This window comes from Ruminococcus sp. B05, assembly GCF_003628495.1.
Taxonomy (GTDB): domain Bacteria; phylum Bacillota; class Clostridia; order Lachnospirales; family Lachnospiraceae; genus Schaedlerella; species Schaedlerella hominis.
This window is the reverse complement of record NZ_RBZR01000001.1, coordinates 230,686-288,356: the sequence shown is the minus strand read 5'-3', so window position 1 is coordinate 288,356 and position 57,671 is coordinate 230,686. Positions and strand designations below refer to the sequence as shown.

Here is a 57,671-nt window from a genome sequence, read left to right as displayed (position 1 = left end):
GCAAAGAAATATTTTGTATTTCATTTCCGGACAATAACATTTCCAAAGCTGCCTTCGTGGCTGCTGCTGCACAACTTCCAGTTGTATATCCAGTTTTTAATTTTTTTTGTTCATGCCATATTTCTGTGCTATTCTGTCCTGCCATCTAATTTACGCTCCTAGATTATCCTGAACCTGTTCCTTTTTAGAATTATTATTCTCTATATTAAAGTAAGCATTTATTAAAAGTAATCCTATTACATAGAAACCATTTTGTATGCCATAAAAAGACGGATTAAATATTGGTCTTGCCAGCATCCATGCCAAGCACAATAGAGTAAACAATTTTATTTGAGTATTATTATATTTCACATATTGCCAAATCCCCTTGATATACACGCTAATAATCCCTAAAATTATCATAATAAAGCCAATCAAGCCGAACTGATAAAGAAAAGAGAGATATTCTGCTTCGTATGAAAAAGGAGCTGTCGTACTTCTGATCAAATCAGGAAGATAACTTCCCATACCATGACCAAAAAGAGGGGCTTCTGAAATTCCTTTGGTTAATTCTTGTATTTGAATCTGCCGAACTGAATCTGACTCAACTACTTTTGCAGAGAAAAAACGATATTGCACTATTTTAAATATAGGTTTAAACCAAATAAAAGAAGTTAAAACTGCTCCCCCTATTCCAATATATCTCACTTTTTTGGAAATATATTTCCATTCGAAAAGCAATAATAATACCATAAAACTGGCAAATTCTACCATATATAATCTTGAATATACAATCATTGTATAGATTGCTAATAATAGCGTAAGCCAAAGCTTTTTACTTTGTCTTATCTTTGGAAGTAATAAAAAAAATGGCAATAATCCGATAACAAGAATATCTGAAGTACTTTGAATTCTAACAAATGTCAGACTTCCTAACTTCATTGTCATCATGATTGCTTCTACATTAAATATTTGAATATATAACTGATACAAAACTTCATATTGGATTAACTTACATAAAAAAATAACTTCTAATATTATTTTTGCAACTATCTTTACCAGCATCATCCAAAATAAACATCGCATTATCTTATGTAAATCCAGTAAATTTTCTTTTATTAAATGAAAGGTAAGCAAAAACATAATAAAAGAAAGATATAAAAGTGAAGCACATTCTACACTATATTCACATCCTTGCAACCAGCTGATCAAACACCATAACGCTCCGCTTATTAAAACTATAATCTCCAATTTTGAAATTCTAATTATGCTTTTCCAATCATTCAATTTGATAAATATATAACCACTTACAGCCACAAATAAGCAGATACATATTTTTTGAACCGGAACATTAAAAATTTTACCTACCGGTAATATATAACTCAATATATAGAGGCAAAATATTGTATTTAGCCAGTTTTTTTCTATTGTATTTATATTTTTATTATCCATATTACATCCTTCAACATTTCTATTTTTATATAATCAACATGAGTTTATCATGATTTTTATTAAGTTTCAACTTATATTCCTTGACATTTTTTCTCCCACACTATGCAGTTTTCTAATTACATGATACAATATTATAATATTACTCAAGAAAGGCGAGGATTTAAAATTGAATCAGACAACATATGACTATTTAATTGTTGGAGCCGGTTTATATGGTTCTGTTGTAGCTAATGAATTGAAGAAAAAAGGCAAAAAATGTCTAGTTATAGATAAGCGTGACCATATTGCCGGAAATATATATACCGAGAATATCGAGGCAATAAACGTACATAAATATGGCGCTCATATTTTTCATACCTCAGACAAAAAAATATGGAATTATATAAACCAATTTGCTGAATTTAATAACTATATTAATTCACCTATTGCTATTTATAAGGATGAACTGTATAATCTTCCTTTCAACATGAATACTTTCAGTAAGATGTGGGGAATACAGACACCTCAAGAAGCAAAAGAAATGATTGCGAAACAAGTTTCTGAATCAGGTATTAAAGAGCCCAAAAACTTAGAAGAACAAGGATTATCTCTTGTTGGTCGTGATGTATTTGAAAAGCTTGTAAAAGGTTACACTGAAAAACAGTGGGGTCGCGATTGTAAAGATCTTCCGTCATTTATTATAAAACGCCTCCCAGTTCGTTTCACATATGATAATAATTATTTTAATGACAGATATCAAGGTATTCCTATTGGTGGTTATACAGCAATTATTGAAAAAATGTTAGAAGGTATAGATGTACAACTCAATACGGATTTCTTTGAATTTTATAAAGCTCATCCAAACATTGCTACTGACATCATTTATACCGGCATGATTGATGAATATTATAATTATCAATTTGGTGCACTTGAATATCGCTCTGTTAGATTTGAGACAGAAACTTTAGATTGTGATAATTATCAAGGAAATGCTGTTGTAAATTATACAGATCGAGAAGTACCTTATACAAGAATCATTGAGCATAAACATTTTGAATTCGGAACGCAGGAGAAAACTGTGATTTCCAAAGAATACTCTTCTGAATGGACTGTTGGCATGGAACCTTATTATCCGGTAAATGATGAGAGAAACAATGCTCTTTACCAAAAATATAAAGAACTGGCAGACAAAGAAGAACACATTATATTTGGCGGTCGCTTAGGGCATTACAAATATTATGATATGGATAAAGTGATAGCTGCTGCGCTGGATGATGTGAGTAAATTGATGTAATTTTTAAGTAGCTACTTACTTATACTATAAAATAACTAAGCAGCTACTTTTTTTTGCTTATAATTTAATCAAATTCCGGATTAATTGCATAGAAATTTTTACTATCTAAATTCTCCTGCACGATTCTTAAACTTTCACCAAAACGTTGATAATGAACAATTTCTCGCTCTCTTAAGAAGCGTATAGGATCACATACTTCAGGGTCTTTCACAAGGCGTAAAATATTATCATAAGTAGTACGTGCTTTTTGCTCAGCTGCCATATCTTCGTGCAAATCAGTTATCGGATCTCCTTTGGATTGAAAATAGGTAGCGGTCCAAGGGGCTCCGCTGGCAGCTTGTGGCCAAAGAGCTAATGTGTGATCAACATAATACTTATCAAATCCTGATTCTTTTAACTGTTCTGGAGTTAAATCTCTGGTTAATTGATGCACTATAGCACACACAATTTCCATATGAGCCAGTTCCTCCGTTCCAATATCAGTCAATATGCCTGTTACTTCCTTATACGGCATAGTATATCTTTGTGACAAATATCTCATGGATGCAGCCAGCTCTCCATCTGGACCACCAAATTGCGATATTATAACTTGTGCGATCTTTGGGTTAGTTTGAGTTATTTTAACAGGATACTGCAATCTTTTTTCATAACTCCACATTTAGCATCCTCCTTCCTGCCATGGCCAAGGTTCATTTATCCAGTTCCATTTTTCACAATCAGATTGTACAGCAGTATCAATTGTTAGTGGTCCATAATATTTGGCATACTCTTTTAAAGCTTCATTCCGCATATAACTATATTCTCTAAAATAAGACAATGCTTCTTCATCCCATGGATGTGTATCTAAATATAACTTTACATCATCAACTGCAAAACTGATTTCATAAATTTTATTTAACAAATCTCTTCTACATGGGCAGGCTGTCATCGATTGCATCCTCCTTTCCCTCGAAAAGGTTTGTCTAATTTTTCAAATATTGTTCCTTGTTGAAATCCTTTTTGAATATCATATATCTTTTCCCATTTTTGCCAAGGAACATATGCCATCGCAATTGGTAAATCGAATAAAACATCTTGTTCTCTTTGACAAGGACACGCCTGATTTACACAAGAAGTATAATTTGAATTAAAATATCCCTGACGTTGATACCGCATATTATTGGAAGTGTTTATCAATTTAATTCTCCCTTCAACATTTTCCAATATTAAGATATGTAAAAAAAGAAAAAGGGTTCCGAAAGCAAACTACTTTCGTAACCCTAGCCATTATTTAGCAGATTTTCCAAGTTTCACATCTACTGTCTTTTCAGTCCATTCTCCATTATTTTCAGGAACTTGAATTGTTACAGATACTGTTTTACCACTCTCATAGTATCCCAACTCCTTCTGTAGTTCTTCCATGCTATTAACTGTTGTTCCATTCAGTGCTGTAATAACATTGCCTTTTGTAATACCAGCTTCTTCTGCGCCGCCACCTTTGACTATTTCAGCAACATAAACACCTGTAGGCATATTATATTTTTTAGCACTTTCTTCTGTTACATCATATCCTTTTACACCAAGGTATCCTTTTTTCTCTTCAGAAACCTTATGTTTTGTTTCTTGATTCATCAGATTATCAATTATGTCAGAGACATCACTAATTGGTATTGCATACCCCATTCCTTCAACTGTTGTACTTGCTAACTTAGAAGAATTAATACCAATCACTTCGCCATTTGCATTTACAAGAGGACCTCCACTATTTCCTGGATTGATTGCAGCATCTGTCTGAATTAATTTTACACCGGTTTCTTCAGTCTCACCTGTTTGCTCATCAGTTGTAGTACTTTCTCTATTTACTGCACTGATAACACCTGTTGTAACTGACTGTCCATATCCCATAGCATTTCCAATTGCAATAGCTGGCTCACCAACCTGAAGTGCTGTTGAATCTCCTAATGTTGCAACCGCAATTTTTTCCATTGTTTCCGAAGAAACCTGATTCAATGGGACAGCAATTACAGCAAGATCATGCTCTGGATCAGTTCCTTTTACATCTGCATCCACACTTGTATCATCATCAAATGTAACTGTTAAAGATTCATTATCTGCAATTACATGATTGTTTGTTACAATAAGAAGCTCATTATCTGTTTTCGCAATAATGATTCCGGTTCCGCAACTTTCACTCTGGTATTGAGATGTTTGACCCCAAAAATTCTGTACTTCCTGAACGCTCATATTCGTAATTGCAACGACTGATGGCATTACATCATTGACAATTGAAGAAACATCTGAAGTTACAACACTGGATGATTTTGTAACAGCTGTTGTCGATGTTTTTACATCGCTATTTGAGTTCTTATTTAATCCTAATATATTTGTTCCAATATAACTTGTTGATAAGAACACACCTGAAGAAACAATACCAAAGATAATCGCTAATCCAATCACAGCTATAACTTTTGTTATTTTTTTTGATTTTTTTTGATGATTATTTTCTCCCTGTGAATAATTATTTTGAAACTGGTTATCATCCGGATTATAATAATTATATTGATTTTCCATATCAGTTCCCTCTTTCTCTTGTATTTTATAATGATATAATAATCATTCTTTGTGATGATTTTGTGTTCAATGTATAAAAAAACTTTGTTTAACTAAATGACTCCTTTTCCAATAGCAAGAAACAATTCTAAATTGTACTCTCGTTATTAGAAAAGGAGCTTTTATATACATTCTTATTTTTTCTACAAATCAATAAACTCTATATCATATTTTTTCTTAGAAGATTTTTTATTAGCTGCTTTTTTATTTTTCGTTTGTGGTAGTGGTTTTGTCTCATATGATTCATCATCATAATCATCAAATTCATCATAATCATCATACTCATCATCCATAAAAGCATCATGATCTTCTTCCATATAATCATCATATTCTATTTCATAGTCATCGTCTTTGCGTATAAATTGTTCGCGTGTTTTCTTCTTTGGTAAATCATTTTTTTCATCGTAATCATCATATAATTGATTAAGTTCGTCCGTTACATTTCTTAATTTAGATGCTATAACAATAATTATGATCAACATAATTATAATAATTGCCAGAACTATAATTGTAATTTTTAATAGATTATCTGACACTTCATTCTTAATCTGGTCTAGTAGCTGTCCCTTCTCTTTTGTCTCCTCTGCTTTCTCAGAAGTACGCTCTACATATCTTTGATATGTTTTATCAGTTGTATCGTATTGATAAAAAGCAATCTGTCCAGAAGGTCCTAATGCATTTACTAGATAAAATTCTTTATTTTCGCTATCCTTCCATACTGGAAAAACAAGTCCGTTCATATCTAATGTTGTTTCTCCAAATGTTTTAGGCAATGTATCTGTATTAGAAGCTTCTCCTAAAACATAAATATACTGATCATTTATTAGCTGTACCTGCTCAGCCAGTACAAAATGATTATCTGATTCATCATACATTGCATAAACCGGATCACTGTCACCAGATTTCGCAAAGACAAATTTAATTCCTGATGCATCCTGTACAACTGCATTATAATCTGCGCCATTATAATTCACAGTAGTTCTAGAAAATCCTGCAGGGATTAAAGCGTCTGTAAAATCATTATAAATTGAATACTGCACTCCTGAGATTTCAAGCAGTCCATCTCCACCGCTTGCCAGTACCTGTTGCGATGTTCCAGCAGCTGCAATCGTAATATTAGTTGAAACATCTGGTAAATATAATGTCTCATCCGAAAACAGATATGCCGTAGATCCAGCACTTTGAAGTACAGTATTTCCTTCACTTAAACATTTAAATACTATCGTGTAATTTAAAGTTGTTTCTGTACCTGTTCCTGATGCATTTAAAGAAACAACTCCATCTCCACCGCTTGCATTATCGCCACCGACAAACTCTAACATAGCACTATCATAATTCAATGTCAGGCTTCCATCACCTATAGGTTCTCCTGCCGTACTAATAGAAACCGGAATCGTGATTTCCTCTCCAACATTACCAGTAACATCTGTAATTTGTACTGTTCCTTCAGCAGCAAAACTTATAATCCCATATGCAAGAAATATAGTAAGTGCTGTCACTAAAGCCATGTACCCTCGGCTAATACATTTTTTCATTAACTTTTCATCCTCTCATTAAGTATTTTAAACAGTTTATTTAATATCCTGCACCTGTATCACTTTGACTTGAATCAGAACCATAATTATAGTCACCACTATAGTCGTTTGAATCATTATAATCTGTTTGCCCCGGATCATATGTTGTACTATCATCATAATTAATTCCATCATCATAACCTTGGTTACTATAATCAGTATATCCGTCATTATAATAAGAATCCGAACTGTCTGTCGTACCCGTACTGCCATTTTGACTTATACTTTCAAGTTCACTGTTAATAGCCGATAACGTAGATGACGGTGTATATCCATCTTCACCAAATAAATATTGATGCAAAGTTCTAACATTACTTTCTAATGTTAGAGGAACGACAACATTTCCTGCATCTTCATAATCCATAGTATCTTTTACTTCCGGAAAACCAGTAGTATCTGCCAGCTGATACTTCATGGCATCTTTTGCATAAGCCAAAATCTCTTTTAAAGTGAAGTTTGTTTCTATTTTAGGAAATACTTTATCAATAATCTTATTTATTGTTGCTAAATCTGCATGCTGAGCTTTTTCTGCTATTTTAGCCAATACTAATCTTTGACGCTCTGCACGCTTAAAGTCATCCCCTGCTGTATAACGGATTCTAGCATACGCTGTAGCCTGTACTCCACTTAAAGTCTGAAGACCTGAATGTTCTACTGCAACGGTATTAACACCAGTATTCTCAATTATTTCCATTATATAACCATTTAAATATTCAACTTCTTCATCTGTTACATCAATATCAATTCCACCCAGCGCATCAATCACATCCACCAATGCAGCAAAATCAACTGTAACATAATGTTGTATATCTAAATCCAAATTTTTATTCAACATAGCGATAGCCTGTTCTGCCCCACCAAATGAATATGCTGAATTTGCCTTATTGTATGTTCCATCTTTTTGTTGTAGTAAAGTGTCTCGATATACAGATGAAATCTTTACTTCTTTTGTTTCTCTATTTAAACTGGCAACCATGATCGTATCACTTCGTTCACCCATCTCGTCATTATTTGCTCTTTTATCCAGACCAAACAGTGCAACATTTAAATATCCGGATTCATCATAAGACAATTCATCTGAAATACTAAGGGCATCAACATCTAATTTTCCAACATTAAGTTTTCCCATTTTGCTTCCAACATAAGCCACACCAACAATTGCAGCAATAACAAAAATTAAAAGCACAATGCAAATCCCAACCAAAACTTTTTTACCCGTTGTCATGCCTCTTCTCTTTTGAGCTCTTTTTACATTTTGAGATTTTTTTCTATTCGCTTGTTTTCTCATTTTCTGATTTGACACAGAACGATTATTTCGCTTTGACATACTATTTCCTTTCCTCTTACCGTTTGTACTCCGCTGATTGATATCATACATGATTTTATTTAAAACATCAATCCATTTTCTACCAATATCTCTGATTCATTGTACATTTTTTAATCAACCACATCGGTAACTGACTATATTTTCTTCCAAGACAGTAACCCATATATTTAAATCCGCTCTGCGAAATCAATTTAATAATAAGCCACGGCTTTTTAATTTTAATTAAATAAATCATTGTATTTTTAACCAGACGCATTCCTTCTGACTCGGATTTAATGTTTTGAAATACTTCCGGATGTTCAACCTGCGAAACAGCAAGATCGAAATTTCTCTGGAATTGTTGTTTACAATTATAATTATGTGAATGAATCACTTTCGCTTCTGCAACATATTTTACTAGTCCACCGGATTGAATAATTTTTGCAGCCATAATCATATCTTCATTGAATATTGTTTTTTCTTCAAAGCCTCCCAATGACTCATAAACCGATTTCCTGTATGCTGCGCATACATCTGAACAAAAATATGTCTTAATCCCTAATGTTTCTAAATCTTCCATTGATTTTATTCTGCTCTGTTCTGGATAGTTAAATGCTCTTGTATATCGCTCAATCACATTACATTTACTATTCGGTAATTGTCTCGCATAAGCAGCTGCAATCTTTTCATTATCAAATGCTTTTACTAATTCTTCAATTAAATATTCATTTACCGGCATAGCATCCTGGGTCATATAAACAATAATATCTGTATGGGATTGCATTGCACCTTCATGTCTGGTTCCCCCATGATCAAACTGTTCCGGCTTTATTTTTGAAATTCGGATTTTATCACTTAAATTTTTTAATTCTTTAGGAAATATACCTGTTTCTGTATCAATAATATGAATTTCATGAATCGGATAAGTTTGCTTTAATAATTTTTTTATCAAATAGACAACTGTTTCATCTGGTCGATATGTCGGAATAATTATATCTACACTTTTATTCATTTTGCACCTTTTCACAATATCTTACATTATAATATTACTTATGTGTAATTGATTTTTGTTTATCAATATGCATTCTTATTAATAAATCCTTTAAGAAACGTTAACAGAATAATCTTTATATCAAATCCTAATGTCCAATTTTCAATATAATATAAATCATGTTCTATACGTTTACGGATAGATGTATCTCCACGATATCCATTCACCTGTGCCCAGCCTGTCAATCCTGGTCTGACTTGATGTTTTATCATGTATCGTGGAATCTCTTCTTTAAATTTTTCTACAAATAGTGGTCTTTCCGGACGAGGTCCGACAAGACTCATATCACCTTTTAATATATTGAACAATTGTGGTAGTTCATCAATACTTGTTTTTCGAATAAATTTTCCTATAGGTGTCACACGCGGATCATTTTTAACAGTCCATCCTTTTTTCTCATCTTTTTCTTTTTGTACAACCATAGAACGGAATTTATACATATAAAACGGTTTATTCTTCAATCCAATACGTTCTTGTTTAAATATCAACGGACCCGGATCGGTTACTTTAATTATAATTGATACAACTAACATAATCGGAGAGAACAAAATAATTGCAACTAACGCTCCGAATATATCCATCGACCGTTTCATAAAACGATTGATCCAATTATTTAAAGGCACATGTCTTATATTAATAACTGGAAGTCCTTGAATATCTTCTGTATAAGGTTTTGTAGGAATAATATTATTATAATCGGGAATAAACTTTGTATGAACTCCCGATTTTTCACACATATTGACAATTTTTCTTAATTTGTTATACTCGTCCAACCCTAATGTAATTACAATCTCATCAAGTTTATTTTCAGGAAGGATAATTTGTAAATCGTCTGTGCAGCCAATTACATTAATCCCTTTATATTCTGAACCTATTTCAATGCTGTCATCCAAAATCCCTCTTATTTGATATCCCCATTCAGGATTTGCTTTGATTCGATCTATATATTCTTCTGCTGCATTACTATATCCAACTAAGATAATGTGCTTTAGATTATGTCCGTTTTTTCGTATCTTACGCAATATCATACGTACTAGATTTCTTTCCAGAACTTCTCCAAACACATCAACTACACCGAACACAAAAAGCATTGTTCGAGATATATTAGGCTGTTTTATAACGTATAATACAACAATCAATGCCATAACACCGATTACATTTGCTTGTAAAATTCTCCACGCTTCTAGTCTTCTACCAAGAACCCGCTTAGGAACATACAGTTTAAAAATATAATATAGCATCAAAAATCCAGGAACAATCCCCCATAACCATTTCATATATTCCTGCAAAGACAGATACCATTCATCTAATTCAAATATACCACTCCGAAAACGGATATACCATGACAACGCATAAGCTAATATGATTACAATTCCATCTAGTACAACCTGAATTTGATTCAGCAATTTTTGATTTTCTTTAATCATTTTATTTTAACCTCTTATTTTTTACATAATATGTAATCCAATAAAACATTCACCCAATTTTCTAATTACACTATCTGTTATATAATACAACATTTTACTCTATCGAACAAGTAAAAACACTAATTTTACACATATTTCTTCATTGTTTTGTAACATTTATGTAAAAAATATAGTTTTTATAAATAATTTTGCTTTTTTATAGATTCTAAAAAAGAGATTTGTTATAATGCAATAAGATTATGCTTAAAAGTGAGGATATTATGAAAGTCACAATAATTATTCCAAATTATAATGGAAAACATTTTATGGAGCCTTGTTTAAAATCTTTAGAAGCACAAACATGTAAAGATTTTCAAATTCTTGTTGTTGATAATCATTCAACAGATGGAAGTCTTGAATATATGGCACAATATTATCCTGATATTGAAGTGATTGCTTTAAAGGAAAACTATGGATTCAGTACTGCTGTCAATACAGGTATACGTCATGCACAAACCCCTTATGTGATCCTTTTGAATAACGACACTACTGTTGACACCAATTATGTAGAAGCTATGATTCAAGCCATAGAAGAATCTCCTTCTATTTTTTCTGTTAGCAGTAAGATGATTCAAATGTATCATCCTGATCTTATTGACAGTGCAGGAGATTTGTATACCGTTCTTGGCTGGGGTGTATGTAGAGGAGCGGGTCGGTCTGTCCAGAATTACCAGAATACAGACATGATTTTTTCAGCTTGTGCAGGAGCTGCCATTTATCGCAAGAAAGTTTTTGAAAAAATTGGTTATTTTGATGAGTCACATTTCGCTTATTTAGAAGATATTGATGTGGGTTATCGTGCAAAGATATATGGCTATCAAAACACCTATTGCCCTACAGCTCTTGTATATCATGTTGGAAGCGGAACAAGCGGTTCTAAATACAATACTTTTAAAGTGAAATTATCTGCAAGAAATAGTATTTGGCTGAATTATAAAAATATGCCATTCTTTCAGCTTTTACTAAATTTCATACCTCTTGCCATCGGTTATTTTGTAAAATATTTATTTTTCTGTAAAATCAATTTTGGCAATGACTATAAGGAAGGATTAAAAGAAGGTTGGAAAAAGCGAAAATCTTGCAAAAGAGTACCTTTCCATATTAGACATCTTGGCAATTATATGAAAATCGAACTCGAACTTATAAAAAATACTTTTTCTTATATTTCCGACTGGATTCAAAGAAAAATATTCAAAAGATAACGGATGCAGTTTTGATTTTTTATATGGTAAAGAAATAAAATAAGAATCAGTACATGGATTAATTTCCTCCATGTACTGATTCTTATTTATTAATTAAATTTTCCCATATATCCCGGATACTCTGCATGTCCGGTTGTAAAGACATCTCCATTTACTGTAATATGAATCTTATCACTTCCATACGCATCCAAAAATGTATTACAAATACTTCCTACAATATAGTATTCTGCTGAAGTACCTAACGTTTTAATATACGTAATAAATTTATCAGAAAAATCCAACTCTAATAATTTTTCATTATCTTTTTCAAATTCTTTAAAACTCAAAAGTGAAACATCTACAGGAAGCACGCCTTTATCAACCAATGCTTTTAACACTTCATTAGACGATAATGATCCTATTGCCACCTCTTCACTTTCAAATCCGGAAGCATCTGAATTACTATAATATACTTTAATATTGCCGCCTGTTTGAGCAGAAACATTCTGTTCATCTGGAATTTGCTGTTCCTCTCCCTCTTGTTTATCAGCATTTTCTTCCATCTGTACATCTTTATTTTGTTCTGTTTCAATATCTTTTGTCTGTTCTGTTGAATTGGCTTTATTTTCTTTTGAATCTGCTGTTTTTCCACATCCTGAAATTAATGCCATCACAACAAGACCTATAATTATAAGTTTCCCTTTTTTCACTATTTATCGCCCCTTAACTTCGATTAAAATAATTTATTAGGATATACTCCTGTTTCAATTAACTCATTAATTGCATTGACTACATCAACTTTATCTTCTTTGTATGTCACTCCAAACCACTTATCTTTAGACTGCAGTACACGAACTGATAACTTCTCTTCTTCCAAAAGCCCCCCTATAATTGTTGGAAGTAAGTATTCCGCTTTCAAATCTGTTGCATCTACATTTTCTAAAAACTCTACAAATCCATTTTCTAAAATAGCAAAGAAATCTGGATGTAATCCCCACATATTCATAGAAACCGGAGAGTCTACATCTATTTTCTTATCTCCGCTTTCACATTTAACAACAGCTCCATCTTCTGTTTTCTCTATATCGTGCGTTTCATTAATTTCAACCAACATATTAGATTCATTAACTTTGCACACTCCTCTTGTTACAGTTCCATTGTCACTCAATGTATTTTTCAGTACAAAGCCCACCATACAGATTTCATCTTTCACGCTCTCTTTTGTTAAATAATCGTATGCTTCTTTAAATGCCTGTTTTCCATAATAATCATCTGCATTGATTACCAAAAACGGTGAATCCACAACATCTTTACAACACAAAATTGCCTGTCCTGTTCCCCATGGTTTTGTTCTTTCTGCAAATGTTTCTTGATATTTTTCCGGAATATCGTCTAATTCTTGATATGCATAGTCAACATCAATAACTTTTTCAATACGATTTCCAATAACTTCTTTAAAATCTTTTTCAAGATTTTTTCTAATTACAAATACAACCTTATCAAATCCGGCTTCCATTGCATCATAGATAGAATAATCCATAATAATTTCACCATTTGGCCCCACCGGTTCTAACTGTTTAATTCCTCCACCAAATCTACTCCCGATTCCTGCAGCCATAATTACTAATGTTGCTTTGCTCATTTGTCTTCTTCCTCCTACTTCCTTTATGATTTTTAATTGAACAAGCTAATCATTCTCCCAAACCTGCCTGCACAATTGCTATCATTTCATCTAATGCTTTTTCTTCATCTTCTCCATCACAAACAATTGTAATTTCATCTCCACTTTTAATACAGGCTCCTAATATGCTCAATACACTTTTTGCATTTGCTGTCAGTTCACCAGTTCTAGTCGCTTTTTCAATTGTAATCTTTGCGCCAAATTGCATGGCTGTTTTGCAAAATAAACCAGCGGGGCGTAAATGCAATCCTGTTGGATTTTTAATTATCACTTTTCCGCTTACCATTTTTTGCCTCCCTATTTTTTCCTCTTTTGTATTGTTATCAATCTTTTTTCGAACTATCTGTCGTCTTATTATCTATACCGCTTGATTTTTCTGCTCCATTTTTCTCCAATACATCCGTCTTTTCTTTTAACATAATTCTTACACTTGGTTGCTCTGTCAAAGTTACTCCCGCAGCGGTTTCTATTGTCACCGGGATATCGTACTCTCCTTCAGCTGTATAATTTTTCAAATCAATTGACGCTGCATTTTTTATATTTAATGTTGCAAGTTCCTGCTCTAAACCAGTAAATGTAAGTACAAGATCTTTCTCTGCTTCGAAAGAAACCTTAAATTTATCAGATAAATTTTTAACTTGTATTGATTCTACCGGTAATTCTATGGTTTTTGTTCCTTCTTGTTCAATTAGAATTGTTACAACTACATTATTAGCTGTTTCATCAACTAAAGATACTTCTTTTGGAAGAAACGGAGTAATGTCAATCGTATATTCCTTTTTTCCATGTTCATTTGTTATATCTATCTGATCTGCCGGAATATTAATACTATCTATCGCAGCCAAAACATCTTCTGTTCCACAAATCTGTACACTCTCTGGTTCTACCGTCATTCCAGTATAAATATAACCTGCTTTCGGTTCCCCAGATACTGCAAAGTTCAATCCGACATTTTTGGTATTCAGCATCTGAACATTTACACTGATACCTTTATCTCCAAGATTATTACTTAGTTTTGTCTGATCTACAGCATTTCCATTTGAATCATAACATATCAATTCTGCATCTACAACACCGCTGTCTGACATCCCTGATATATCTATCTTGGCAACTACTTTTTCAATACTATCAATTAAAGTTTCAGATCCTCGCAAGGTTACCTCTTTCGGATTTGTTGTCATTTCTCCAACTACATATCCATCCCTAGGTGTTCCATTTGTACTAACAGATATAGGGAATTTTTTTCCGGTAACATCTTGAATGTTAACTTCTATATTTCTCGGATTCGTATCTACAGATTGTGTATTTGCTTCATACCCTTTTACTGTTGCAGTTATCGGAACCATATAAGTATTTACATCCATCTGACTTAAATCAGCAGTCGCTGAAATCGATTCTCCACTAATTTTTGAAATCAAAGAACGTTTTGCATATACTGTTACATTTACTTTTTGAACATCATCTACAATTTGATATACTTTTCCTTTATTTGTAACAACATCATCATTTATTACAGTAATTGGAATATCTCTGTATACAGCACTCACAACCGGGTCATCTACATTGACAACGATAACCCACAACAAGACTGCAAATAAAAACGCCATAATTTTCAAGCCTATATTTTTGGTCATATTATGCATCTTCATCTTTACGCCGTCCTTTCCGCAGAGAGAACTTTTTAGAATCACCATTTCTGTACTGAATCTGACACAATCGAGTACCTAAGTAATCCGGAGTGACTCCACGTACTAATTGTCCTCCCATTGCAACTGATACCTGTCCTGTTTCTTCTGAAACTACAATCACAAGAGCATCACACACTTCGCTCATACCGAGTGCAGCTCTATGTCTTGTTCCAAAATCTTTACTTATTTGCATATTATCAGAAAGTGGCAAATAACATGTTGCTGATGTAATGCGATTTCCTCTGATAATCACTGCTCCATCATGAAGCGGTGTATTATGTTCAAAAATATTAATTAAAACTTGCGGCGAAACCTTGCAATCTAACTCTATTCCTGTTTTTTCATATTCTGTCAAATGAATTGCCTGCTCTACAACGATTAATGCACCTGTTTTAACACGTCCCATATCAAAACATGCTTTTACAATCCCATTCACTGTTTCATCAGAGAATCGTTGATTTTCTTTATTCTTATCAAATAAATTAATATTACTTAGAAGGTTTTTCTCACCAAGCTTTTCTAACGCTCTTCTTAACTCTGGTTGAAAAACTACCACAGCTGCAATAGCAAGTACATTGATTGACTCTTTTGCCAAGAATAAAATCGTATGCATCTGAAAAATTGCTGCGAACAGAATAAAAAATCCTAGCATAAGCATCCCACGTAACAGCATCCATGCTTTTGTATTTTTTATCCACAGCATAATCTCGTAAACAACAACCGTTATAATTAAAATTTCCACAATATCTGTGATGCCAACAGAAGGGAAGTATGATTCATGTATATATTTGTCAAAAAAAAGAGTTACCCAGTGCTGCACAACATCACCTCCCCGAATTATCTTTACTGGCTACTACTTTTTAGCAGTATCGTCAATTCCCAATTCTTTATTTAAACTTCTTGTTAAAAGCAAATCCTCTGCTCGTTCATTTCTGCCATAATTATTTGCTGTTTCCGGTTTATCATTCTGTTCTATAGACTTCATTCCATCATTTTTCTCATCATTTGTCTGTCCTGTAATTTGTTTTACGTTTTTTTCTGGTGCGGTGACTGCCACTTTTGGAACTGCTTTTACATAATAATGATACTCATCATCCTCAAATTCCAAGTATTCTGTTCTGCTATAATCCACAGACAAAAAAAGTACTTCAAATAACAGACCTATTATTATTGCAAGTATTCCGTCGATTAAAATAGAAGGATAAGCAATATGGATATTAAATACAACATTTCCAATCACACTGAATGCCACCGCTGTTAGTACCCCGGCTACCGTTGCAATTTTCCATGCATGATTCATTGAACGCGTTCTCAATCCATATACAAGAAGCCCACAAACAATTACTATTGCTACCATCAACAACATTTCTTTATTAGTAAATAACTGTTTGTAAAATTTCATCATCATTGCTATCCATTCACTTGCCTTTTCCCCTTTTAAAGATGTTGAATTCACTTTTACAGTATGAAGGATATAATATGAAAAAGTTCCACATACGGTTGATACTAAAAACACAGGTGTCCCTAACAATCCAATTCCAATTATTATTACAAACGGTACTTTACAGACAACTGCAACTGCACTTAACAAAATTACCCATGCTTTATCTGGCACGAAACGCAAATAAAATATGTATATTAAAAGAAAAAGCATTCCAACTATTAACATAACGCCTACGGATAAGACATACATATGTGCTAAAATAAGCATTGTAGCTACAAGTGTCATAACTCCCAATGGTAAAAACGCACATATAACTGCTAATCCAATTGTGCAAATTGAAGTAGAAGCCGTTTTCAAAAATCCTATATTGGAATTAATCATCCCAAATACTGCAAGTCCCAAAGCAAATTGTAATATTCTAATAATATAAAAAGAATATTTTGCATATAATTTTTGAAATTGTTCTCTCCATACCAAAACTGTACTCATGATCTACGCTCCTTTTTCCCATAGTTCTCTAATTTGGACATATCTCTATAATATCTTTTCACTCGTTGTTTTGCTCGATTATGTTTCAATTTGTAATAACTACTTGCACACACGCCGTAAATCACAAGAACTATAATATATCCAACAATAACAAGGCCTCCTAAAATAAGCATCCGAATAATAGTAAGATTTTCAAACAGTATATCCATTCCACATATAGCTGCCAGACCAACTATAATTGCATATCCTATCGTTATCCATAAAATTGTTATCAATGTATTTAAACTGATATAGTCTTTTTTATAATAACTGCTGATTTTCTGATCTTGTTTCGCATTTGTCTTTTCATACGAAGCCATACGAACCATTAATCGTATTCTTTTTTTATCCAGCATTTTACACCCTCCGATATAAACTATTCCAAAACATCATTTTAAGTATAGCATATACTCAGAGTCCTTGTCCAATGCTTATCGTTAAAAAGTAAACTTTTTGAGCCCCAGCCTTTTTCAATACCTTTGCGACACTATCTATCGTGCTGCCAGTTGTATATATATCATCTATTAATAATACTTTATTTTTTACTTCCCATGTTTTTTTTACACCAAATGCACCTTTGAGGTTTCTACTTCGCTCCATTGGATTTAATATTTTTTGAGGTTTTGTATTACGAATGCGAAATACAGCATTTTCGTTTACTGGAATTCCTGATAAGATGCTGAGTTCTTTTGCAATCAATAAGGCCTGGTTAAATCCTCTTTTTCTTTGTTTTACTTTATACAGTGGAATTGGGATTATTTCTTCAATTTCATTTCTATATATCCATTCCCCATATCTTTTCATCATCTCTTCTGCAAAAACACTTGCATAATATCTCTTATTATGGAATTTAAATTGATAAATTCCTCTTGAAACAGGTTGTTTCTGAATCCACAATCCTCTTCCCTGGTCAAATATATGCTTTTGTTTTGCACAATCTTGACAATATTCTTGTTCCATTGTTTCAATAGGCTTGCCACATTTCATGCATCTTGGTTCTTTTATATAGTGGATTTTCATTTTACAAAGATCACAGATTTTTTGATTGGTAATATTACCACAGAAAGGACATCTAGGCGGATAGACGATATCCAGAAATTTTAAAATTCCTGGATATGCTCCGCCAGACTTGTATAGCGATTCTGCTCGCTTTTGTTTTGTATCATATATTGAAATACGTCTTCACTCCCAACAATTGTCAAACATTTTTTTGCTCTGGTTACTGCAGTGTATAATAAATTTCGATTATATAGCAATTTTGGTCCTTGCAATAATGGGATAATTACTGCCGGATATTCGCTTCCTTGCGATTTATGAACTGTAATTGCATATGCAAGTTCTAATTCTTCTGTTAACTCAAATGGATAATTTATCCTTCGATGTTCATCATATTCAACTTCCACTGTTCTGTTAAAAGTATTGATTTCTGTTACAATTCCCATATCTCCATTAAATACGCCTTGCCCTTTATCAACTGCAATTCCATATTTTGTTCGTACTTCCCATTCTAATTGGTAATTGTTCTTTATCTGCATCACCTTGTCTCCCACACGGAAAATACGTCCATTAATCTCTTCTTCTGTTTTCCCCGGCTCAGATGGATTTAAATATTTCTGCAAAATAATATTCAATCTTTCAACCCCAAGAAGTCCTTTTCTGGTTGGTGTCATTACTTGTATATCATTTTGCGATGCATTCACATATTTGGGTAATTTTTTCTGAATCAATGTCAGGATTACACGGATTATCGTATCTGCATCCTGGCGTTTCAAAAAGAAGAAATCACGACTTTTATTATCAAGAACAACTGGCTGCCCTGCGTTTATTTTATGTGCATTAACTACAATATCACTTTCTCCGGCCTGGCGGAAAATTTTAGTCAATGTAACTACACGAAAGCGTTCAGATAAAATAATATCTTTTAGCACACTTCCTGCTCCAACCGATGGCAACTGATTCACATCTCCCACTAATACCAAACGCGTTCCCACAACAATTGCTGATAACAGCGCATTCATCAATGGTAAATCTACCATCGACATCTCATCAATGATAATCACGTCTGCCTCTAAAGGATTCTCACGATTTCTCATAAAGCCATTAATATTACCTTCTTCTTCTGGATTTCCACTCACTTCTAATAAGCGATGAATCGTTTGTGCTTCATATCCGGTTGCTTCCGTCATACGTTTTGCCGCACGACCTGTTGGAGCCGCAAGCAAAATCTGCATACCTTCACTTTCAAAAAACTGTATCATAGTATTGATTGTAGTGGTCTTTCCAGTTCCAGGACCACCCGTTAAAACAATCAGACCATGCTTGATTGATTCGATTACTGCCTGATGCTGCATTGCATCTAGCACAAGATTCTCTCGTTCTTCTACCTTCTTAAGTCTTTTTTCTATCATGCTTTCCGGCATAGGACAGTCAATTGCTAACTCATTGAGCATCCTTGCAACATTTAATTCCAAATAGTAATAATGTGCCGGATATACTCTGATTTCTCCACTTTTTTCTTTCATGACAGTCTTATGTTCTATACATAAATCCATAATGTATTTCTCAATACTGTCGATTTCAATTCCGAGAATTTGAATTGCTTTTCTCGACAATACTTCTTTCGGCAGATAAATATGTCCTTCGGCTGTTGCTTGCTGCAGAACATAATAAAGACCGCTTCTTATACGAAAATCTGAATTTGCCGAAATTCCTATTCTTGTTGCGATCTCGTCTGCAGTTTTAAATCCGACACCTTCAATATTGTCTGCTAATTGATATGGGTTTTCTTCCAAAACCTGGTAAAGTTTTGTCCCGTAAAATTTGAATATCTTCACCGCAAGCGTAGTAGAAATCCCATATTTTTGCAAATATATCATGGCTTTTCGCATATCTTTCTTTTCTTCTACTTGTATTGCAATTTCTCGTGCTTTTCGCTCACTGATCCCTTTAATTTCAGCCAATCGTTCCGGTTCTTCCTCTATAATCCGAAATGTATCCTCTTTAAATTTTCGAACAATCCTGCCGGCCAGTGCAACCCCCAGACCTTTTATTGCTCCTGAACCAAGATATCTTTCAATTGACATCAAATCCTCTGGTTCTTTCACTTTATAGCTGCTGACCTTCAATTGTGAGCCGTACACATTATGCGTTACAAAATCCCCCTCAATTTCCAACAGCTCGCCTTCATTAATAAAGTTAAAAGTACCAACGCATGTCACTTCTCCATCTGTTCCTTCTAAATTAAATACCGTATACCCATTTTCATTATTGCGAAATACAATATGCTCCACATACCCGGTTACTATTTCCATTTCTTTCGTTACTCTCTTCTTATAATTCTCTGCTTCCACCAATATATTCCGCATACTGACCCGTTCCTACCGCAACTACCTTCAACGGATCTTCTGCTGTTATTGTATGAATTCCTGTTTTTTCTTCAATCAACTCTTCCAATCCTCTTAACATAGAGCCACCTCCGGTAAGAAGTATCCCTCTGTCCAGAACATCTGCGGATAATTCCGGTGGCGTCTGTTCCAATACGGAAATAACAGCTTCTACAATCTGACCGCTTATCTCTTTTAAGGCTTCTTCTGTTTCAGAAGATGTTACTAAAACTGTTTTTGGCAATCCCGTCACTAGATTTCTTCCTTTTACTTCCAATTTTTCAATTTCTGCCAGAGGATATGTTGTACCAATCTTGATTTTTATCTCTTCTGCTGTTCGATCGCCAATCAGTAAGTTATGTTTTTTTCTCATATAACGCACAATAGCTTCATCAAAATCATCTCCTGCAATTTTTATAGAAGTATTAACTACAGTTCCACCTAAAGAAATAACAGCAATATCCGATGTTCCGCCTCCGACATCTACAATCATATTTCCACATGCTTTGGAAATATCAATCCCTGCTCCAATTGCTGCTGCGACCGGCTCTTCTATCAAATGAACCTCTCTTGCTCCGGCTGCAAATGTAGCTTCTTCCACTGCTTTCTTCTCTACTTCAGTAACTCCACTTGGAACACATATACAAATTCGTGGCTTTTTAAAAGTTCTTCGTCCTAGTGCTTTTAATATAAAATATTTAATCATCTTTTCTGTTATTGTATAATCAGAAATCACACCATGCCGAAGCGGACGAACAGCTATAATATTCCCCGGTGTACGGCCAAGCATCAATCTTGCTTCTTCTCCAATTGCTTTTACTTCATTTGTCTCTCTGTCATAGGCTACAACAGAAGGCTCTTTTAATACAACCCCTTTTCCTTTTACATAAACCAGAACACTTGCTGTTCCTAAATCAATTCCAATATCTACAGCCATGCAATAACTCCCTTTCGAACATTTAATATTTATATTCTTTCGTATCTTTCTATAATAACGTAATTAGCTGTAGAAGAACAGCTCTTTCTTATTTATTTTTCTTAAGTATTGCATCTATATATTTTCCTGTGTATGATTTCTCATTCAATGCTATTTCTTCCGGAGTTCCACAGGCAACTACTGTACCACCTTTATCTCCACCTTCCGGTCCGATATCAATAATATAATCTGCTGTTTTAATCACATCTAAATTATGTTCTATAACAATAACTGTATTTCCTTCCGCAGTCAATCTCTGTAATATTTCTGTTAATTTATGAACATCTGCAAAATGAAGCCCTGTCGTTGGTTCATCCAAAATGTATACTGTCTTTCCAGTACTTCTCTTACTTAGTTCCGTTGCAAGCTTAATTCTCTGTGCTTCTCCTCCGGATAATTCCGTAGAAGGCTGTCCTAATCTGATATAAGACAGACCAACATCGTTCAAAGTTTCCATTTTCCTACGGATACTAGGAATATTTTCAAAAAATGTTACTGCTTCTTCTACTGTCATATTTAACACATCATAAATATTTTTTCCTTTATATTTCACATCCAACGTTTCTCTATTGTAACGCTTTCCTCCGCATACTTCACATGGAACATATACATCCGGCAGAAAATGCATTTCAATCTTTAAGATTCCATCTCCGGAACAAGCTTCACATCGACCTCCTTTTACATTGAAACTAAATCGACCTTTTTTATATCCTCTTGCTTTTGCATCCGGGGTGGCCGCAAACAAATCCCGGATCAAATCAAATACTCCAGTATAAGTTGCAGGATTAGAACGTGGCGTTCTTCCAATTGGAGACTGATCAATGTTAATTACTTTATCAACCTGCTCCAATCCTTCAATTCTTTTGTGTTTTCCTGGAATAGTTCTCGCACGATTGAGTTCTTTTGCAAGTTTTTTATACAAAATTTCATTTACAAGAGAACTTTTACCCGATCCAGATACTCCGGTTACACATGTCATAACTCCTAATGGAAATTTGACATCAATATTTTTTAAATTATTTTCCTGTGCACCAATAACCTTCAAATATCCTGTTGGCTTTCTTCTTTCTGTTGGAACAGGGATTCTCTTTCTCCCACTCAGATAATCTCCCGTGATAGAATTTTTACATTTCATTAATTCTTTCGCCGTCCCTATTGCAACAACCTGACCGCCATGTTCCCCTGCTCCTGGTCCGATATCCACAATACAATCTGCTGCAAGCATTGTATCCTCATCATGTTCTACAACAATAAGAGAATTACCCAGATCACGCAATCGTTTTAACGTTGCCAGCAATTTATCATTATCTCTTTGATGCAGACCGATACTTGGTTCATCCAAAATATATGCAACTCCTACAAGGCCCGAGCCAATTTGAGTTGCAAGACGGATTCTCTGTGCCTCACCTCCTGAAAGTGTTCCTGTTGCTCTTGACAATGTTAAATACTCTAATCCGACATCCATTAAAAATTGTATGCGAGCTTTGATTTCTTTTAATATTTGATCCCCGATTATATGTTGTGTCTTGCTTAAGACTAATTTATTCAAAAATTCCTGCAGACAATCAATAGATAACGATGTTACTTCTGCAATATTTTTATCGCCTACAGTTACTGCCAATGCACTTTTTTTCAAACGTTGCCCTTTACATTCTGAACACGGAGTAATATTCATAAATGTTTCATATTCTGCTTTACTGTTTTCAGAATGTGTTTCACGGTATCTTCTCTCAACACTCTTTATTAAACCTTCAAATGCAACATCATAAATTCCCTCTCCTCGCTGACCTTTATAGTATACTTTTATAGTTTTTCCATTGGTGCCGTAGATTAGAATATCATGAATCTTCTTTGGATATTTGTCGAATGGTGTATCTAAATCAAAATCATATTCTTTACATAATGCGACAAGAATTGCATTCGTAAAACTATTCTTATCTGCGCATGACTGCCATCCCATTACTGTAATCGCCCCTTCATTAATACTAAGTGAAGGATCAGGAATCATCAATTCTTCCGAAAACTCCATCTTATATCCAAGTCCAAAGCAAGCCGGACATGCCCCAAATGGATTATTAAAAGAAAAACTTCTTGGCTCAATTTCTTCTATACTTATCCCACAATCCGGACACGAAAAACTCTGACTAAAATTCATTGTTTCACCGTCAATGATATCTACAACCAATAAACCTTCTGCCAAGTTTAACACATTTTCAATCGAATCTGTCAGCCGCTTTTCAATACCCGGTTTTACAACAAGACGGTCTACTATAATTTCAATATTGTGTTTTATATTTTTATCTAAGACTATATCTTCTGATAATTCATACATATTACCATCAACACGGACACGGACATATCCGCTTTTTTTTGCACGTTCAAATAATTTTGTATGTGTCCCTTTACGTCCTCTTACAACCGGTGCCAATAACTGAATTTTCGTTTTCTCCGGCAACGCCATAATCTGATCTGCCATCTCATCTACTGACTGCTTTTTTATCTCTTTTCCACATTTTGGACAATGTGGAATCCCGATTCTTGCATACAAAAGTCGAAAATAATCATAAATTTCTGTCACTGTTCCAACTGTAGAACGTGGATTATGGTTTGTAGATTTCTGATCAATTGAAATAGCAGGGGATAAGCCTTCTATACTTTCTACATCCGGTTTTTCCATCTGTCCTAAGAACTGACGTGCGTAAGATGACAAAGACTCCATGTATCTACGTTGTCCCTCTGCATAAATCGTATCAAATGCAAGAGAAGATTTACCCGATCCACTCAAACCAGTCAATACAACAAGCTCATTTCTCGGAATATCTACATCAATATTTTTTAAATTATTCTCATTTGCGCCTCGAATTTTAATATACTGTCTGGCGTCCATCTTTTTACCCATATTCTGTCTCCTACCATCATTAATCATCTATCTCATTGAATGCTTTTTTTAACTCTATAAGTTTATCTCGCAACTCTGCTGCAAGTTCAAAATTCAATTCTGCTGCTGCTTTTTTCATCTTCTTTGTAATACTTCCGATTAATTTCTCTAGTTCCTCTTTGCTCATAGATTCTGGATCTTTCTCCATCTGCAATTCCGAAGTATCCACTTTCTTAGAAATGCTGATCAAATCTCGAACTGCTTTTTTAATTGTCTGAGGTGTGATTCCATTTTCCTCATTATATTTCATCTGAATTTCTCGACGTCTTTTTGTTTCTTCTATTGCCATTCTCATAGAATCGGTCACCGTATCAGCATACATAATAACATGACCTTCTGCATTTCTCGCCGCACGTCCTATCGTCTGTATCAACGAAGTCTCTGATCTCAAAAAGCCTTCCTTATCTGCATCTAAAATTGCAACAAGTGTAATCTCCGGAATATCTAATCCTTCTCTCAGCAAATTAATCCCGACCAATACGTCAAAAACATCCATACGCATATCACGTATAATCTCTGTTCGTTCTAATGTATCAATATCGGAATGTAAATATTTTACACGTACACCGACTTCTCTTAAATAGTCTGTTAAGTCTTCTGCCATTCTTTTCGTCAATGTTGTGATTAATATTTTGTTCTTTTTCGCAACTTCTTTGTTAATCTCACCTAGCAAATCATCTATCTGTCCCTCAACCGGCCGCACTTCAACCTCAGGATCAAGAAGACCTGTTGGACGGATCACCTGCTGAGCACGCAATAATTCATGTTCTTCCTCATACACGCCAGGCGTAGCTGAGACAAACAACACTTGATTCACCTTGCTTTCAAACTCCTCAAAATTGAGAGGTCTGTTATCTTTAGCAGAAGGCAGACGGAATCCATAATCAACCAACGTTGTCTTTCTTGACTGATCTCCATGATACATCCCCGCTATTTGTGGAACTGTCTTATGTGATTCGTCAATCATCATAATAAAATCATCTGGGAAATAATCAATCAATGTATATGGAGGCTGCCCCGGTTGCAATCCGGATAGATGTCTGGAATAATTTTCAATGCCGGAACAAAAACCTGTTTCTTTTAACATTTCAACATCAAAATTTGTACGCTCTGCTATACGCTGTGCCTCCAATAATTTATCTTGGCGTTTGAATTCCTTCACACGTTCTTCCAATTCATCTTCAATCGCACCTACAGCACGTTTTATGTTTTCCTTATCAACAACATAATGTGAAGCCGGGAAAATTGCAGCATGTTTTAATTCGCCCTTAATTTCACCGGTTAAAACATCAACTTCAACAATTCTATCAATTTCATCTCCAAAAAATTCCACTCTGATAGCAGTGCTTTCAGCATTAGCCGGTATCACTTCCACAACATCTCCTCTGACACGAAATGTACCTCTATGAAAATCCATATCATTACGATTGTACTGAATTTCTATTAATTTTGAAATCAATTCATCTCTGTCCTTCTCCATGCCCGGACGCAATGAAATAACCATATTCTGATAATCTAATGGACTACCAAGACCATAAATACAAGAAACACTGGCTACTATAATAACATCTCTACGTTCTGTCAGTGCCATTGTTGCGGATAAACGCAATTTATCTATCTCATCATTAATTGCTGAATCTTTAGCAATATAAGTATCTGAAGACGGAACATAAGCTTCTGGTTGATAGTAGTCATAATAGGAGACAAAATATTCCACTGCGTTATCCGGAAAGAATTCTTTAAATTCCCCATATAACTGCGCTGCCAGTGTCTTATTGTGTGCTATGATCAGCGTTGGTTTATTCAATTGTTGGATGACATTCGCCATCGTAAATGTCTTACCAGATCCGGTGACGCCAAGCAATGTCTGACACTGATTGCCTTCTTTAAAACCTTCGACTAGTTCTTTGATTGCCTGTGGCTGATCTCCTGTTGGTTTATATTCTGATACTAATTCAAAATGATCCATATGATTTCTCCTGATTGAATCTAATTTATTTTGGAATGTAGTAATATTATTTCTAGTATTGTTACTTGTCTAGTATATCATTCAATATAAAAAAAGTACAGAACAAAACCGAATGTTTGTTCTGTACTTTTGTATTTGTGTTGCTGTTCACTCTCGCGTTGACAGAATAACCTTTTAAGATATATAATATTTTTATTACATTTGTAAGATTTGGAGGAATATCACATGAGCAATCTGCCTCAAATTTCAGAAGCTGAATTTGAAGTTATGAAAATCGTTTGGAAATACGCACCAATCAGCACCAATGAAATTACTGAAAAATTAACACAAATTTCCAGTTGGAGTCCTAAAACAATTCAGACATTGATTAAACGTCTCGTTTCTAAAAAAGCACTAACCTATGAAAAACAAAGCCGGGTTTTTGTCTATACTCCATTGGTCATGGAAGACGAATATATTCGGCAGGAAAGTAATTCTTTTTTAAAGCGTTATTATAATGGTAATATCACTTCTATGCTTTCCTCTTACATTGAGGATGATAAATTGTCTGAAGAAGACATTGCCAGCTTACGGAATCTTCTTTCCAATCATTAACCATGGGAGGAGCATATTTTGATATATTTTAGTTTTCGATTTTTACTCTGTAATGCCATCATTTGTATTTTTTTAGGTAGTTTACTGGGATTAAAAAATTTATTGCAAAGGCAATTATCCGCACGTATGCAATATAATCTTTCGATTATATTTCTTGCCGTTCTAATTGTTCCCTTTTTACCGATAAACTCTGCCCCATCTTCTATATCGTGTAGCCATTTGCTGACAGCCAGTTCAAGTACCAATGGTGACATTCAAACCACTTTTCTTTCTGGTAATGGTTATAATTTGGATAAAATAAATGATTTTGCTGTCTCTGTCAGCACCCAAATACCAACTTTTATTCACACATTACTTGTATTTTTCTGGAGTATCGGTATATTCATAATGTTTTTTCTTCTCTACCGCTCAGTAAAACAAGTAAAAGCCTTACATAGTTCTGCTTTACCTCTTCAAAATGAAGAACTAAACGCTCTTTATATAGAATGTTTAAACGAAGTGAACAGCAAGCATACCATTCCGATTTATAGTACAGCATTTTTGAAATCTCCTGTTTTGGCTGGTTTCCTGCATCCTCGCATTTATCTTCCAATTCACTTAATTTCAGATTTTAACGCTGGAACTATAAGCGCAACTGATATTCGATATATGCTTCTTCATGAACTGCAGCACTACAAGCATAAAGATATTCTAATTGGATATTTGATAAATACAGTAAATGTTTTCTACTGGTTCAATCCCCTAATCTGGTATTTTCTAAAAAGAATACGTCAGGAACGGGAACTTGCCTGCGACAGTGCTGTATTACAATTATTGAAAGAAACAGAATACAAGTCATATGGAAATACACTGATTAACTTTGCCGAAACAATAGCTCTGTCTCCATTCCCTCTTACTATGGGAATTAGTGGAAATATAAAACAGTTAAAAGGACGCATTTTAAATATTGCATCATTCCACCAACCTACTTTTAAACAAAAAATTCGTGGATATCTTATATGCATATTCGTCTCTACTATCATCATTGGATGCATTCCCATACTTTCTGTTTATGCTTCTGATCAGACTGGGTATCATTTTGACACAACCGAAAAGAATATTACTCAGCTAAATCTTTCTTCCGATTTTGGGGACTACACCGGAAGTTTTGTTTTATATGATCAGTCTGCTGATAAATGGAATATTTATAATATGGATCATGCTTCCACACGTGTATCACCGAATTCGACTTATAAAATATATGATGCATTACTTGGCTTGGAATCTGGAATTATTACACCAGAACATTCCACTTTCACATGGAATGGAGAACCATATCCTTTTAATTCATGGGAAGCCGATCAAGATTTAACCTCGGCTATACATAATTCCGTAAACTGGTATTTTCAGGCGATTGATTCACAGGCAGGTTTTGAAGCCGTAAGAACATTTTTACAGACAATAAACTATGGGAATCAGAATACTGGAACAAATCTAAATCTCTATTGGACAGATTTCTCTCTGAAGATATCACCCATAGAGCAGGTGGAATTGTTACAGGATTTCTATCAAAATGATTTTCATTTTGACAGTAAAAATATCCAGGCAGTAAAAAAAGCCCTGCTGCTTTCCACTACTTCTTCCGGTTCTCTTTACGGGAAAACAGGAACCGGGCGTGTCAATGGTAAAGATGTCAATGGCTGGTTTATCGGATACATTGAAACAGCGAATAATACTTACTACTTCGCAACAAATATTCAATCCTCTTCTGGTGCAACTGGAAGTCAGGCTACCGAAATAACAGAATCTGTACTTTCTAATCTTGGTATTTGGAAATAAATAAAGAGAACTGATAGCATAATTTCCCGTTATCAGTTCTCTTTATTTATTTCTTCTCTACTGATCAATTCTGCAAATTACCTAACCGGTACTGATACCTCGGTATATTATCAATACCATTATCTAAAATCCTGTTTCCAACATACTGAATCGTTCCATCATCCTGAATTTTCATCGTAAGTTCGTGTGTAATAACAGCATCATTACATACAACAGAATCACATACTGCATGAATTGTCAAAACAATGGTTCCATCTTCATTGTGCCTGACTTCTGTTACTTCCGGTAAAGACAAGCCAAAATGTGTTGGTGAATAATTACCACATCCCAATCGTTCCCAGATAAACATATTACTTTGTTCATCGTAGACCGCCCATTCTTTCAATTCTTCTTTTGTAACAGGAAGATATGTCATAATTACATTTTCGAACTCTTCTGCTGGAATTCCCACAACCTCTTTTTCTGCAGTAAATTTTTCTCCATATTTCATTTGATAAAAATATTCATAAAGTCCATTATAATCCAACTCCTGCATATCCTCTGCATTCCAGTTTGAACATAACAGATTGTTTCCCTGATAGCCGAACGTACTCACATATTTTTTTGAATATTCCCGACACTCCTCACTCAAAGGCTTTACCCGGATAATACAACTTCCATCTACAATCTCTGTCACTTCCGGTGGTTCAGGTACGCATAATTCATAACAGAAATTCCCATTTTCAGTATATGCCCATTCTTTTATTTTTGATAGCGATATGTATGTAAGTACAGGCTCTGTATCCTCACTCCAGATCATTTTTGCGGACATCACACTCATTTCTTTTCCATCATAACTATATTCTTTTCTAGTAATTCCACCATCTGTATCTGCTTCATATAAAATTACACTTCCTTTTTCTTCTTGTTCTGCAGATTTTAAAAATTGTTCCATCTTCTGGTAATTATCCATAACAGAATAATGATCGGAACCAATGACCGGATTCCCATTTTGTTTGATAATTTCTTCCATCCGATTCATCATTTGCTCAGCAGTGTTCTGATCTGCTTCTTGTATTCCATTATATTCAGAATAAATGTCTCGGATAATGCCCATAATTTCTTCACAATCGTTCGCAACTTCCTTTTTCTTGTCTTCATCGATTGGTAGATTATATCCCTTATCCAGATTTTCCATGATAGTGTTTTTCTGATTCTTCTCATTTTTTCCATCTGTGCTGTTTAACGATATCTTACTTTCACAGGAAGTCAGAATCATTCCTATACAAAGTACTAACAAAATACTTTTTCTTTTCATATTGCCCCCTAATTATTACTGTAATTCTCTTCCCACTCTTCTTCTGTTAACCTTGGCATATACCACCCTGCATTTGCATTTTGATCTGACCTGATTACCTTATTTGATAAATACTGGAAACTTCCGTCTTCCATAGGTTTTATCATCAATTCACTGGTGATTGCCTGATCTAACATTCTGATTTCCCATACTGCTTCTATCGTAAGTTTTAATGTTCCATCTTGTAATTTTTCATATGAGATAACTTCCGGATATGGCTCATATGGGAATTCACAATCATATAACCCTCGCGGTCTGTATCTAAAAGTTCTATTATCAGAGTTATAAAAAGTTCCCTTTTCAATCTCGGTATTACTAAATGGTAAATAGGTCTTTATAACCTCTTCAAACTCATCTTCTGGAACTTCATATTCTGCTCTACCATAATTTGCTTCATATGGAACTTGCTTTCCATATTTCATATAATACATTTTTTCATAAAGATCATAAAAATCAAGTTCCGTATAATTCTGGTTATCCCAATTTGTAATCAACAGATTATTAAGTGCATACCCCAACGGCATAACATATTTTCGATTCAATTCCCGGCATGTTTTATCTAATGGCTGCACTCTGAATCCAGTTTCACCCGGTGCTCCATCAAATCCTGGTGGGTGATATTTCTCCAGAAACAAGTATCCTTTTTCTGTATATTTCCACGCATATGCTTCATATTCATCATAATAATTAGCCTGTGGGCTATTATCCTTCCATTTAACCTGACATAATCGAACATTTATCTTTCCATTCATTGACTCTAAATGATATTGTATAATTTTCCCTTCATCAAATACAACAACAATATCAACTGCTGCCTGTTCTTCTTTCTCCGATGCCTTGCAAAATTCTTCTACTTTTTCACGATTGACCATATCAATCTGATTATCACAATCTACTGCCGCATATCCTTGCATTTTCAGACAATTGATAATTTTTCTTTTCGTTTTTAATGTATTTAACTCTGACTTCTCCTGTATATAGATATTCTGAAAAGTTTGTGCTGTTTCTTTCGCTTCAGCATACATTGCAGATTCTACAGTTTCTTTCTTTTGTACTTTTTCTGTGATTCTTTCTTGTCTGCATCCTGTAAAAACCATAAGAATTATCAATATCACCATCAAAATCTTACATTTGTAATAATTTCTTGTAAAAATTTTTTTATTCTTTAAAATACTCATCCAATACTGTTGCATCTTTTCTAACAACATAACCACTTCCACCGATTCCTTTCACATTCTCAACCATACTGATGAGAAGAATTGGTTTGTCCACATTTTCCTCTGCTGTAAACATTGAAAACCACCCGACTTCTTTACCAGAAGTATCTTCTTTCGTTGCCTTCAACTCTGCTATTTTTTCAAGAGATACATTCCTGTCTTTCAGCTTTCCCGGTATAATACTAACCGATGTCGCTACACCTTTTCCTGCAAGCATTTTACCATTCCGGTCTAATATTTCTCCTCGCTCCGCTTTTGAGGTAGTAACGCTTATTTTATCATCACTCTCTAAATCTGGAAAAATCAAACTATCCTGCCATACTAATTTATAGCCCTGTTTTGTTTTTTCCGTCTTTTTTCATAAATACCCCTTTCTTTCAACGCTTTTATTTTCTTAAATCTTACACTTGTAATATTTGAAAGTCAAGTATTTTCTTAGACATTATATATAGCAGATTTAGGATCAGAAAATCCTGCCTTTTAATATGCCGGAACGCCATATCCATAAATACTACTGCTTCCAATGCTATAACTCCGTCTTGCTACTTTACCTCCACCTGAATCTTTATCTTTCATGGACAGTTTCTTTATTACTCACCTGTGGTAGTTCCCGGCAATACTCTGAGTACTTCATGCGGATTGCTTCATAATTTTACGGTTACCACCGCAACAACTTTTTCATTTTCGAACACTTCATAAATAATAATATAATTTTCTACAATTAGCTGTCGATATCCTTTAAACGCATAAAAACCATGCTTGTGGAAACATTTTTACAACATATTTATCCAAAGTGTTTCCTCCTGAGTTCTCCCAATGCTTCTCGTGCATCTATTAACGCTGCACCTTCAGCAACTTCCCGTTCCGCTTCAAATATTGCTTTATCAATATGGTTCGTGCTAAGCAATTCGTCATAAGTTTCCATACTCATAACTACCAAATCTCCATAACCATTTTTTGTAATGAAAACTGGCTGCTGCTGTTTATGACATAATTCAGATATTTCATTTGTATTACGTAAATCTGTAATTGGTTTGATTACTGGCATTGTAGCGCCTCCTTTCTTTGTACATTATTATAACAGAATATTGTACAGCTTTGCGTTGCATCGTTCCACCGCTTCACGGATTGCATCCCAGTTTTCCCACATCGTTGTCGATCTGCATTCAATCTCATACAGCCAAGACGGGCACTTCTTTTGCCACAGAATTTTCCATGCGGTTTCTTCATATCCATAATCGCACAAGACATCCCCTGTCCATCCGGCTTTTTCTCTCGTGGGACAATCCGTAGGAATCGTAATAGTGCTATCTGGGCTTCTAGGACACCTTTAGGAACTGGCAAAAGAGCTCTACATCAGCCGTCCCTATCTGTCAACAAAATTCAAGAAAGATTCTGGAACAACTCTGACAGATTTTATCTTGCATGAAAAAACAGAGGAAGCAAAACGCCTCCTCCGCTATACTGACAAAACAGCAACTATGATTGAAGCTTACCTCGGATTCTCATCCCAGAGCCACTTTTCACGGTGTTCAAAAAACACATCGGACTGACTCCCGCCGAATATCGAAAGAAATACTCGTAAATGAGAATTTAGTTTTTCCTTCTCGATTCTTACAAACCCAGTTTTTCTTCTGTATTGCTGTTGTTAAGAAATTCTGCCGTTCTCCATTTCATATACCACATCTGCCACATTCATTGTGGATACTCTGTGGGATACCAGGACAACCGTTTTTTTCTCCGCTGATTCTTTCAATGATTTTAAGATGATACCCTCATTCAACGAATCCAGATTCGAAGTCGGTTCATCCAGCAGGATCAGCTCTGCATCATGCAAGAATGCTCTTGCGATTCCGATTCTCTGCTTCTCACCGCCAGATAACGTATCTCCCAGTTCTCCGACTTCTGTATCATAGCCTTTCGGAAGTGTCATGATAAAGTCATGAATAGACGCTTTCTTTGCCGCTTCCATAATCTCTTCCCTCGTTGCTCCCGGTTTGGCAATGGCGATATTATTGGCGATACTGTCATGGAACAGGTGTGTTTCCTGCGTCACGTAAGACTCCATATCCCTTAGATGCTTTGTCGGGATCTCTCTGACATCCGCACCATCTACCGACACACTTCCTTCCTGCACATCCCAGAAACGCATCAGCAATTTCAGAAGCGTGGACTTACCGGAACCACTTGCCCCATGAATGCCGGTGATCTGTCCAGGCTGTAAGGTAAGGGAATAATGATCCAGAATCGTATCTGTCTCTGTTTCACTCACCTTATAGGCAAAAGTTACATTCTCTGCTTTTGCCCCTGTAAACGAGGCCTCCCCGGTGTCCCTAGTGTCAGACACATCCCCCGGTATTTCTTCCACAAGCGGTGTCTCTTCTAACAAAGAAAGAACACGCTCACCACTTGCCAGTGTCTGGTTCAGGTTGTTGGAAAGGCTTGATAATGCTACTACCGGGCCGAAAGAACCCATCATTGCGATCGTACAGGTTAAGATTCCCTCGAATCCCATCTCGCCCTTTGCATAGAGCCAGATCGTCAGTGCCAGCATTCCAAAGGATGCAAGCAGGATGACCATGTTCGTAAATGAACGCTGTGAGCCTTCCATTTTGCTTAAATCCTCCTGCATTCCGGCAAGGTTTTTGGATTGCCCTGTCATCTGCTCTTTTCTCTTTTCGCCCTGTCCGTACTGGATGGTTTCATCTAATCCACGTAAGGAATCCAGAACAAAACTGTTCAGTTCTCCGAAGCTTGTTCTAAACTCCATTCCCTTCTGGCTGCCACGTTTTCCATTCCACATCGGGATGGCTACACCGACAATCAGATAAGCTGCCAGTGCAAGCAGTCCTGCTAACCAGTGATATCTTCCGATAAAGATTACCATGATAATCGAGGTCAGTGTTGCGATCGCAATCGGGGAAATGGTATGTGCATAGAACACTTCCAGTAATTCAATATCTGTTGTAATAATAGAGATCAGATTTCCCTTGTCTCTGCCTTCCAGTTTCGCCGGGCAGAGCTTTCTTAAGGAAGCAAACACTTTATGACGGATGATCGCCAACAGTTTAAAAGCGATAAAATGGTTACAATACTGTTCCACATAATGCAGGATTCCCCGGAGCACTGCGATCACGATCATGACTGTGATAATCGTCTTTACCGGAGTAAATACTAACCACATCTTCTCTACCGGAACGATCATTCCCGCTACCCCTGTCAGAAGTCCATGCACGATGACCTGTCCTGCCAGTATTGTCAAGAAGATCGCACACAAGTAACCCAATGTTCCAAGGATAATTGCTGCCAGCATGATATGGAGCAGGGGTTTTACTAACCCAATCAGGCTTCCCATGATCTGAATGGCACTTCTGCGTTTTGTTGTATTTGTATGTTCACTCATTATGCCACTCCCCCTTTTCCATAGTTTTCCAGAGCCATCTGGCTTTCATATAGATGTCTGTATGCACCATTCTGGCTCATCAGTTCGTCATGTTTTCCACTTTCCTTGATTTCCCCGTCTTTTAAGAAATAAATCTTGTCGGACTTCACGACATTTGCCAGTCTGTGGGAAATCAGAAGCACCGTCTTTGTCTTTGCCAGTTCGTGAATCACATTCATGATCAGTTCTTCACTTTCCACATCGATATTGGATGCCGCTTCATCGAAAATATAAACTGCACTGTCTGTCCGAAGCAATGCTCTGGCAATCACCAGTCTCTGGCACTGGCCGCCGGACAGGTTACTTGCTTTTTCCAGCAACTGTGTCTGTAAGCCATCCTGTGTCTGTAAGAACCCTAAGAGATTGACTTTCTGAAGGACAGCTTCCATCTCTTCTTTCGTTGCGTCCGGTTTTGCCATCTTCAGGTTTTCTTCTACCGTACCTTTGAACAGATAGCTGTTATGGCGAACCAGAACAACCCTCTGCATCAGATTGTTTTCATTCACTTTATTAAGCGATACACCACCGATGGTGATTTCTCCGTTATATCCCCGGTTCTTTGCTGCAAGGATTCCGGCAATCGTACTCTTACCACATCCGGATTCACCAACCAGTGATACAAAACTTCCTGCCGGGAGATTTAAGTTGATGCCTTTTAAAATCTCTCGATCCGCTTCGTAAGAAAAATGGACATCCTTCAAAGACACATCCAATGCGCCATCCGGCAGACATTTTTCTCCCGCCTGTGGTTCCGGCAGATCCAAGATCTTAAAGATCTTGTCACTTGCTGCCATTCCATTCATTGCGATATGGAAAAAGGAACCGAGCAGACGAAGCGGCAGGAAAAACTCGCTCGCAAGCAGGACGATGCAAAGCGTTCCGCTTACTGAAATATTTCCTTTTAAAAACTCAGATACCGCTACTGCCATACCAATCGCCGCACCACCATACGCCACAATATCCATCACACTTGTGGAATTGAGCTGCATGGTCAGTACCTTCATGGTGATCCTGCGGAAGTTCTGGGATTCCACATCCATCTCATCCGCTTTCTGCTGATCTGCCTGATAGATCTTCAGTGTCGTCAGTCCCTGCAGATTCTCAAGGAACGAATCTCCCAGTCCGGTATAGATGCTCCAATAGTTATTTAATAATCTCTTTGCAATCTTCTGTACCACAACGATCGAGATCGGGATCAGTGGCACACAGATCAACAGGATCACACTTGCCTTTACACTCACTCTGCAAAGAATGAGAAATAAGGTCAGTGGTGCGATTAGGCTGTAGAACAACTGCGGAAGGTATTTTCCAAAATACGTTTCCAACTGCTCAACACCCTCTGTCGAAACCTGTACCACCTCAGAAGAAGACACCTGCTCACTGTAGGAAGCTCCCAGTTTCAACATCTTGTCATAAATTTTTTCTCTTAAAATTCTCTTTACATCTACACATGCAAGATACGAAGACCTTGCTCCCATCCGTTCACATACAAATCGTATGATCACCACCAGGACGAGGATCAGAATTGTCCTCTCAATCGCCGGCACTGTCACCGCACGATAGACCACGCGCTCCAACAGTTCAGCAATCGTAAATACTGCCAGTACCTGCGAGAGCAATGCCACCCACTGCCACAGGATGGTGTAGACAATGTACTTTTTGGCGTGGGATAAAAGTCCCACCAGTCTTGTTTTAATCATTTGCTTTTACCAACTCACTTTATTATATATGGGTTTCGTCTTTTTCATTATTTTTACACTATTTTTCTTTCACACTGCACACCAGATGCCATACCGCCAACACCGGATGATACAGAAGCATCCTCGGTCCGGAAAACCGCATGACCACTCGAATCTTCTCCCTCATCTCCGGCTTGTAGCAATGCACTTTACAGTTTGCACAGAATGTTTTCTCTTCCATAAATGGACATTTCTGGCTTCTGAGTCTGGCATAATCCGAAAGTTCCTGACAGGAAGGACACATCTTTCCTGTCGTTTTGTCATATTCCTTATGATTCTTCCGGCAGTACAGCCGGATCATCTCTTCCACGACATACTGTTCTTTCTGCCGCTTTTTTTCTACTTTATTCTTTTTATTCATATCAAAGCTGTTTATTCCGCTTCCATTTCTCCCGTTTTTACTGTCTTTACCCTTAAGAAGAAATACAGGATGTGGCACACCCACACCACTGCCAGACAGATTCTTCCAACCGGCACATTCTTCATGCAGATAAATCCGATCGCCATAACTACGGTCACAGTTCCTACGATCTTGCACTTTGTTCCCATCGTCATGGCTCTTTTCTGGACAAAACTGTCCAGGTGTTTCTTATATAAGTTCGTTCCTATGAACCAATCATGCAGTTTCTTTGAACTCTTGGCAAAGCAGAACAGCGTTGCCATGTAAAACGGAACAGTTGGCAGGATAGGAAGTACAATTCCTATCGTACCAAGTCCCAGACAAAGAAATCCAAGCACGATCCAGACTATTTTTAATGGATTTTTCATCTTCTTTCTTTTCTCCTGTGGGAGTTCTCTCCCTTTTTTATTTGTGATTCTGATTCTATTTTCCTACACCGCCAGCACAAACTTCCGTCCGTCTACTCTCGTCACGCCAAGTTCGATACCATACAGCTCCCTGATACTTTCTTCGGTGATTACTTCCTCCGGATCACCTTCTACCAGTACCACTCCGTCTTTCATTCCGATGATGTTGTCCGAATAAGTGATTGCCTGATTGATGTCATGCAGTACCATAATAATGGTAATGCCAAATTCCTGATTGAGTTTTTTTACAAGCTGCAGGATCTCGATCTGATACCGGATATCCAGATAGGTTGTCGGCTCATCAAGAAACAATGTCTTCGTTCCTTGACAAAGTGCCATTGCGATCCATACTCTCTGGCGCTGTCCTCCGGAAAGTCTTGATACTTCTCTGTCCCGGTACTCCATCAGGTTCGTGACTTCCAGCGCCCACTCGATCATGCGCTCATCCTCGGCACTGTCTCCCTGCATCATCTTTTTATGAGGGGTTCTTCCGAATGCTACCAGATTCTCAACAGTGATATCATCCGATGCACTGTTATACTGCTGGACGATGGCTACTTTTCTGGCAAATTCTTTTAAGTTCAGGTTCTGGATATTCTTTCCCTTGAGGAAAATATTCCCCTTCCCCGGATAGAGATTCTTCGTCATCAGGGAGAACAGAGTGGATTTTCCACATCCGTTCGCCCCCATGATAGTCGTGATCTTACCTTCCTCAATCTTTAAAGATACGCCTTTTAACACTTTATTTTTACCATAGGCAAAATGTAGGTCTCTGACTTCCATCGCCGGCTTGTCTGCCCATTTATCCGCTTTTTTCTCTTTTTTCTTTTGCTCAAAAGTGGAATCTTTCCTGATCAGTTCCATATCTTCCGAGGTCAGCTTGTTTTCTATCTTTTTATTTTGCATACTTCTTAGACCTCCTTAACAGAATGATGAAGAATGGGCCTCCGACCACACTCATGATGATCGATGCGGACACTTCATACGGAGCAGCAATGGTTCTTCCGATGGTATCGGCAAGTAAAAATGTAAATGCCCCGAACAAGGCAGAAAATGGAACTAATGCCTTATGGTCACTTCCTACCAGAATTCTTCCGATATGCGGTACGATCAGTCCTAAGAAACTGATCACTCCGGCCACTGCTGTGGAAATACTTGCAAGCAGTACAGCGATCAGGGAGATCACAATACGCATGGCATTGACATTGATTCCAAGGCTCCTGGCTGTCTTATCTTCCAGCGCCAACAGATTACACATCTTTGTCATGACCAGTGCCAGTACCAGTCCGATTACGACATATGGTACTAAGGTCTTCACATCATCCCATGTCTTCATGGTGATGTTTCCATTGATGATGGCTGCCACACCGGACATATTCCCACCGTTCATGGAGTTTAATGCACTGGAAAGTCCCGTAAACATCGCATCGACTGCCACACCGACAAGGATGATTCTCAGAGGACTTAATCCCCCTTTCCATGACAGGCTGTAAACTAAGACAAATGCAATCACACCGCCAAGAAATGCAAATAATGGAGCGAAGAAAAATAAAGTCGGTGCAAATGCGGTAATCAATACTGCCGCAAAACTTGCTCCACTGGAAATACCAATGATTCCTGGATCAGCAAGAGGGTTCTTAAGTACTGCCTGAAACAACACACCCGATACCGCTATCGCTGCTCCTGCTAACATAGAGATTACAATTCGTGGGAACCGCAGGTCATAGATCGTTGCCACATCTTCATTGTATTCTACAAACAATCCTTTCAGCAGTTCCGGGAAGCTGACCTTCAGGCTTCCGATGTTCACTGCCGCAAAGAATAATGCCACAAGCAGCAAGATCATCACGATAAAAGAAATGGCTGCTTTTGCTGTTTTTCGATGTTTCCTTGCTTTATCCTGTGCGGAGAGGTTCTGGACTTCGGTTTTAGAAGTCTCAGAAGTATTCTGTAATTTGGTCTCTTTCATCTGTCCTCTCCTTTCTACTTGCTCTGCTGTTCGTTGTATTTCTCAGTTGCGTCAGAATCCTTGGCTTTCTTCTGTGCATTGTCACTGGCTTCTTTTGCTTTCTGTGTATCTTCATCACTCTCCGGGTACAGGATCGGCTGTAACTCTTCCAGTGCCTGTGGATATTTAAATGTTGCACTCATGCCAAAGTATTCATACGTCAGGTCATAGACTCTGCCATTCTTCACTGCATCAAAATGCTGCCAGATATCATTCTCAGCAAAATCCTTGTTAAACATATCCACGACCTGATCCGGCAGTGCATGGGCTGCACGCAGGATGATGTCCGGCTCTTTTGTCTTCATATCTTCCGTGTTGACGGTCAGAAATTCCTGATCGGTGTCAGAATATACATTCTCTCCGCCTGCCAGTTCCACCAGACTTCCCACATAGGAGTTCGGTGTGGCAATGATATAACTTCCCGGAAGTCCCATCAGGATCATCACCTTCGGATGCTCCTTGCCTTCATTTTTCTTCTTATAGTCATCATAAAACTCGGTAAATTCCTTCACCAGCTTATCTGCCTGATCCTGCCGGTCGAAGATCTCGCCCAGCTCCTGGATGGAACGGTACATACCCGGTACACTTCTGAGGTTTAAGAATGCCCAGTCAGAACCGATGGCTTCATACTTCGGCTGCAGGTCACTCTGTAAGGATACCGGGCTTAAGATCCAGTCCGGTTTTAAGGATGAAAGAATCTCGGTATCCGGACTCATGGCTGTTCCGACCATCTCTACATCCTTATATCTGTCCGGGATGGTGGATACGGTACTGCTGCATACACCCACCAGATCCAGTTCCAGCTTGTCACAGATATCTGCGGTTGCCGGAGAGGTCGCAATGATCCTCGGCTCTCCATCCAGCTCCTTCACTTTCTTCTTCGCTGCTTCCACCGCAGCCTTTTCCTTCGGATCGGTGATCTTCAATAACGACTCTGCGGATTCCGAAGAAGTATCCGCACTGCTCTCGGTCTTTGTCCCGGAGTCACTGCTTTTCTTTCCCTGACTCTGATCGACACATCCGGCAAGGGAAAAGAGCATGGTCATCGCAAGCAGGACTGCGGATGCTTTCTTTAATCTTCTATTCATCATCGTCCTGTCCACCTCCCCAGCGTCTCCAATTCTTACGGAAATAGAATACCACAGCAGCCACAACACCGATCAGGATCAGACCGACCACCAGAACCGCAATTGCGATCTGAAATACCTTGTTTCCTGAAGTCGATGTGGAAGTACTGTCACTGTCTGCTGCATCTGCATCCTTTGCGGTAGAAAGACTTAATCCTTCTGCACTGTCCAGTGTACTGCTGTCCGTACTCGGAGTTTCCGATTCACTGCTTGGCTTTGCTGCTTCTGATATACTGCTCTGTAATTTCTTACCGGATGACGCACTGCCTGTGGAACTGTCGGATGAAGTACTTCCTGAACTCTGGAGAGAAGAATTTCCAGAGCTTATGCTGCCTGAAGAACCAGATACTGCCGACCCTCCATTGGAAGAACTCTCTGCTGCTGTTCCGTTACTTGCTGCACTTCCAGTTACCATCGTTGCATTCATATCAGTGTTATTACCTTCCTTGTAATCACTTGGGTAGAGATAGAATACAACATTTCTTCCCATTGGTTCTACATACATCGTTCCACGCACGATACAATTTTCACTTGGCACCTGAATTACGACATCGGCTGTCGTTCCGTTACTGTCAGAACCTGTACCTGTCTGTGCATACCCAGTACTTGACCAGCCGGAGTCACCGACACTCTGTACCTGAAAATCATGTCCACTGGTATAATCCATCAGACTCAGACGGATCGTCAGATAATAATTTCCATCATCTGCCACCTCTAAAATACCAGTCGGATACACGCATCCTTCTACCATTCCCTGTCCGGTGGCATACGAGCTTGCACCTCCAGCATCCTCTACCTTGCCTGTAACCGGATTGGAATAACTTCGGTTAATGGTACAGGTATAGACACTACCTGTAGCCGCCTGTGCCTCCACTGCCGGGAAACCAGCCAGCATGGCAAGACCAAGTACCGAAGCCATCACCACAGATTTGATTCTGTTCTTTATCTTTGCTAATCTCATCTTTTTTCTCCTGTTATACTTAAGAAGTCCCTGCCACTTATGTAGCAGAGACTTCCATTTTCTTTCTGCGTAACTGTTAAGATTCCGTCTGCCCGGCTCTGAACAGTTACCTGTCTGCTTACGAACTGCCTGTCAGATCAGGAAGCCATTCTTAAGCTTTTTCTTTATAACGTTTACTTTGTAACTTTTCTTCTCTTGTACTCCATCAGTCCGGCAAGAAGTGCTACTCCACCGAGCAGAAGGAGTGTTGCCCAAAGAGTATTGTTTGCTACGACATCATCTGTCTTAACGCTGGATGCGCCCTTGAGGCTGGAACCTGTACCCTTTCCAAGGCTGGATGTTCCACTCTTCAGACTTGAAGAACCACTTCCAAGTGAGGAAGAACCAAGTTTGCTGCTTCCAAGGGAATTGCTTCCGAGAGTATTATTTCCAAGTGAGCCATTTCCAATCGAAGAACCATTATTGTTATTTCCGTTGGAATTATTGTTGTTGCTATTGTTGTTGTCGTTCTTATCAAAATCCGGATCATCGGATGTGGTTGCTTTTAATGAGCTCCAATCCAGTTTCAGGAATACCGGCTGTGTGCCTGTACCGGAACTGATTGCATCCATGATCGGAACAAATACCTGTAATGGCACATATCCATCATTCAGGGCTTCCGGAATCAGTTCGAATGTAACGACATCAGGATAGTTTGTTCCATAAGAATCAGATACTAATGTTCCATCTGCATTCTTCTGGTAACTGTCTACGGTAACATCTGCAAGATTTCCCTGTGGTGTTCCATACTTCTCATCAGGTGTGTAACCTGTTGTGAAGTATTTCAGCTGACTTAAATATCCAAGTTTCTGTCCTACTGTCAGACCATTGAAGTTCATGGTAATGTAGTATTTTCCATTCTTTACTGTCAGTTTGATGGTATGGTTAATCGCCTCATTTGACATAGAATATGTATTCTTGTCTACTTTGACCATTGTACCGTAAACGGAGTAAACACCATCTGTAAGATTCTTGATATCCAGTTTTCCATCATTTTTCTTTGCTAACTGCTGGATTGCTTCTGTCAGTTTCGTCACCTGTTCATCTACAAGTTTCTGTGATGCTGAATCATTATCCATGACATTCTGTGCACGATTAATTGCACTCTGCAATGTTGCAAGAGAGCTTTCTGTGTAAACGTCTGTCTGACTTACAAATGTTTTTGCTTCTGCAATCTTACTTTCCAGTTTGCTCTTATCTACAACTTCTTTTTCTACCAGTCCATTTAAAGCAGTTGTCAGGGATTTCTCTGCTGCTGCAACTTCTAACTCTGTTGCTTTTGGATTTGCCACAACATTCTCAGCCAGTGTAATTGCTGTATTCAGGACTGTCAGACTGTTGCTTTCGTAAACATCTGTTTTTGCTGCTTCCGCTTTTGCTTTTGCAATCAAGTCATTCAGATTCGTCTTATCTACAGCTCTCAAACCATCCAGTGCTGTCTGGAGTGCTGTTACCTGTGCCTGAACTTCCGCCTTGGTAGCATCTTCTTTTGCTGCCACTGCCTGTGCATTTGTGATCGCTGTTTTTAATGCTTCAAGTGTTGCAGAAGTATAAACAACATCTGTACGGTTTGCTTCTGCTGTTGCTTTTTCAATCAATGCATTCAGTTCTGTCTTGTCTACAACCTGAGTTTCTACTGCGTCTACGGCTGCCTGTAAAGCTTTCACCTGAAGATCAATTTCTTTCTGAGTAGAATTCATGTCATTATACACATCCTGTGCTGTCATATAAGCTGCATTTAAAGCATTCCAGTATTCATCTGCAACATCGCCCTTAGACATAGCCTTCACCTGATCCAGAAGTACTTCGATTACACTGTTATCTCTCTCAACGCCTGTCTCCTGTTTGATATTAGCCCAGTCGATAGAAACTCTGGCAACTTTTGTACCCTGACCTTCACCAATGCTTTCCATAACTGGAACATAAACATCTATATAGAACAGGTTATCGTTCAGTTTAATCGGGATCGATAATTTCTTCGGATACCAGTTTCCTTCGGTATTCTTGTCATAATATTCAGAGTTCTTATCATTAAATAAATCATAAACGTCCGTGTACTCTTCCAGAGTTGTCGCATCAGAAGCCTCATATTTTACCGGATAATTATATTTGTTGTATTCAACCGTATCCATATCGACTTTTTTCAGTTTGTACAGATAGCCTGTCATTCCGGCAAACTGCATAGACTGGAAGTTCATCTCCAGTGTTACTTCACCTTTACCCGTAACTCTTACAATTCCGGTCTGAACCATGGAAGCATTTCCCATAGAATTTTCATCGGATGTTGCGTTGAGCAGTTTGATCGGTACGGAATATGTACCTTCAAAAATCTGCGGATATTTTTCAAAAAGATCACTCTGCTTGTTCTTAACAACAAGTGCTTCATAAGAAGAGGTCAGCAGTTTTGTCTGCTTTTCTACTTCTGCTTTTGTTGCATTGACATCAGCGGATACTTTCTGAGCAGATTTGATTGCTGCCTGGAAACTGTTCCAACTGTTGTCTGTATAAGTGCCGTCATTTGTCTTGGTCAGTGCATCTTCGATATAGCCATTTAATTCTGACTTATCTACTGCATCATCCAGACGAACAAGTGCTTTCACTGCTTTATCCAGTTTTTCAACCTGTTCTTTCATTTCATCTGCTGTCGCATCAGATTTTGCTAATACTTCTTCAGCTTCCTTGATTGCAGACTTCAGATTCTCATAGCTGTCTTTTGTATAATTTGCTTCTGCGTAATTATTTTTCGCATCGGAAACTGCCTGATCCAGTTCTTCTCTTGCTTTTACTTCTTCTTTCATTACAAGACCTGCGGTTGCTGTATCCAAGGCTGTCTCTGCTGCCGTGATTTCTGACTGGAATGCCACCTTATCTGCCAGAACACTTTCTGCTGTAGCAATCGCATCAGTTAATCCAGCAAAAGATTCGCTTGTATAGTTTTTCTCTTTTAACGCTTTCGCATCATTCAGTTTTGATTCCAAATCAGATTTTTTAATTGCCTGTTTTACTGCAGATTTCAAATCAAGATTTAACAGGAGTTCTGCTTCTCCGCTTTCTGTTGTTACTTTTACTTTGTGGTTTTCTACATTTGCAGGAAGTGCAACTACAAGTCTGCCTGCGTCTGTATCTGCATCTGCATATCCGGCACCCTTGCGATACTGCATACCGGTAATTCCGTCCACGTACAGATAAGCAGTTACATTGCCGTCTTTATCTGTATATAAACGAGCAGATTTTAATCCTGCATTCAAATCACTTGCTGTTCCATCCTGATTGGTAAGTGTTGCCTGTACTTCGTAAACACCTTTTTCCATGGAAACGGCTGTTGACATCGGTACAAGTGCATCTACTGCTGACTGAAGGTCTGCGGATGCCTGATCTACATTTGCTTCTGTTACCTTTCCTTCCTGAGCAGTAATCACTGCCTGAAGGTCTGCCCAGCTTTCTGCTGTATATTCTGCTTCATTTAATGCCTTGGCATTTTTCAGAACTTTATTGTATTTGTCAAGTCCAGTTGCCTCTTTTAATCCGCTGATTGCATCAGAAATTTCTTTATCTAATGCTACGATTTCCGAATCGTTTGCAGAAGTTGTTCCGTCGATTACCTTCTGAGCTTTTGCTACTGCGTCAGATAATACTTTGTAAGATTCCTCTGTATAATTGTCGGCTGTATATTTAGATGCTTTATCAACTGCTACAACTAAAACAGATTTATCGTGGGTTGGCTCGTTAATTTCCGCTACAGGTGTTAAACCAGATAAAGTCATAAATGCCGTTCTGCATCCTTCACCAGATCCAGGAACTTTATTCTGAAGTTCATCCATGATAGGGACAAAGAAGTTCAGATATACCCCGTCATCTCTGTCTGCTGATTCCGGGAACTCAAATCCAACTGTCTTTGGATAATACAGATCATACTGTTCTGCATAAGAATCCATATCTGTGCTACCCGAATCATTCAGATAATAACTGTAATAATCAAGTGGTGTATATTCACTTAATACTGGAAGTCCATTTTCTTCTGTCTGTTCATTATTTGCCCAGAATATTCCATTGCTATATCCATAACGACCAGCGATTGTAATTCCCTGCGTATCAAAATAGATATGTTTCTTTCCATTTTCAACTACTAAGCGTGCAGAATCATTAACAACCGCCGAATTACTCATAGATAATCTATCCGGCTGATCCTGTTGCCACATAGTAACATTAACATTATAAACTCCGTCTTTTATTTCAGAAATGTCTGTCTTATCTGATTTTTCTGAAATTGCCAATGTATTATATACGCAAGTAGTTCCTGTTATAACTAACTCATCACCATCCATCCGGATACTACCATCTTCATTTTTATAAGAAGAATTTCCAAAGTTTTCAATCGGATTAAATATCTGGAATACCGGAGCATCATACCATTGAACTTCAATTTTACTTGTGTCCCAGTCCTCTGGTATCTTAACTCTAAGTTCTACCGCTCTTGTCGGTTTAACAGTTGTTCCATTTACATTTATTCCCAAATTATAAATCAAAGCCTTTGATGAACTTCCTGCTAAAAGTGAAAAATATTTATTATATTCACTATCTTCATCTGTATTCTCTTCCAGTAACTCTGCTTTAAATTCCGGATTATCACTACCTACATTGTAGCTGTCTGTTATTACGGTTACACCACAGTCGGTTAAACGTAAATCTTTCTTGGCATTGCTTTTTATTCTTGCCTCTCCATAATAGGTTTTTCCATCGGTTGTTTGAACTTTAATTTGTTTACCGAATACAGCCTCCTGTAAGTTAGAAAATGTAAGAGAAATTTTTCCATCACTTAAAATATTGTCTGAATAAACAGAAATTGTTTTATCTCCTACTTGTTCAGCCGAATATGCATATTTATACTGTAAAAAGTTTGTATTCTCTGTAGTAGAAGTTGATTTATCTCCTAAATCATTTATCCCATTAAGTACCTGAACTGATGCAATGTTATCCGCATTTTTAAGTTCTGTTGAAACTTCCATTTTCTGATTATCGACACTAATGTCATTCGTTCCAGCGAAATAATCATTTACTTCATTCCCTTCTACAGGAAACGCATAAAAATTTACCGTTTCTCCTGCTGTTGTTGAAACTTTTGAAATTTCAAGACCTGCATTTTTATAACTAGAATCGCTCAATTCATTTACCGTTTCTGCTTGACTTAAATCAAATGTAAATTTTCCTGAGTCTATTCCCGAAGCATAAGTATATTTTTTTCCTACCCTTTTATATCCATAGCTGCGAAAACTCTTTACATAAATTGATTTTTCCAAACTATCAACATCAAATGAATACCATGAAACTCCTGTATCTGCTGTCTGTACATCCACATTCTGGATATATTTTTCATTCCACTCTTCACTTATGTATCTGTCTATAGCTGTTCTGACATCTTCTGCTGTATCTTTTTCAAAAATATACGATTCTGGTAAATTATACGTTCCAAAAAGAGCATTCCTCGGTTCTGTTTCATCAGATATAACCCCTGGTTTTGAAAATTGTAATACATCTATTTTATTGTAGTTTTCTATCTGGAGCGTTACATGATAAGTATCATCGCTATTTTTACTAACAATCGCAACATTATCTATAAACTCTGGAATTCCTCCGAGTCCTCCATAATCTCGAATTGATTCTCCAGTCACATCATAAAACGTCAATGGTACAAGATAAGATTTATTCGCTTCTATGCCAGATGTATTCGTTTCTGTCTTTGATACATCTTCTTCTGTTTTTGCAAACGCATCTAGTCCAGACGCCCCGAGCACCATACTTGCACTTAGAGTAAACGCTAATAATTTTTTTATTATTTTCATATTGTCTCCATTCACAAAAAGGATGCTGCACCAATTGTACAGCAGCCTCTCCTAAATAATTATGTCAATTATTCAATTCCTGTAAGTTTCAGATATCCAGTTGCACTCATCGGCATAATTCCTACGTATGTTGTGAACTTTCCAGTAATCACGCAACCCTCATAAAACATTGAAGCATCTAAATCTGTGAATGTAAAATAATAATCTACTACGTCACCTGAGCTGTCTTTAACAGGCTCTTTAGCTGTTCCATTGATTTCCATTTTTCCCAAATGACCTGTAAGTCCTAAATATTTAATTTCATGTGTATGAACAACCAGTGTTGCTTTTCCATTAGCATTTATAGTAATGTCAGCCCACATGTCATTAACTGCTGCATCACCCATTGATGGATTGGTGCACTCTGCATCTTTGTAAAGATTCTGATTAGCAGTATATGTTCCTGCCGCTAATGCTGTAGAGTCATTTTCAGCCGCAAATGCTGTAACTCCCATTGCCAGTACCATTGTTGCTGCTAACAGTGTAGCAACTAATTTCTTGATCTTTCTCATAACTGTAATCCTCCTTTTCGTTTTTTGGCATTAGCTTTTTGCTAATAAATTTTCAGTTATGATGTTTAGAGTTCTACGAGAATATTTCCGGTTACTCGTATCTAACTCCTTGTCTGAAAGATACCATAATTTGCCATCCAATGTCAACACCATTTTTTACAAGTTTGTTGCCTGAATTGCAACAAATAAGCCGTTATTTTCTTTGATTTTGTTGCTATTCAGACAACAATAGACGTAAAAGTGCCGTTATTGATAGTGTTTTATCAACAACGGCACTTTATTGAAATTTTTTCTTATTTTGTTACATGATATGCGTAAATGAGAATTTTTCTCACTTCTTATTTATACCCAGAAATATAACAGTGCAGTGCTTTCCGGCATGTGCATTGGTCCTACACTGCAGGTAACGGTAACTGGTACAATTCCCATCGTGCCAATCCCCGTCCATCGGTGGATTCTGCACGCTTCCATCGGGATTTTCACTATATTATTCTCTATTCTTGCTTCTTCAAGAACTTCATTATGCTCATACTTCAATGTTTTCAGTTTTCCAGCCATCATTTCACCACTCACTCTGGAGTGTGCAGCCATCTCTTTCAACTTTAATTCCAGATAGCTTTCTCCATTCTCCTGAACGATTTCGGCTATTTCTTCAAATCCTCTCATCGCCATAGAGTCTCTTCCCTGCCCCTGCTTTTTATTCATCCGGTAAAGCCGGAACACTACCGGATGCCTTTTACATTTCTGCAGATTGTACTGTATCTCCTGATCCAGTTCATTCTCTTTTTTCTTATATACTGATTTTTTCTCTGCATAGGCATTGATCATCAGTTCCAGCATGTGGATGTCGATATTCTCCACCATAACATCCAGTGATTCCTCGATTTCTTCCGGTTTTGCACCGATTTCTTCCAGATATTTTTCAAGATTCTCATACAGGTTGGAATATCGTTCCAGCCATTCTTCTCCTGCAGGAGTAAATTCCAGTGATTCTGTCAGAATTCCTCTTTCTATGCAGCTCTTAAAATAGCGGTTCACCGTTGAACGGTTCACGCTATAATATTCTGCGATACTTCCCTGAGCTCCACGTTTCTTTTCTACTTTTGACAGGCGTTGTAAATATTGCAGTTGCAGCATTGTAGGTCTGTTCTGTCTCTTTAGATGTTCACCTTTTTCCATTTTCTTGTTCCTCTCTTCGTCACCATACATGAATATTCAATTCCCGATAATCGATTGGCAATGGCTTCTGATCAAAGCGTGTAATCGCAATGATTGCCACTGCTTCTGTAATCGGGATTCCTGTATTGGCAGTATAAGTACAGATGTCTGTCGGTAACTGATAAACACCTTTTTCTTCTTTCGCCTGTATCCATTCATCATCTCTTCTGTACCATACATAGCCGATGGATTCGTCCTTTTTTGTCCTGAGCAGGAAGCAGTTCTGGGACTTTTTCACTCTTAATATAACAGAATGTTCCAGTTTCCCGTACTCTGGTGCAAGGAATCTTGGATTGCGTCGTTCCGGTTCATACAGTCCGAATGCCATCGGGAACTCACCATCCTCATAAAAGGTATACAAGTCCATATCGTCATAAACTCTGTCATATACGTCACCGTACTGCAGAAAGTTTTCAATTCCTTTTAACCCTTCCGGACTGATATAATGTTCCACTCTACAGGCATCTTCCTGCGCCCTCTGCTGATCCATTCCACTTACCATCTGGAAGAACTGTGTCAGTTTCTCATGGCGTGCAAGGCACTCCATACCTTCCAGTTTTCCCTTATCGCTCAGTTCCAGATGTCCGTTTTCCGGCTCGCACAAAAATCCTTTTTTCACCAGACTCCGCACCAGGCCTGCCGCTTCATATCCGGTTATATTCACTTCTCTGGCATACTCTTTCGATGTGATCTGTCTGCCTTGCCTCCACATCCGGTAGACATATTCCAGAAGATCTTCTTCCAGTTCGCCTCTGGCTTTTGTCACATCAATATTTCTGTTTTCAATCTTTCTTTCCATGTTACCTTTCCTACCTGTCTTTTTTAATATTCATCCGCTACACGATATTCGGTATTTTCTGCAAAAGCCTTCCATCCAGTAAGCATATCGTTTTTTTCTTGGAGCCTTTCTTTTTCTCTGCGGCAAACCCCAGATTACAGGTGAAATGTATTTCACCCAACCACTGCTGTTCGTACTCTATGTGAAATGCTGCGGCAGGTATTTTGATGCTGTGATCATTTACTTCTGCCTTCTTCCAGATTCCATACATGTTCTGATACCAGATTGTCCTGTCATCCTCATTTTCCGGATGCTCCGTTAGTTCCAACCAAATCTCCCAAGGCTCTATGTGCAGCCAGCCATCCCTTTCAAACCGCATATCTTCGATAGCTGCTTTTCTCTCTTTTCCAATTTCTGTGGTGTAAAAGGAATACCACATCTGATACTTTCCCGGTTTCAACTTCTTCCACAGCGTGTGGCAGTCTACACTTTTCGGAATGGAACTTCTTCCACCGTCATTGATAAATTTCCATAAATTTTCGATTTTGTCCGGATCGGATACCTCACACGCCATGAGTCTGCCATCCCTGTCTGCTGTCTTTTCATTGACTCCACTCATTTGCAAGAACTGATTCCAGCCTTCGGCTGCCCGTTGCAGTTGTCTCGCATACTCCGTTCCGCTTTCTGTCAGTGCCGGAATCTTCGCATCACTGTCCGTTTCCAGAAAGCCTTCCTCTTGCAGTTTCTTAATGTTCGTTTTCCAGTGATACTCGGTCAGGTCATAGTCTAATACGATGATTTTTTTGATCTGCTTATCATCCTCCTGCCGTTTCCGCATTTGGAAAATCGTCCGCAGAATATCTTTTTGCAGGTATTCTTTTGCCACTTTCTTTGTTTCCATTGCTTTTTCCTCTGTTTCTCGTTTTCCGATTACGTTTTGGTTAGTTGGTTCAAACTATGTAATTTTAATTATATTGTCCTTTTTTCAGGTTTGTCAATGCATTTTCCCCTACAACATTATAATTCCATATAAAAATATCCAAAAACATGTTTTTGGATCAGACTGTAGACAAAGTTGGGGCTGTCGCTTTAACGATTTCTAAATCTGATATGCTCCCTTCTAGGTAGACAAGTGAAATAATAAAAACTTGTTTACCTAGAAGGGAGCATATCAGATAATGCCGCAACCTCTTTTTCTTTTTTGCCATTCCAATTGCAACACCAACCGCAAAAATCAATGGCAGATTATCAAACACCGCACTTCCGACCTTATTCATGATCGTAAGCAGTGCATGGAGCACTGTCCCGTCTCCTAATATTTTCTGAAGTCCGTATGTGGCAATTGTTGTCTCATTTGTAAACGAACTTCCGATTCCAAGCAGCAGACCCGCCACCGGAAGAATTGCAATCGGAAGCATAAAAGATCTTCCGATTCTCTGTAAAATACCAAAAATCTTGTCTTTCACCTTTCTTTTCCCCTTTCTTGTTGACTCGTTTGGCTCTTATGAAGATACTCTGGAGTTTTACATGTATTTATGCAACAAAAAAGCATTAACCTACAAAAACATCCAAAATAACGTTCATGTAAGGTTAATGCCTGCCGTACAGTTACACACCCAATATACCTACATTATAAGTTCTTCATCGGGAAATGTCAATTTATTTTTTCTCACTGCTCCCACTCTGCCCTATAAAAGTTAGCTCGCTTTCTAAAAATTTAATATTTCAAATCCAACACAAAAGGTATATTTCGATTTATACTAGCATACAGGAGGGATTTTATTATGGAAAAGAAACACTTATTTTCACTCAGAAGCTTACCAATCGGAAAGATTTTACTTCTCTTTTTGCTAATTTATATTGCGCTGCTTGCCATTCCATATATTCAACACAAGAATGTCTCTGTATCTTATCAGAAAAAGTTCGCAAAACAGTCATTTTACAGTGATACTGCCGGTACGGAACGGGTTGCATATATCAATGACAACACAGATGCCTTATTGTACCGATTACATATGCTTGACGAGGCAAAAGACGAAATCATCCTCTCTACTTTTGATTTTAATGCGGACAAATCAGGGCAGGATATGATGGCATCTCTGCTGCACGCTGCTGACCGTGGCGTCTCGGTTCGCATTCTCGTTGACGGAATCAGCGGATTTTTAGATGTAAAACGAAATCCCTGGTTTCAGGCACTTGCCTCACACGAAAACGTATCCATTCGCATTTACAATCCTATAAATCTTTTAAAACCTTGGAACTTACAGGCAAGGATGCATGACAAATACGTCATTGTCGACCAGAAAATGTATCTGCTCGGCGGAAGAAATACGACAAATTTATTTCTCGGCGACTACTCCAGGTCCAAAAATATTGATCGTGAATTATTTGTCTATGAGACGGCAGAAAACGACTCTTCCTCCATCCGCCAGCTCACTGACTATTTTGAATCTGTCTGGGCTCTTTCTGACAGCAAAGAATATACCTGCAAAAAAATGACCAAAAAGATTCAAAGCTGTAAAGCAAAACTAGAAAATCGGTACACTTCTCTAAAAGAAAAATATCCGGACGCTTACAGTACATGGGACTATGAAGCACTCACACTGCAGACAAATAAAGTATCTTTGCTCTCCAATCCAATCAAGTCCGAGAACAAAGAGCCGTGGATGTGGTATTCTCTTCATCAGCTCATGATGCAAGGCGAACAGGCGCGTATCTACACTCCTTATATTATTTGCGGAAAAGAAATGTATCAGGATCTGACAGAACTTCACGAAAAGAACATTCCGGTGGAGATCAGCACAAATGATGTGGCAAGCGGCGCAAATCCTTGGGGATGCACAGATTATCTGAACCAGAAAAAAAACATCTGGGAAACCGGCGCCCGCGTCTATGAATTTATGGGAGCTCATTCCTGTCACACAAAAGCTGTTTTGATTGATGACCGCATGAGCATTGTCGGCTCTTATAATATGGATATGCGAAGCACCTATCAGGATACCGAACTGATGCTTGCAGTGGACTGCCCGGAGTTAAATTCCATCATCCAAGCTGAAATGGAACGCGACAAAACATACAGCAAAACAATGGGAAATGACAGTGAATATGATTACGGTGAAAACTATCACTCCAAAGATTTGAGTTTTGGAAAAAAGATCTTCTATGCCATACTGCGTGTGATAACCATTCCACTTCGAAGATTCTTGTAACACACAATGGTTTGTTTTGTTAATGTTGTATAATTTTATTTGTTAAAACATAGACAAACACCTCCTGTTTTTGTCTATATTACCGTTTTTTTACAAGTAGCTTCTATATACTTGACCATTTTTATCCAGTATTATATAGTAAATACAACCCGAACAGGATTGGGCGAAATGACTCAGGAGGTATGTATTTTATGCTGTTTACAAAAGAATGTGATTATGCGATCCGAATTATGAGAGCGCTCTCAGACGGAGAACTTGTCAGTGTCTCCAATATCTGTGCAGCAGAGCAGCTTCCTTCTGCAATGACATACAAAATTACCAGAAAACTGGAAAAACAGGGTCTTTTAAAAAGTTGCCGCGGCACAAATGGCGGATATTGTCTGAACCGGACATTATCTGAGATTTCTCTCTATGACATCTGTGCCGCCGTAGACCCTGACATTCTGCTTTTAGAGTGTATGAAAGACGGCTATCACTGTTCTATGAACAATCAGCAAAAACCATGTCTGGTACATCGGGAATTCTGCCGCCTGCAATCCATGCTTTTGCAGGAGATGCGTCAGAAATCTTTATCTGAATTATTTTTCGGATAATTTGTATACTCGAAAAATGTGCCAGGCATATTTTTCAGGCCTAATCTTTACTATTTTAGTCAAGTTTAAAAGGAGGATTTTATCATGAATCAATGTTATGGATGTACAACTTGCAAAAGCGCCGATAAACCTTTAGAAGGATTTATCCGTTCGCTCCCAGTGGAAACTTCTCATCACCGTGTGGAGGGTCAGAGTACCAAATGTGGCTTTGGTCTTCAAGGTGTCTGTTGCCGTCTCTGCTCTAACGGGCCTTGCCGTATCACTCCGGAGGCTCCAAGAGGTATCTGCGGCGCCAACGCAGACACGATCGTCACCCGAAACTTTTTAAGAGCAGTCGCTTCCGGCAGCGGATGTTATATACATATTGTTGAAAATACCGCATTGAATTTGAAAAAAACAGCTCAGATCCGCGGTGAATTAAAAGGATTGAAATCTTTGGATCATCTTGCTGAATTATTCGGTATCACAGATGAGGATATCTATGTGAAAGCTGAGAAAGTCGCCGACTCCGTTCTTGCTGATTTATATAAGCCTGAATATGTATCCGCTGAATTGATTGAAAAAATCGCATATGCTCCGCGCATCAAGCGCTGGAAAGAACTCGGTATCATGCCAGGCGGTGCAAAAGCAGAAGTTTTCAAAGGTGTGGTTAAATGTTCCACAAACTTAAACTCTGACCCTGTCGATATGCTCACTGACTGTCTAAAACTTGGAATTTCAACAGGCGTATACGGACTGACACTGACCAACCTTCTCAATGACGTACTTCTTGGTCAGCCAGAACTTCGTCTTGCTCCGGTCGGACTTCGTGTCATTGATCCGGATTACATCAATATCATGATCACCGGACATCAGCATACGATTTTTGTCGATCTGCAGGAAAAACTCATCTCCGAAGAGGCAAAAAAGAAAGCTTTGGCAGCCGGTGCAAAAGGGTTCAAGTTGGTTGGATGTACCTGTGTGGGACAGGATCTACAACTCCGTGGCGCTCATTATACAGAAGTATTCGACGGACATGCCGGTAATAACTACACAAGCGAAGCAATTCTCGCAACCGGAGCAATTGATGCAGTTTTGTCCGAATTCAACTGTACACTTCCGGGTATCGAGCCAATCTGTGACGAGCTGAAGATCAAACAGATTTGTCTGGATGATGTAGCGAAAAAAGCAAATGCAGAACTGATGCCATTTGAATTTGAACACCGCGCAGAACAAAGTGATCTCATCATCGATAAAATTGTGGAAGCTTACAAAGAAAGACGAGGATGCGTTCCGCTCAATCTGATGGAAGAGCATGGAAATGACCATACGTTAACCGGTGTAAGCGAAGGCTCCTTAAAATCCTTCCTCGGTGGGAAATGGACTCCTCTCATTGAACTGCTCGCAGCAGGTGAGATTAAGGGAATTGCCGGTGTCGTAGGCTGCTCAAACTTAACAGCCGGCGGACACGATGTCTTAAGCGTGGAACTTACAAAAGAATTGATTTCGCGCGATATTCTTGTTCTGACAGCCGGATGTTCTTCAGGAGGAATCGAAAACTGTGGCCTGATGACACCGGAGGCTGCCGAATTAGCCGGACCTCGCCTGCGTGCAGTCTGTCAGAAACTGAATATTCCGCCTGTTTTGAATTTTGGTCCTTGCCTTGCAATCGGACGTCTTGAAATTGTTGCGACAGAGATTGCCGCAGAACTTGGTGTTGACCTTCCTCAGCTCCCGCTCGTTCTGTCTGCCGCTCAATGGCTTGAAGAGCAGGCACTGGCTGACGGATGTTTCGGATTGGCTCTCGGTCTTCCGCTTCACCTTGGACTTCCTCCATTTGTAACCGGAAGCAAGACTGCCGTGAAGGTTCTGACAGAGGATATGAAAGAACTGACCGGCGGACAGGTGATTATCAACGATGACGCAAAAGCCTCTGCCGATATTTTGGAACAGATCATTTTAGAAAAACGTCAGGGCTTACAGATATAGGAGGTGCTGCTATGAGAAGAATTATGATCAATGCCTCTCTCTGTGACGGCTGTAAAAACTGCACCGTCGCCTGTATGCAGGCACACAGGGATACCCCTGGAACCGTCTATGACTTAGACCTTACGGATATTCACAATGAATCTCGCAATCACATTGAAAAAATGCCGGACGGCAGTTACCGCCCGATTTTCTGCAGACACTGTGATCTACCGGAGTGTGTCATGTCCTGCATGAGCGGCGCCCTCTCCAAAGATCCGGAAACGGGAATTGTCTCTTACGACGAAAAAAAATGCGGCTCTTGCTTTATGTGTGTCATGAACTGTCCTTACGGCGTTTTAAAAGCAGACACCGCAACCCATACAAAAGTCGTCAAATGTGATTTTTGTATGAAGGACGATGCAAAGCCAAACTGCGTGAAATCCTGTCCAAAGAAAGCAATCTATGTTGAGGAGGTGTCTTTATGATTCATGTAATTATCGGAGTCGGCGCTGCCGGTATCACCGCCGCAAAAGCAATCCGTGAAAATGACCCGGATGCTGCTATCACAATGATTTCAACGGATGAGCATGTACATTCCCGCTGTATGCTCCACCGCTATCTGAGTCATGAGCGTAATGAGGATACGTTGTCCTTTGTAGAGCCGGACTTTTTTGAGACTTATCGGATTCAATGGAGAAACGGTGTCTCTGTCCGCACCATCGACACCGCAGAACAGGTCGTTGTTCTCAATGATAACACCTGCTGTTCCTATGACCGTCTGCTGATTGCAACCGGAGCAAACAGCTTTATTCCTCCGGTCGGACAGTTTCGGGAAGCTAATAATGTCTTTGGCCTTCGTCACCTGTCTGATGCGCAGGCAATCCGGTCTCTTGCTGATCAGGCGAACCGTATCCTTGTAGTTGGTTCCGGATTGGTCGGCATGGACACTGCATACGCATTTTTAGAGCGGGGGAAAGATGTAACCGTTGTAGAGATGGCAGACCGCATTCTTCCGATCCAGCTGAATGAGACCGCCGGCAATGCGTACAGAACTTTATTCGAATCACATGGCTGCAAATTTCTTCTCGGCAAAAAAGCATCAGAGACACATATGAACGAAGCCGGCGCAATTGATTTTGTTCTCCTTGATGATGGAACGAAAATTGACTGCGACCTGGTGATCGTTGCAGCCGGTGTCCGCCCTGCCGTGGAATGTGCCCTTGATACTCCAATTCATGTAGACCGCTTTATTCAGGTTTCTGATACCATGGAAACAAACTGCCCGAATATTTATGCGGCAGGAGATGTAACCGGTCTTTCCGGAATCTGGCCAAATGCAATGAAGCAGGGACAGATTGCTGCGCTCAATATGTGCGGAATACAGGCGGAATACACAGACCGCTACGCCATGAAAAACACAATGAACTTCTACGGGCTCGTCACACTCTCCCTCGGTCGCGGTGTTGCCGAGGAAGGCGATATCGTGCTTGAGGAGGAAGATGCTCACAATTACAGACGTGCCATCATCAGAGATGGAAAGCTTGACAGCATCTTACTACAGGGAAAAATTGACTATTCCGGTATTTATCAGTATTTAATCAAAAATCAGATTGATTTATCCGGAAAAGAACAAGATATTTTCCATCTTTCCTTTGCCGATTTTTATGGAGTCAAAGAAAATGGAGCGTATTGCTATCAGATATAACGTATAATGAAAGCGGCTGTGAGTTTGCCTCATAGCCGCTTTACATATTATGATTCTATTTTTCGTCTTTTTCTCATCACATACAACAATACTGCTACTCCCACAATTCCTGCGACTGGAACAGCAATGGCTGTAGTGTCTCCCGTTTTTACACTCTCCTTTTTGTGAGATGTATCAGAAGTTCCCTGTTGTTTGGAATCTCCCGAAGTGCCCGGATTCGGATCCTTTTTATCTTCTTCTCCGCTCTCTTTATCCTTGTATGTA

At 37.9% G+C, this 57,671-nt stretch carries 50 protein-coding genes and 1 pseudogene (2 of these 51 only partly in view); 9 read left to right on the top strand and 42 right to left on the bottom strand.

All coding sequences use genetic code 11. The annotated features are described in order from the left end of the window. A protein-coding gene (gene cbiD, locus D8Q48_RS01120) for a cobalt-precorrin-5B (C(1))-methyltransferase CbiD (protein ID WP_121055113.1) crosses the window boundary here: on the bottom strand, positions 1-145 show its start. Its footprint begins 1,022 nt before the window's first position; 145 of the gene's 1,167 nt are visible here — the first part of the coding sequence; its start codon is at positions 143-145; the stop codon falls past the left edge of the window. A gap of 5 nt (positions 146-150) precedes the next feature. Next, positions 151-1,431 carry an O-antigen ligase family protein gene (locus D8Q48_RS01115; protein WP_118688020.1) on the bottom strand — a complete coding sequence of 427 codons (1,281 nt, stop codon included), beginning with the start codon at positions 1,429-1,431 and terminating at the stop codon, positions 151-153. Between the two features lie 166 nt (positions 1,432-1,597). Here D8Q48_RS01115 and glf point away from each other — a divergent pair, with 166 nt between their 5' ends. After that, the gene (glf, locus tag D8Q48_RS01110; RefSeq protein WP_117989218.1) at positions 1,598-2,704 is read left to right on the top strand and encodes a UDP-galactopyranose mutase; all 1,107 of its coding nucleotides are present in this window, start codon (positions 1,598-1,600) and stop codon (positions 2,702-2,704) included. Between the two features lie 64 nt (positions 2,705-2,768). Here glf and D8Q48_RS01105 read toward each other — a convergent pair whose 3' ends face one another. The 8 genes from D8Q48_RS01105 to D8Q48_RS01070 form a co-directional block, all read right to left on the bottom strand. Further along, on the bottom strand, positions 2,769-3,362 hold the full coding sequence (locus D8Q48_RS01105) for a manganese catalase family protein (RefSeq protein ID WP_117989219.1): 594 nt from the start codon (positions 3,360-3,362) through the stop codon (positions 2,769-2,771). Beyond that, complete coding sequence (locus tag D8Q48_RS01100; protein ID WP_117989220.1) at positions 3,363-3,632, bottom strand: spore coat protein CotJB; 270 nt, start codon at positions 3,630-3,632, stop codon at positions 3,363-3,365. It lies immediately after the preceding gene. Then, a complete protein-coding gene (locus D8Q48_RS17390; RefSeq protein WP_243116207.1) occupies positions 3,629-3,751 on the bottom strand; it encodes a spore coat associated protein CotJA in 123 nt (40 codons plus the stop codon). Before D8Q48_RS17390 ends, D8Q48_RS01100 begins: the two co-directional genes overlap by 4 nt. A gap of 219 nt (positions 3,752-3,970) precedes the next feature. Next, complete coding sequence (locus D8Q48_RS01090; RefSeq protein ID WP_121055111.1) at positions 3,971-5,254, bottom strand: trypsin-like peptidase domain-containing protein; 1,284 nt, start codon at positions 5,252-5,254, stop codon at positions 3,971-3,973. A gap of 182 nt (positions 5,255-5,436) precedes the next feature. Further along, positions 5,437-6,828: a cohesin domain-containing protein gene (locus D8Q48_RS01085; RefSeq protein ID WP_121055109.1), complete on the bottom strand. Its 1,392-nt coding sequence runs from the start codon at positions 6,826-6,828 to the stop codon at positions 5,437-5,439. A gap of 40 nt (positions 6,829-6,868) precedes the next feature. After that, positions 6,869-8,194: an LCP family protein gene (locus D8Q48_RS01080; protein ID WP_243116195.1), complete on the bottom strand. Its 1,326-nt coding sequence runs from the start codon at positions 8,192-8,194 to the stop codon at positions 6,869-6,871. Between the two features lie 79 nt (positions 8,195-8,273). Continuing rightward, on the bottom strand, positions 8,274-9,185 hold the full coding sequence (locus D8Q48_RS01075; protein WP_117989224.1) for a glycosyltransferase family 2 protein: 912 nt from the start codon (positions 9,183-9,185) through the stop codon (positions 8,274-8,276). Between the two features lie 62 nt (positions 9,186-9,247). After that, on the bottom strand, positions 9,248-10,651 hold the full coding sequence (locus D8Q48_RS01070; protein WP_117989225.1) for an undecaprenyl-phosphate glucose phosphotransferase: 1,404 nt from the start codon (positions 10,649-10,651) through the stop codon (positions 9,248-9,250). A 260-nt stretch (positions 10,652-10,911) separates the two neighbouring features. On the opposite strand from D8Q48_RS01070, the gene D8Q48_RS01065 reads away from it, so the two are divergent. Continuing rightward, entirely contained in the window at positions 10,912-11,892 is a 981-nt protein-coding gene (locus D8Q48_RS01065) for a glycosyltransferase family 2 protein (RefSeq protein ID WP_117989433.1), read from the top strand. Between the two features lie 89 nt (positions 11,893-11,981). Here D8Q48_RS01065 and D8Q48_RS01060 read toward each other — a convergent pair whose 3' ends face one another. The 12 genes from D8Q48_RS01060 to uvrB form a co-directional block, all read right to left on the bottom strand. Further along, complete coding sequence (locus tag D8Q48_RS01060) at positions 11,982-12,581, bottom strand: GerMN domain-containing protein (RefSeq protein WP_117989226.1); 600 nt, start codon at positions 12,579-12,581, stop codon at positions 11,982-11,984. A 23-nt stretch (positions 12,582-12,604) separates the two neighbouring features. Continuing rightward, a complete protein-coding gene (locus tag D8Q48_RS01055; protein WP_118688104.1) occupies positions 12,605-13,513 on the bottom strand; it encodes a sugar phosphate nucleotidyltransferase in 909 nt (302 codons plus the stop codon). Between the two features lie 49 nt (positions 13,514-13,562). Beyond that, a complete protein-coding gene (locus D8Q48_RS01050; RefSeq protein WP_022075943.1) occupies positions 13,563-13,838 on the bottom strand; it encodes an HPr family phosphocarrier protein in 276 nt (91 codons plus the stop codon). Between the two features lie 37 nt (positions 13,839-13,875). Beyond that, positions 13,876-15,201, bottom strand: coding sequence for a CdaR family protein (locus D8Q48_RS01045; protein ID WP_121055107.1), 1,326 nt, complete (start codon positions 15,199-15,201; stop codon positions 13,876-13,878). After that, positions 15,188-16,060 (bottom strand): diadenylate cyclase CdaA, encoded by an 873-nt coding sequence (gene cdaA, locus D8Q48_RS01040; RefSeq protein ID WP_117989229.1) that lies wholly within the window; start codon positions 16,058-16,060, stop codon positions 15,188-15,190. The genes D8Q48_RS01045 and cdaA overlap by 14 nt, the downstream gene beginning before the upstream one ends. Before the next feature lie 33 nt (positions 16,061-16,093). Continuing rightward, entirely contained in the window at positions 16,094-17,173 is a 1,080-nt protein-coding gene (locus D8Q48_RS01035; RefSeq protein WP_117989230.1) for a hypothetical protein, read from the bottom strand. Further along, positions 17,170-17,568, bottom strand: coding sequence for a hypothetical protein (locus D8Q48_RS01030; RefSeq protein ID WP_117989231.1), 399 nt, complete (start codon positions 17,566-17,568; stop codon positions 17,170-17,172). Before D8Q48_RS01030 ends, D8Q48_RS01035 begins: the two co-directional genes overlap by 4 nt. A 55-nt stretch (positions 17,569-17,623) precedes the next feature. Continuing rightward, the gene (locus D8Q48_RS01025) at positions 17,624-18,301 is read right to left on the bottom strand and encodes a ComF family protein (protein ID WP_330514233.1); all 678 of its coding nucleotides are present in this window, start codon (positions 18,299-18,301) and stop codon (positions 17,624-17,626) included. An 11-nt stretch (positions 18,302-18,312) separates the two neighbouring features. Beyond that, positions 18,313-20,523 carry an ATP-dependent RecD-like DNA helicase gene (locus D8Q48_RS01020; protein WP_121055360.1) on the bottom strand — a complete coding sequence of 737 codons (2,211 nt, stop codon included), beginning with the start codon at positions 20,521-20,523 and terminating at the stop codon, positions 18,313-18,315. Positions 20,524-20,542: 19 nt separating this feature from the next. Further along, positions 20,543-21,532, bottom strand: coding sequence for a rod shape-determining protein (locus D8Q48_RS01015; protein ID WP_022075950.1), 990 nt, complete (start codon positions 21,530-21,532; stop codon positions 20,543-20,545). Between the two features lie 88 nt (positions 21,533-21,620). Then, on the bottom strand, positions 21,621-24,470 hold the full coding sequence (gene uvrA / locus D8Q48_RS01010) for an excinuclease ABC subunit UvrA (protein WP_121055105.1): 2,850 nt from the start codon (positions 24,468-24,470) through the stop codon (positions 21,621-21,623). Positions 24,471-24,489: 19 nt separating this feature from the next. Then, positions 24,490-26,478 carry an excinuclease ABC subunit UvrB gene (uvrB, locus tag D8Q48_RS01005; RefSeq protein ID WP_121055103.1) on the bottom strand — a complete coding sequence of 663 codons (1,989 nt, stop codon included), beginning with the start codon at positions 26,476-26,478 and terminating at the stop codon, positions 24,490-24,492. 225 nt (positions 26,479-26,703) lie between these two features. On the opposite strand from uvrB, the gene D8Q48_RS01000 reads away from it, so the two are divergent. Both D8Q48_RS01000 and D8Q48_RS00995 read left to right on the top strand, forming a co-directional pair. Next, complete coding sequence (locus tag D8Q48_RS01000) at positions 26,704-27,072, top strand: BlaI/MecI/CopY family transcriptional regulator (RefSeq protein WP_121055101.1); 369 nt, start codon at positions 26,704-26,706, stop codon at positions 27,070-27,072. Positions 27,073-27,090: 18 nt separating this feature from the next. Next, on the top strand, positions 27,091-28,890 hold the full coding sequence (locus D8Q48_RS00995; protein WP_118688496.1) for a BlaR1 family beta-lactam sensor/signal transducer: 1,800 nt from the start codon (positions 27,091-27,093) through the stop codon (positions 28,888-28,890). A gap of 64 nt (positions 28,891-28,954) precedes the next feature. Here D8Q48_RS00995 and D8Q48_RS00990 read toward each other — a convergent pair whose 3' ends face one another. The 19 genes and pseudogenes from D8Q48_RS00990 to D8Q48_RS00890 all read right to left on the bottom strand — a co-directional run. Beyond that, complete coding sequence (locus tag D8Q48_RS00990) at positions 28,955-30,187, bottom strand: DUF6070 family protein (protein WP_118688495.1); 1,233 nt, start codon at positions 30,185-30,187, stop codon at positions 28,955-28,957. 8 nt (positions 30,188-30,195) lie between these two features. After that, complete coding sequence (locus D8Q48_RS00985) at positions 30,196-31,434, bottom strand: DUF6070 family protein (RefSeq protein ID WP_243116194.1); 1,239 nt, start codon at positions 31,432-31,434, stop codon at positions 30,196-30,198. Further along, a complete protein-coding gene (locus tag D8Q48_RS17755; RefSeq protein ID WP_330514143.1) occupies positions 31,385-31,750 on the bottom strand; it encodes a hypothetical protein in 366 nt (121 codons plus the stop codon). The genes D8Q48_RS00985 and D8Q48_RS17755 overlap by 50 nt, the downstream gene beginning before the upstream one ends. Positions 31,751-32,227: 477 nt before the next feature. Beyond that, positions 32,228-32,491 carry a type II toxin-antitoxin system prevent-host-death family antitoxin gene (locus D8Q48_RS00970; RefSeq protein WP_117989245.1) on the bottom strand — a complete coding sequence of 88 codons (264 nt, stop codon included), beginning with the start codon at positions 32,489-32,491 and terminating at the stop codon, positions 32,228-32,230. Between the two features lie 27 nt (positions 32,492-32,518). After that, complete coding sequence (locus D8Q48_RS00965; RefSeq protein WP_243116193.1) at positions 32,519-32,689, bottom strand: hypothetical protein; 171 nt, start codon at positions 32,687-32,689, stop codon at positions 32,519-32,521. 402 nt (positions 32,690-33,091) lie between these two features. Continuing rightward, the gene (locus tag D8Q48_RS00955) at positions 33,092-34,846 is read right to left on the bottom strand and encodes an ABC transporter ATP-binding protein (RefSeq protein ID WP_118688492.1); all 1,755 of its coding nucleotides are present in this window, start codon (positions 34,844-34,846) and stop codon (positions 33,092-33,094) included. After that, a complete protein-coding gene (locus D8Q48_RS00950) occupies positions 34,846-36,585 on the bottom strand; it encodes an ABC transporter ATP-binding protein/permease (RefSeq protein WP_121055099.1) in 1,740 nt (579 codons plus the stop codon). Before D8Q48_RS00950 ends, D8Q48_RS00955 begins: the two co-directional genes overlap by 1 nt. 58 nt (positions 36,586-36,643) lie before the next feature. Beyond that, positions 36,644-36,985: a nitrous oxide-stimulated promoter family protein gene (locus tag D8Q48_RS00945; RefSeq protein ID WP_117539274.1), complete on the bottom strand. Its 342-nt coding sequence runs from the start codon at positions 36,983-36,985 to the stop codon at positions 36,644-36,646. An 11-nt stretch (positions 36,986-36,996) separates the two neighbouring features. Further along, positions 36,997-37,392, bottom strand: a complete 396-nt coding sequence (locus tag D8Q48_RS00940) for a YbaN family protein (RefSeq protein WP_005340203.1) — start codon at positions 37,390-37,392, stop codon at positions 36,997-36,999. A gap of 63 nt (positions 37,393-37,455) precedes the next feature. Then, positions 37,456-38,337, bottom strand: coding sequence for an ABC transporter ATP-binding protein (locus tag D8Q48_RS00935; RefSeq protein WP_330514141.1), 882 nt, complete (start codon positions 38,335-38,337; stop codon positions 37,456-37,458). Continuing rightward, on the bottom strand, positions 38,327-39,400 hold the full coding sequence (locus D8Q48_RS00930) for an iron ABC transporter permease (RefSeq protein ID WP_117989250.1): 1,074 nt from the start codon (positions 39,398-39,400) through the stop codon (positions 38,327-38,329). Before D8Q48_RS00930 ends, D8Q48_RS00935 begins: the two co-directional genes overlap by 11 nt. Before the next feature lie 14 nt (positions 39,401-39,414). Beyond that, on the bottom strand, positions 39,415-40,530 hold the full coding sequence (gene isdE, locus D8Q48_RS00925; protein ID WP_117989251.1) for a heme ABC transporter substrate-binding protein IsdE: 1,116 nt from the start codon (positions 40,528-40,530) through the stop codon (positions 39,415-39,417). Beyond that, positions 40,520-41,527, bottom strand: a complete 1,008-nt coding sequence (locus tag D8Q48_RS00920; protein WP_118688490.1) for a heme-binding Shp domain-containing protein — start codon at positions 41,525-41,527, stop codon at positions 40,520-40,522. The genes isdE and D8Q48_RS00920 overlap by 11 nt, the downstream gene beginning before the upstream one ends. 173 nt (positions 41,528-41,700) lie before the next feature. Then, positions 41,701-47,406: an NEAT domain-containing protein gene (locus D8Q48_RS00915; RefSeq protein ID WP_130647805.1), complete on the bottom strand. Its 5,706-nt coding sequence runs from the start codon at positions 47,404-47,406 to the stop codon at positions 41,701-41,703. 68 nt (positions 47,407-47,474) lie between these two features. Next, positions 47,475-47,957, bottom strand: a complete 483-nt coding sequence (locus D8Q48_RS00910) for a hypothetical protein (protein WP_117539288.1) — start codon at positions 47,955-47,957, stop codon at positions 47,475-47,477. 342 nt (positions 47,958-48,299) lie between these two features. Continuing rightward, on the bottom strand, positions 48,300-49,136 hold the full coding sequence (locus D8Q48_RS00905) for a hypothetical protein (RefSeq protein ID WP_117861485.1): 837 nt from the start codon (positions 49,134-49,136) through the stop codon (positions 48,300-48,302). 19 nt (positions 49,137-49,155) lie between these two features. Then, positions 49,156-49,974 carry an iron dependent repressor, metal binding and dimerization domain protein gene (locus D8Q48_RS00900; protein WP_117861477.1) on the bottom strand — a complete coding sequence of 273 codons (819 nt, stop codon included), beginning with the start codon at positions 49,972-49,974 and terminating at the stop codon, positions 49,156-49,158. Between the two features lie 37 nt (positions 49,975-50,011). Beyond that, positions 50,012-50,854, bottom strand: coding sequence for a hypothetical protein (locus D8Q48_RS00895; RefSeq protein ID WP_121055095.1), 843 nt, complete (start codon positions 50,852-50,854; stop codon positions 50,012-50,014). A gap of 289 nt (positions 50,855-51,143) precedes the next feature. Next, positions 51,144-51,419, bottom strand: a pseudogene (locus D8Q48_RS00890) (PTS transporter subunit EIIC); the annotation flags it as partial. Positions 51,420-51,737: 318 nt separating this feature from the next. Here D8Q48_RS00890 and D8Q48_RS00885 point away from each other — a divergent pair. From D8Q48_RS00885 to D8Q48_RS00865, 5 genes are all read left to right on the top strand, one after another. Beyond that, positions 51,738-53,162 carry a phospholipase D-like domain-containing protein gene (locus D8Q48_RS00885; RefSeq protein ID WP_121055093.1) on the top strand — a complete coding sequence of 475 codons (1,425 nt, stop codon included), beginning with the start codon at positions 51,738-51,740 and terminating at the stop codon, positions 53,160-53,162. Positions 53,163-53,353: 191 nt separating this feature from the next. Further along, on the top strand, positions 53,354-53,755 hold the full coding sequence (locus D8Q48_RS00880) for an Rrf2 family transcriptional regulator (RefSeq protein WP_022251000.1): 402 nt from the start codon (positions 53,354-53,356) through the stop codon (positions 53,753-53,755). A gap of 84 nt (positions 53,756-53,839) precedes the next feature. After that, entirely contained in the window at positions 53,840-55,723 is a 1,884-nt protein-coding gene (gene cooS, locus D8Q48_RS00875; protein WP_004613474.1) for an anaerobic carbon-monoxide dehydrogenase catalytic subunit, read from the top strand. An 11-nt stretch (positions 55,724-55,734) separates the two neighbouring features. After that, complete coding sequence (locus tag D8Q48_RS00870) at positions 55,735-56,187, top strand: 4Fe-4S dicluster domain-containing protein (protein WP_022250998.1); 453 nt, start codon at positions 55,735-55,737, stop codon at positions 56,185-56,187. Then, entirely contained in the window at positions 56,184-57,407 is a 1,224-nt protein-coding gene (locus D8Q48_RS00865; protein WP_117539296.1) for an FAD-dependent oxidoreductase, read from the top strand. Before D8Q48_RS00870 ends, D8Q48_RS00865 begins: the two co-directional genes overlap by 4 nt. Before the next feature lie 47 nt (positions 57,408-57,454). Here D8Q48_RS00865 and D8Q48_RS00860 read toward each other — a convergent pair whose 3' ends face one another. Continuing rightward, positions 57,455-57,671: the final stretch of an FN3 associated domain-containing protein gene (locus tag D8Q48_RS00860; RefSeq protein ID WP_243116192.1), read on the bottom strand. The gene runs 2,477 nt beyond the window's last position; the window shows 217 of its 2,694 coding nt (coding positions 2,478-2,694); its start codon lies beyond the right edge, outside the window; the stop codon is at positions 57,455-57,457.

What these genes read in the sequence shown, in the direction of transcription:
- D8Q48_RS01000 (WP_121055101.1), top strand. Translation starts at nt 26,704, where the DNA reads ATGAGCAATCTGCCTCAAATTTCAGAAGCTGAATTTGAAGTTATGAAA.
- D8Q48_RS00895 (WP_121055095.1), bottom strand. Translation starts at nt 50,854, where the DNA reads ATGGAAACAAAGAAAGTGGCAAAAGAATACCTGCAAAAAGATATTCTG.
- D8Q48_RS00905 (WP_117861485.1), bottom strand. Translation starts at nt 49,136, where the DNA reads ATGGAAAAAGGTGAACATCTAAAGAGACAGAACAGACCTACAATGCTG.
- D8Q48_RS00910 (WP_117539288.1), bottom strand. Translation starts at nt 47,957, where the DNA reads ATGAGAAAGATCAAGAAATTAGTTGCTACACTGTTAGCAGCAACAATG.
- D8Q48_RS01030 (WP_117989231.1), bottom strand. Translation starts at nt 17,568, where the DNA reads ATGCTGGATAAAAAAAGAATACGATTAATGGTTCGTATGGCTTCGTAT.
- D8Q48_RS01090 (WP_121055111.1), bottom strand. Translation starts at nt 5,254, where the DNA reads ATGGAAAATCAATATAATTATTATAATCCGGATGATAACCAGTTTCAA.
- D8Q48_RS00940 (WP_005340203.1), bottom strand. Translation starts at nt 37,392, where the DNA reads ATGAAAAATCCATTAAAAATAGTCTGGATCGTGCTTGGATTTCTTTGT.
- D8Q48_RS00900 (WP_117861477.1), bottom strand. Translation starts at nt 49,974, where the DNA reads ATGGAAAGAAAGATTGAAAACAGAAATATTGATGTGACAAAAGCCAGA.
- D8Q48_RS01100 (WP_117989220.1), bottom strand. Translation starts at nt 3,632, where the DNA reads ATGACAGCCTGCCCATGTAGAAGAGATTTGTTAAATAAAATTTATGAA.
- D8Q48_RS01085 (WP_121055109.1), bottom strand. Translation starts at nt 6,828, where the DNA reads ATGAAAAAATGTATTAGCCGAGGGTACATGGCTTTAGTGACAGCACTT.
- D8Q48_RS00930 (WP_117989250.1), bottom strand. Translation starts at nt 39,400, where the DNA reads ATGAAAGAGACCAAATTACAGAATACTTCTGAGACTTCTAAAACCGAA.
- D8Q48_RS00865 (WP_117539296.1), top strand. Translation starts at nt 56,184, where the DNA reads ATGATTCATGTAATTATCGGAGTCGGCGCTGCCGGTATCACCGCCGCA.
- D8Q48_RS01020 (WP_121055360.1), bottom strand. Translation starts at nt 20,523, where the DNA reads ATGGAAATAGTAACCGGGTATGTGGAGCATATTGTATTTCGCAATAAT.
- isdE (WP_117989251.1), bottom strand. Translation starts at nt 40,530, where the DNA reads ATGATGAATAGAAGATTAAAGAAAGCATCCGCAGTCCTGCTTGCGATG.
- uvrA (WP_121055105.1), bottom strand. Translation starts at nt 24,470, where the DNA reads ATGGGTAAAAAGATGGACGCCAGACAGTATATTAAAATTCGAGGCGCA.
- D8Q48_RS00935 (WP_330514141.1), bottom strand. Translation starts at nt 38,337, where the DNA reads ATGCAAAATAAAAAGATAGAAAACAAGCTGACCTCGGAAGATATGGAA.
- uvrB (WP_121055103.1), bottom strand. Translation starts at nt 26,478, where the DNA reads ATGGATCATTTTGAATTAGTATCAGAATATAAACCAACAGGAGATCAG.
- D8Q48_RS00945 (WP_117539274.1), bottom strand. Translation starts at nt 36,985, where the DNA reads ATGAATAAAAAGAATAAAGTAGAAAAAAAGCGGCAGAAAGAACAGTAT.
- D8Q48_RS01080 (WP_243116195.1), bottom strand. Translation starts at nt 8,194, where the DNA reads ATGTCAAAGCGAAATAATCGTTCTGTGTCAAATCAGAAAATGAGAAAA.
- D8Q48_RS01055 (WP_118688104.1), bottom strand. Translation starts at nt 13,513, where the DNA reads ATGAGCAAAGCAACATTAGTAATTATGGCTGCAGGAATCGGGAGTAGA.
- D8Q48_RS00870 (WP_022250998.1), top strand. Translation starts at nt 55,735, where the DNA reads ATGAGAAGAATTATGATCAATGCCTCTCTCTGTGACGGCTGTAAAAAC.
- D8Q48_RS00955 (WP_118688492.1), bottom strand. Translation starts at nt 34,846, where the DNA reads ATGAGTGAACATACAAATACAACAAAACGCAGAAGTGCCATTCAGATC.
- D8Q48_RS01075 (WP_117989224.1), bottom strand. Translation starts at nt 9,185, where the DNA reads ATGAATAAAAGTGTAGATATAATTATTCCGACATATCGACCAGATGAA.
- D8Q48_RS01105 (WP_117989219.1), bottom strand. Translation starts at nt 3,362, where the DNA reads ATGTGGAGTTATGAAAAAAGATTGCAGTATCCTGTTAAAATAACTCAA.
- D8Q48_RS17390 (WP_243116207.1), bottom strand. Translation starts at nt 3,751, where the DNA reads ATGGCATATGTTCCTTGGCAAAAATGGGAAAAGATATATGATATTCAA.
- D8Q48_RS01065 (WP_117989433.1), top strand. Translation starts at nt 10,912, where the DNA reads ATGAAAGTCACAATAATTATTCCAAATTATAATGGAAAACATTTTATG.
- D8Q48_RS00885 (WP_121055093.1), top strand. Translation starts at nt 51,738, where the DNA reads ATGGAAAAGAAACACTTATTTTCACTCAGAAGCTTACCAATCGGAAAG.
- D8Q48_RS00880 (WP_022251000.1), top strand. Translation starts at nt 53,354, where the DNA reads ATGCTGTTTACAAAAGAATGTGATTATGCGATCCGAATTATGAGAGCG.
- D8Q48_RS00950 (WP_121055099.1), bottom strand. Translation starts at nt 36,585, where the DNA reads ATGATTAAAACAAGACTGGTGGGACTTTTATCCCACGCCAAAAAGTAC.
- D8Q48_RS01070 (WP_117989225.1), bottom strand. Translation starts at nt 10,651, where the DNA reads ATGATTAAAGAAAATCAAAAATTGCTGAATCAAATTCAGGTTGTACTA.
- D8Q48_RS00990 (WP_118688495.1), bottom strand. Translation starts at nt 30,187, where the DNA reads ATGAAAAGAAAAAGTATTTTGTTAGTACTTTGTATAGGAATGATTCTG.
- D8Q48_RS01115 (WP_118688020.1), bottom strand. Translation starts at nt 1,431, where the DNA reads ATGGATAATAAAAATATAAATACAATAGAAAAAAACTGGCTAAATACA.
- D8Q48_RS00920 (WP_118688490.1), bottom strand. Translation starts at nt 41,527, where the DNA reads ATGAGATTAGCAAAGATAAAGAACAGAATCAAATCTGTGGTGATGGCT.
- D8Q48_RS01035 (WP_117989230.1), bottom strand. Translation starts at nt 17,173, where the DNA reads ATGAGTACAGTTTTGGTATGGAGAGAACAATTTCAAAAATTATATGCA.
- D8Q48_RS00915 (WP_130647805.1), bottom strand. Translation starts at nt 47,406, where the DNA reads ATGAAAATAATAAAAAAATTATTAGCGTTTACTCTAAGTGCAAGTATG.
- D8Q48_RS01050 (WP_022075943.1), bottom strand. Translation starts at nt 13,838, where the DNA reads ATGGTAAGCGGAAAAGTGATAATTAAAAATCCAACAGGATTGCATTTA.
- D8Q48_RS01045 (WP_121055107.1), bottom strand. Translation starts at nt 15,201, where the DNA reads ATGAAGATGCATAATATGACCAAAAATATAGGCTTGAAAATTATGGCG.
- cooS (WP_004613474.1), top strand. Translation starts at nt 53,840, where the DNA reads ATGAATCAATGTTATGGATGTACAACTTGCAAAAGCGCCGATAAACCT.
- D8Q48_RS01015 (WP_022075950.1), bottom strand. Translation starts at nt 21,532, where the DNA reads ATGGCTGTAGATATTGGAATTGATTTAGGAACAGCAAGTGTTCTGGTT.
- D8Q48_RS00985 (WP_243116194.1), bottom strand. Translation starts at nt 31,434, where the DNA reads ATGTTGTTAGAAAAGATGCAACAGTATTGGATGAGTATTTTAAAGAAT.
- D8Q48_RS00970 (WP_117989245.1), bottom strand. Translation starts at nt 32,491, where the DNA reads ATGCCAGTAATCAAACCAATTACAGATTTACGTAATACAAATGAAATA.